This window comes from Flavobacterium sp. ALJ2, assembly GCF_015594725.1.
GTDB lineage: Bacteria > Bacteroidota > Bacteroidia > Flavobacteriales > Flavobacteriaceae > Flavobacterium.
This window is the reverse complement of record NZ_JADNRC010000017.1, coordinates 1-57,671: the sequence shown is the minus strand read 5'-3', so window position 1 is coordinate 57,671 and position 57,671 is coordinate 1. Positions and strand designations below refer to the sequence as shown.

General features: G+C 31.8%; 41 protein-coding genes (1 of these 41 running past the window's edge). 31 read left to right on the top strand and 10 right to left on the bottom strand.

Annotated features, from left to right (window positions below):
- From IUY40_RS16930 to rlmH, 18 genes are all read left to right on the top strand, one after another.
- Window positions 1-846, top strand: the 3' portion of a protein-coding gene (locus IUY40_RS16930; protein ID WP_195738047.1) for a hypothetical protein. The gene continues 1,323 nt to the left of window position 1, outside the view; 846 of the gene's 2,169 nt are visible here — the last part of the coding sequence; its start codon lies beyond the left edge, outside the window; its stop codon occupies window positions 844-846.
- On the top strand, window positions 846-3,833 hold the full coding sequence (locus tag IUY40_RS16925; RefSeq protein WP_195738046.1) for a hypothetical protein: 2,988 nt from the start codon (window positions 846-848) through the stop codon (window positions 3,831-3,833). The genes IUY40_RS16930 and IUY40_RS16925 overlap by 1 nt, the downstream gene beginning before the upstream one ends.
- A 12-nt stretch (window positions 3,834-3,845) precedes the next feature.
- Window positions 3,846-4,187, top strand: a complete 342-nt coding sequence (locus tag IUY40_RS16920; protein WP_195738045.1) for a hypothetical protein — start codon at window positions 3,846-3,848, stop codon at window positions 4,185-4,187.
- Between the two features lie 800 nt (window positions 4,188-4,987).
- Window positions 4,988-12,391, top strand: coding sequence for a hypothetical protein (locus tag IUY40_RS16915; RefSeq protein ID WP_195738044.1), 7,404 nt, complete (start codon window positions 4,988-4,990; stop codon window positions 12,389-12,391).
- 27 nt (window positions 12,392-12,418) lie between these two features.
- Window positions 12,419-18,250 carry a VWA domain-containing protein gene (locus IUY40_RS16910; protein ID WP_195738043.1) on the top strand — a complete coding sequence of 1,944 codons (5,832 nt, stop codon included), beginning with the start codon at window positions 12,419-12,421 and terminating at the stop codon, window positions 18,248-18,250.
- A 90-nt stretch (window positions 18,251-18,340) separates the two neighbouring features.
- Window positions 18,341-20,251 carry a hypothetical protein gene (locus IUY40_RS16905; RefSeq protein ID WP_195738042.1) on the top strand — a complete coding sequence of 637 codons (1,911 nt, stop codon included), beginning with the start codon at window positions 18,341-18,343 and terminating at the stop codon, window positions 20,249-20,251.
- Window positions 20,252-20,568: 317 nt separating this feature from the next.
- Window positions 20,569-20,838, top strand: a complete 270-nt coding sequence (locus tag IUY40_RS16900; protein WP_195738041.1) for a hypothetical protein — start codon at window positions 20,569-20,571, stop codon at window positions 20,836-20,838.
- Window positions 20,839-20,919: 81 nt separating this feature from the next.
- Window positions 20,920-21,717: a DUF5977 domain-containing protein gene (locus tag IUY40_RS16895; RefSeq protein ID WP_195738040.1), complete on the top strand. Its 798-nt coding sequence runs from the start codon at window positions 20,920-20,922 to the stop codon at window positions 21,715-21,717.
- Window positions 21,718-21,728: 11 nt separating this feature from the next.
- Window positions 21,729-22,640: a DUF5977 domain-containing protein gene (locus IUY40_RS16890; RefSeq protein ID WP_195738039.1), complete on the top strand. Its 912-nt coding sequence runs from the start codon at window positions 21,729-21,731 to the stop codon at window positions 22,638-22,640.
- 378 nt (window positions 22,641-23,018) lie between these two features.
- Entirely contained in the window at window positions 23,019-24,146 is a 1,128-nt protein-coding gene (locus tag IUY40_RS16885; RefSeq protein WP_195738038.1) for a hypothetical protein, read from the top strand.
- Between the two features lie 346 nt (window positions 24,147-24,492).
- Window positions 24,493-25,572 carry a hypothetical protein gene (locus IUY40_RS16880; protein WP_195738037.1) on the top strand — a complete coding sequence of 360 codons (1,080 nt, stop codon included), beginning with the start codon at window positions 24,493-24,495 and terminating at the stop codon, window positions 25,570-25,572.
- A gap of 588 nt (window positions 25,573-26,160) precedes the next feature.
- Complete coding sequence (locus tag IUY40_RS16875; protein WP_195738036.1) at window positions 26,161-27,039, top strand: pirin family protein; 879 nt, start codon at window positions 26,161-26,163, stop codon at window positions 27,037-27,039.
- 15 nt (window positions 27,040-27,054) lie between these two features.
- Window positions 27,055-27,936, top strand: a complete 882-nt coding sequence (locus tag IUY40_RS16870; protein ID WP_195738035.1) for a pirin family protein — start codon at window positions 27,055-27,057, stop codon at window positions 27,934-27,936.
- A gap of 4 nt (window positions 27,937-27,940) precedes the next feature.
- Window positions 27,941-28,336, top strand: coding sequence for an OsmC family protein (locus IUY40_RS16865; protein ID WP_195738034.1), 396 nt, complete (start codon window positions 27,941-27,943; stop codon window positions 28,334-28,336).
- A gap of 5 nt (window positions 28,337-28,341) precedes the next feature.
- Entirely contained in the window at window positions 28,342-28,626 is a 285-nt protein-coding gene (locus IUY40_RS16860) for a GNAT family N-acetyltransferase (protein WP_195738033.1), read from the top strand.
- A gap of 527 nt (window positions 28,627-29,153) precedes the next feature.
- Window positions 29,154-30,572, top strand: coding sequence for an adenosine deaminase (locus tag IUY40_RS16855; RefSeq protein ID WP_195738032.1), 1,419 nt, complete (start codon window positions 29,154-29,156; stop codon window positions 30,570-30,572).
- Window positions 30,573-30,574: 2 nt separating this feature from the next.
- A complete protein-coding gene (locus tag IUY40_RS16850; RefSeq protein WP_195738031.1) occupies window positions 30,575-30,877 on the top strand; it encodes an antibiotic biosynthesis monooxygenase in 303 nt (100 codons plus the stop codon).
- A gap of 9 nt (window positions 30,878-30,886) precedes the next feature.
- A complete protein-coding gene (gene rlmH / locus IUY40_RS16845) occupies window positions 30,887-31,360 on the top strand; it encodes a 23S rRNA (pseudouridine(1915)-N(3))-methyltransferase RlmH (protein ID WP_195738030.1) in 474 nt (157 codons plus the stop codon).
- A gap of 44 nt (window positions 31,361-31,404) precedes the next feature.
- Here the strand turns inward: rlmH and IUY40_RS16840 are convergent, their stop codons facing one another.
- Genes IUY40_RS16840 through folP form a run of 3 tightly spaced genes read right to left on the bottom strand, consistent with a single transcriptional unit; the run spans window position 31,405 to window position 33,804 of the window.
- Window positions 31,405-32,055, bottom strand: coding sequence for a hypothetical protein (locus IUY40_RS16840; protein ID WP_195738029.1), 651 nt, complete (start codon window positions 32,053-32,055; stop codon window positions 31,405-31,407).
- Window positions 32,056-32,077: 22 nt separating this feature from the next.
- Window positions 32,078-32,914: a DUF4919 domain-containing protein gene (locus IUY40_RS16835; protein ID WP_195738028.1), complete on the bottom strand. Its 837-nt coding sequence runs from the start codon at window positions 32,912-32,914 to the stop codon at window positions 32,078-32,080.
- 47 nt (window positions 32,915-32,961) lie between these two features.
- A complete protein-coding gene (folP, locus tag IUY40_RS16830; RefSeq protein WP_195738027.1) occupies window positions 32,962-33,804 on the bottom strand; it encodes a dihydropteroate synthase in 843 nt (280 codons plus the stop codon).
- 162 nt (window positions 33,805-33,966) lie between these two features.
- Here folP and IUY40_RS16825 point away from each other — a divergent pair, with 162 nt between their 5' ends.
- The 8 genes from IUY40_RS16825 to IUY40_RS16790 all read left to right on the top strand — a co-directional run bounded on the left by IUY40_RS16825 (window position 33,967) and on the right by IUY40_RS16790 (window position 42,277).
- A complete protein-coding gene (locus IUY40_RS16825) occupies window positions 33,967-34,515 on the top strand; it encodes a DUF1599 domain-containing protein (protein WP_195738026.1) in 549 nt (182 codons plus the stop codon).
- Window positions 34,516-34,560: 45 nt separating this feature from the next.
- Window positions 34,561-35,661, top strand: a complete 1,101-nt coding sequence (locus IUY40_RS16820) for a BT_3928 family protein (RefSeq protein ID WP_195738025.1) — start codon at window positions 34,561-34,563, stop codon at window positions 35,659-35,661.
- Between the two features lie 98 nt (window positions 35,662-35,759).
- Window positions 35,760-36,377 (top strand): hypothetical protein, encoded by a 618-nt coding sequence (locus IUY40_RS16815; protein ID WP_195738024.1) that lies wholly within the window; start codon window positions 35,760-35,762, stop codon window positions 36,375-36,377.
- 336 nt (window positions 36,378-36,713) lie between these two features.
- Window positions 36,714-37,208: a TlpA disulfide reductase family protein gene (locus tag IUY40_RS16810; protein WP_195738023.1), complete on the top strand. Its 495-nt coding sequence runs from the start codon at window positions 36,714-36,716 to the stop codon at window positions 37,206-37,208.
- A gap of 37 nt (window positions 37,209-37,245) precedes the next feature.
- Window positions 37,246-37,998, top strand: a complete 753-nt coding sequence (gene tpiA / locus IUY40_RS16805; RefSeq protein WP_195738022.1) for a triose-phosphate isomerase — start codon at window positions 37,246-37,248, stop codon at window positions 37,996-37,998.
- Between the two features lie 212 nt (window positions 37,999-38,210).
- Window positions 38,211-41,246 (top strand): choice-of-anchor I family protein, encoded by a 3,036-nt coding sequence (locus tag IUY40_RS16800; protein ID WP_195738021.1) that lies wholly within the window; start codon window positions 38,211-38,213, stop codon window positions 41,244-41,246.
- Between the two features lie 218 nt (window positions 41,247-41,464).
- Window positions 41,465-41,881, top strand: a complete 417-nt coding sequence (locus tag IUY40_RS16795; RefSeq protein WP_195738020.1) for an OsmC family protein — start codon at window positions 41,465-41,467, stop codon at window positions 41,879-41,881.
- 222 nt (window positions 41,882-42,103) lie between these two features.
- Window positions 42,104-42,277 (top strand): hypothetical protein, encoded by a 174-nt coding sequence (locus tag IUY40_RS16790; protein ID WP_195738019.1) that lies wholly within the window; start codon window positions 42,104-42,106, stop codon window positions 42,275-42,277.
- A 267-nt stretch (window positions 42,278-42,544) separates the two neighbouring features.
- Here the strand turns inward: IUY40_RS16790 and rpsA are convergent, their stop codons facing one another.
- A complete protein-coding gene (gene rpsA, locus IUY40_RS16785; protein ID WP_195738018.1) occupies window positions 42,545-44,323 on the bottom strand; it encodes a 30S ribosomal protein S1 in 1,779 nt (592 codons plus the stop codon).
- A 417-nt stretch (window positions 44,324-44,740) separates the two neighbouring features.
- On the opposite strand from rpsA, the gene IUY40_RS16780 reads away from it, so the two are divergent.
- Window positions 44,741-45,250 carry a hypothetical protein gene (locus IUY40_RS16780; protein ID WP_195738017.1) on the top strand — a complete coding sequence of 170 codons (510 nt, stop codon included), beginning with the start codon at window positions 44,741-44,743 and terminating at the stop codon, window positions 45,248-45,250.
- 242 nt (window positions 45,251-45,492) lie between these two features.
- On the opposite strand, the gene IUY40_RS16775 is transcribed toward IUY40_RS16780, so the two are convergent.
- The 4 genes from IUY40_RS16775 to lon all read right to left on the bottom strand — a co-directional run bounded on the left by IUY40_RS16775 (window position 45,493) and on the right by lon (window position 51,743).
- On the bottom strand, window positions 45,493-46,869 hold the full coding sequence (locus tag IUY40_RS16775) for a nucleoside permease (RefSeq protein ID WP_195738016.1): 1,377 nt from the start codon (window positions 46,867-46,869) through the stop codon (window positions 45,493-45,495).
- Window positions 46,870-46,936: 67 nt separating this feature from the next.
- A complete protein-coding gene (cmk, locus tag IUY40_RS16770; RefSeq protein WP_195738015.1) occupies window positions 46,937-47,629 on the bottom strand; it encodes a (d)CMP kinase in 693 nt (230 codons plus the stop codon).
- A gap of 449 nt (window positions 47,630-48,078) precedes the next feature.
- On the bottom strand, window positions 48,079-49,101 hold the full coding sequence (gene porQ / locus IUY40_RS16765) for a type IX secretion system protein PorQ (protein ID WP_195738014.1): 1,023 nt from the start codon (window positions 49,099-49,101) through the stop codon (window positions 48,079-48,081).
- A gap of 188 nt (window positions 49,102-49,289) precedes the next feature.
- Window positions 49,290-51,743, bottom strand: a complete 2,454-nt coding sequence (gene lon / locus IUY40_RS16760; RefSeq protein WP_195738013.1) for an endopeptidase La — start codon at window positions 51,741-51,743, stop codon at window positions 49,290-49,292.
- Window positions 51,744-52,050: 307 nt separating this feature from the next.
- Here lon and IUY40_RS16755 point away from each other — a divergent pair, with 307 nt between their 5' ends.
- The 4 genes from IUY40_RS16755 to IUY40_RS16740 all read left to right on the top strand — a co-directional run bounded on the left by IUY40_RS16755 (window position 52,051) and on the right by IUY40_RS16740 (window position 55,075).
- Window positions 52,051-52,632 (top strand): RNA polymerase sigma factor, encoded by a 582-nt coding sequence (locus IUY40_RS16755; protein ID WP_195738012.1) that lies wholly within the window; start codon window positions 52,051-52,053, stop codon window positions 52,630-52,632.
- Between the two features lie 111 nt (window positions 52,633-52,743).
- Complete coding sequence (locus tag IUY40_RS16750) at window positions 52,744-53,280, top strand: anti-sigma factor (RefSeq protein ID WP_195738011.1); 537 nt, start codon at window positions 52,744-52,746, stop codon at window positions 53,278-53,280.
- Window positions 53,264-54,325: a hypothetical protein gene (locus IUY40_RS16745; protein WP_195738010.1), complete on the top strand. Its 1,062-nt coding sequence runs from the start codon at window positions 53,264-53,266 to the stop codon at window positions 54,323-54,325. Before IUY40_RS16750 ends, IUY40_RS16745 begins: the two co-directional genes overlap by 17 nt.
- Before the next feature lie 18 nt (window positions 54,326-54,343).
- Entirely contained in the window at window positions 54,344-55,075 is a 732-nt protein-coding gene (locus IUY40_RS16740; protein ID WP_195738009.1) for a head GIN domain-containing protein, read from the top strand.
- 82 nt (window positions 55,076-55,157) lie between these two features.
- Here IUY40_RS16740 and IUY40_RS16735 read toward each other — a convergent pair whose 3' ends face one another.
- Together IUY40_RS16735 and IUY40_RS16730 are read right to left on the bottom strand one after the other, a co-directional pair.
- On the bottom strand, window positions 55,158-56,486 hold the full coding sequence (locus tag IUY40_RS16735; protein ID WP_195738008.1) for an MFS transporter: 1,329 nt from the start codon (window positions 56,484-56,486) through the stop codon (window positions 55,158-55,160).
- 192 nt (window positions 56,487-56,678) lie between these two features.
- Window positions 56,679-57,488: a M48 family metallopeptidase gene (locus IUY40_RS16730; protein ID WP_195738007.1), complete on the bottom strand. Its 810-nt coding sequence runs from the start codon at window positions 57,486-57,488 to the stop codon at window positions 56,679-56,681.
- Between the last annotated feature and the right edge of the window lie 183 nt (window positions 57,489-57,671).

The following is a 57,671-nucleotide window of genomic DNA, read 5'->3' as shown; positions in this document are numbered from 1 at the left end:
TTACTTTATCAGGGGATAATCAATGAATATTTGACTGATCCAATTCTAGATGAGAACGGAGCTCCAATTATCCAGCTCGGACAAGCTAACTTTTTTGATGATGTATTTAGTTTAATTAATGCTCAGCCTTTACTGAAATTAAGTGGAGATAGCAGATTTTCTAAAATGACTTCTGAAAAACTCAACTTAATAAATGAGTTTTACGATAAGAAACAGCAAGGTATTTCGGTAGTTCAAACACTCACCGTTAACGATGTAATCGAAACAGGAGTTGAAGCCAAACCAATAGTAGAGCGTGTTACCTATCTTACTGAAACTGCCGATGTCATGAACAATGCCGTATCTGCAACCGGAAGTACTACACCAGATACTAAAACCAGTGCTTCGGCCAGTGGTACTGTAACCAAAAGTAAAACCTATGAGTTACCAGAACCGTATTATTATGCTCGAAAATTATTCACTGACAGTACACAAACTATTACCGGACTAGAACTAAAAACGTTGGATAATAAAGTACCTAATAAGATCATTTTAGGGTTAACGAAAGCCGAAAATGACTTCATAAAAGAGAAAATTACTCCTGGTTTAAAAAACCCTCGCTTGTTTTTAATTGACCTCTTTGAAGACGGTAATGAATTGATCTCCCCCGAGAACATCAAATACCAAAAATACAAAGTGGCTGTCGTAGCAGAAGATACCGATGGGAAGAAAAAGCTTTTCAAACCTACTACTGACGTTTTTGTCTATTCGCTAGATAGGAAATACCATTTCAGTAAAGAGTATAGTGAGTATATGCCAGAAGACTCAAAAAAAGAATTAATGTTAGACTTAGATTTATCTTTATAATGGAACAAGCTGCAATTTTAAAATCAGGAATCGCTATTAAATTGACTGGTTTAACAAACCCAAAATATACTATATATGGTTTTTTAAATTCTTTTGAAACTGTCATTAATGGTGTCACAAAAAAGTTTAGAGAAACAGTAGTAAGTGATTTCAAAACAGAAGATCAAGTACATAAAGATGCCATTGGTGGATTTTATGAAGAACAATTTTTTCTAGAATATTTAACTGATAAAAATAAACTTTATCAATTAAAAGAACATTATTACACTTTTAAACCAGCAACAGTTGGAGATAAAATAAATGTTAGAAAATTAAAAGTTACTTCCCCTTACAACGACTTCTGTAAAATAGAAACATACAAATGGGCTTATCAACCTAATATACCAATTATTGATAATGGAACTTGGCAAATTACAATTCCGCCTGGAGTAGTTCCAAGTCCTTCAGAAGGAGAAAATGTCCAATTGAGTAATACTGCTATGCAATTTTATGCTCATAAAATTCAATTGTTTGTAACTCCTCTTACTGATACTAATGATAAACAAGCGAAAGCATTATTGTTTGCCAAAATTGCTATTCAAATAAACTCAATAGAGAATATCTTTAATTTAATTGAGTTAAATACTAATACTGATTTTGGCCAATATATAAATAGCCAAAAATCCGAATGGAGTACGCAACCTATTTTTGCGAATCCAACTATTGAAGTGTTAGAAGACTATATGAGAAATTTAACTAGTTTCTATAAAAGTTTTTATTCAAATCAGATTCTAATTAAAAAAGCTATAAAAAAAGACCAATTTTATTGGTTAGCAAAATGTCTATCTGCTGAAGCTTTAGCAACTGTACCAACAAATGACAAAATTGAATTATTAAAAAATATAAGTGATTATAGTCATCGGTTAACAGAAAATAACGGAGGAGAGCAATTAGCTTTAAAAGTAATAAAATCTTTCACTTTTGATTCTATTTCTGCAGTAGAGAGAAATGATTTACTTTATGCGCTAATGCAAATTCAGATTTATCAAATCTCAAATGCTTATAACCAAACAAACTCCTTTGATACTAAGCAAACTCTTTTTGAAATATTATATTCAAAAATTGATGATAATAGAACTGGAAGGTATTCCTACGGTATTTTCAATACTGATAACAATAGACAGAAATTTATATTAATGCTATATAAAATATGGAAATCTTCCAAATATAATCCTAAATATGCTGATCCATCATATACTGAAGGGGCAAATGCTTTTGGAATTTACCCAGAATCTTATTATATGAAATTGATTACTGATCCAGAAAGCTCGATCGAAAAAACTCAATATTATGATAGTATAAATTCTCCCGCAATTCTATCATACATTTCTTCAAGCAAAGAATCAAATGACCATTATATTAGAACAACAGGAGAACATTATATTTTAAATGAGTTAAAAGGAAAAAAAATAACTATTTTCAAACAAGAAAAGACTGAAGTTGTTGATCAGGATGGCATACATACTATAGATCATAAACCATTTATATATGGAGTATACGATTTATACCAACCTATTTCTATTATAGGCTTTAAACCAGATTTAGATTTAGTAGAAACTTTTAAAGATCCTGAAACTGGAGTTAATTTAAATGATCCTACACCCACCATTCCTGTTTTCTTCTTATATTATATGCAAGATTATAGTAATTTAAAAAAAATTGATTTTGGAATAATGCTCGCCACTGAAATTGCTTTAAATTTAATCGGTGTTGGGCAATTATCCAATTTAAAATATCTAAACTATCTATCAAAAACAAGAGCGGTTTGGACTGGTCTAGCTACTAGTTCAGAAACAGTATTACTATGGAAGGCAGTAACTGGAGTGAATGGTTTAATACAATTTACCGCAGGAAATGCCCTAGCAATTAGTATGTATATAGGAAATACAAATCCTGATCCAGACGTAAAAAAGTTTACAGAGAAGCTAAATATTTTTCTTGGAATCCTTACAATTGGCTCCTTATTATCTCATCCAACTATCAAAAGACGACTTTATGCAGCAGCAGCAGATGTTTTAACGCAAGAAAGAAAATTAATTTCATTAGGAAAACTTCATGGATTAGATATTGATACTATGAATGCAATTAGAAAATTATATGGTATAGATGATTTAATTGATTTAATGCAATTAAAATTAAACAATTTACCTTCTCATCTTAACGATAATGTTTTATTAAAATTTACTAACTTTACAAAAGATGAAAAATACAGTTTCTTTACAGATTTTTATAATTTAAAAGAAGAAACTAATTGGATGTCGATAAATCTAAAACGATACAAAAGTATAAACAATCAAATACAGGAATATACTTTAGTAGATATTTGGAAAAATGAAATTTTAATATTAAATTTTGCGAGAAAAGATCTTAGTTTTTTAATTTCGTTTAATAGAATTAAATATGTTAAAAATCATGAATTCAAACATGTAAGGTATTTAAAAAATGAAGCAGGTGGTCATTGGTTTTTATATGTTACTGAGAATATAAATGAAGTACCTTTTGTCAAATATTCAATAGTTAATGAAAATGTGACACAAACTAACATTCCGCTGGCTTTTAGAACAACTGTAGAAAATGTTAATGGTCATCTATTATATGAAAATTTATGGAAAGTAAATTTAAATACAACACCAAATCAGCTTAATGGTTTAAATGTAACAAAAAAAGCAAAGCATTATGTAATTAACCCTTTATGGAATGAGCAAAGACTATTAGAGGAAATGAGCTATGCATGGACAAATAAAATTATTTATACTCAACTCCCTCCTACACCTAAAAATATTTTAGGAACAAATTATGATGTTAGTACAACAACATATCGTTCCATATTTTCTGATGGTACAAAAATTGAATTTATACAGAGAAGTCATCAATTAGATCCTGTTACAGAAAGATTACAAATAGATCATTTATCTTTGATGACAATTGTTAAACAATATACCCCCTAAAATACAAAGAGCATGAAAAAACAAGATGAATTAAATTTAAAATTTTATAAAAAAATAGGCCCCTTTAATGAAATCGGATATATTTTAGATTCAAGCAATGCACTTGGTGAATACAAAAAATTAAACTTTATTCAAGTATTGCCTAAAATTGTCATTATTGATTTAATAAACACAATTAGTTTAATACAAAATAACCAACCATATGATTTAGATTTTCTTAATAGTGCAGAAGAATTTTCAGTATTTGATGTGGTTTTTTCTAGTCCTTATTTTTCAATTGATGGCTATCAAACAATCCATTTGAATGATTTTAAAATACTCTTACAAGAATGGTTATCATTTAGAAATTTATAATACCTCGACTATTTAGATATCCCAACACAACAATAACACGAAAAAATCCTTTTCCGTGTCTACAAAGATTATTAAACAATGTCTGTTAAATAATCGCTCCAGCCCACACACAATTTAAGCCATAATAAAGGAACTTGTCTTCACAAGTTCCGAGGCTTCTATTGCAAAGCTTAAACTATAGATAAGCTTACGATTACTAGCCAAAAAACATAAACCATGAAAACTAAAGCTAGAATAACAATCCCCAAACTGTGCTCTATTAGGTAGAAAGCATAAGGTAACACCCCCATAAAACATACATTTTTAATCTCCGAAGGAACTTACTCTACAAGCTCCCCTAGCGCACTAATGTGCATTTTCAAACTAAACCACTCTGCACTGAAAGTGAGAAGTTCGTTTTAACGAGAGACTGAAAGCTTCTCTATTATGAAAGCACGTTTAGCGCTATTAAAAGCAAAGGATTATATTTTTCACATTACTAGTAACGTAACAAATTACAGGGTTTTAAACCCGAATCTGATACCAACAATTCTCATAAACTTTCCGCTTTCTTTACAACCCTGTAAAGTCATAGAACATAGCTGTTAAACCAGCAAACACAAATTTTTTAAAGCTTCTTTTTAGGCTGATCTTTACACTATCAAAATAAAAAACACTGCTAAACGAATCATACTAAGCAGTTTTTTGAAGTCGTATTTAAGCCAAAAAGAATTAATTATTTAATTACTCACATTGATTGCAATAACAAGAATATGATCCTGCAAAATACGAACAAAAATAAAGTCAAAAAAAAATAGAATATGCCAACTAATCCAATTCCAGCGGTTCCAATGCCTACAGCAAGATACTACCCGCGATTATCTGAGGTAATCACTGCAGACGATTTACCTGAGTTTTTGTCGTTTGTTCAAAATGGCTTAAATGCCATTTTTGAAACTATACATTATAAAAACTTACAATATTCAAGAGGCTATCGTGGCGACTCGGCCTTTTACAGTCTGGATATTGTAACCAACAAGAAATTGGCAATTCCTTTGCCATTTGACTTAGCACTTGTGCTTAATCCTGACCTAACTGGCGACGACTCTACTATCTCATCCTTTCCTATTACACTCGAATATCAGTGGGAGATTTTAGCATTCCTAAAAACGTTTAGTTCAAGCGAATTTTCTTTTTCATTGAAAGATTTTTATGCATTGGGACTTCAGGTTTTTCGTATTAGCGAAGAACAGGTAGTTGCTCATATGCTTAATATTTTTGTTGAAGCTGCTGATGGAATTACAAAATATGAACAGCTTTTAACTGATATTAATGACTTACAAAAACTAACAGGAAGTGAAGGATATCAAGAATTAAAATTTCCAGTAGGTATCGAACAATCTATTGGAAGTCTATCTAAACTTATTAATGATCATCCTGGAATTACAGAATCTATTCCGCTGCTATTGTTTGCTGTTTATATCTTAAAATCAGATTTATCAGATACCAAAAGAAGACTACAGGAATTTTATAACATTATCGCTCCAGACGGTATTGAAGCACATATTAAAAGAATTATTACTCCTAAAGCCAAGGCTACACTAGCATTGAGCGCTGGAATAGAATTTCCTCAAAAGATATTAAGACCGATCAATCCAAATGGGTCAGCGTATAAGGATCCAAATGCAAAATCAGTTTTTGTATTTGCACAAGCGCAATTATATGCTGATACCGAGGCTGGAATTGGCTATCAATTAGAACTAGGAGGAACTTTAAAACCTTCTTCTACCGCCATGATTGGCAATACCGGATTAATTCTTGAACTAGACACTTTAAAAGTCGATTTAAGCAAGAAAACCAATATTCCAGAAGCTGATGCAGATGGCAGACCTAATGACTTTGTTGGGGTATATGCCCGTGCCATATCGGTAACATTACCGTCCAGATGGTTTAATGATGACAAAAAAGAAATAGGAAATACTGCACCAACATTAAAAATTGGTGCCTCTGATCTATTAATTGGTACAGGAGGTTTATCCGGTAATATTTATTTGGAAACTGTTCCTGTTCCTACTGGTAATGGCTTGAGTTATTTTAATGACAAGTTCGACTTTCTTTATCCGATCACTATGTTCGAAACGGGCGAAGAAGATAAGGTGGTTAAGGAAAAAGAAATTGCTGATTATACTGCTTTAATCCAGCATTTAGAAGAATTAGATACTTTAAAACTACCTTGTGCTTTTAAATATCCATTGGTACTAAAAACCAATGCCAACTTACTATCTGCATTAGTAAGACCTAATACGATTTACAGCTTTAATACCGCTAAGGAATATCAAGATTTTTTATCAAAACTTATCGAAAATACGTTATGGAAAACTATAGGTTCACCTAGTAATGGTTTTAAAATAGGTTTTAACAAATTTGACATTTCTTTCAAACAAAACAAGGTTATTGGTTCTAATATTAAGGGACAATTAATCCTAAATAAGTTTAAAAAACCTGATGGAAAAACTCCTTTCAGCGCTGTTCTCGAGGGGCATTTGTACGATGATGGCGATTTTAACCTTACCGCTTCTTTTGAAAAAGAAAGTGCTCCAACAGCCATTTTATTTAATCTTGTACAATTTGACTTCTTTAGTTTCGAATTAGGGAAGCAAGATGAAGATTTTTATGTAGGAACTTCATGTTATGTTTCGTTTCCAAACCCAATAATGGATAATATCATGCAAGGTCAAGGAATTGACATCGAAAAACTTCGTATTTACAGTGATGGTAATATCGAGGTTCAGGGTGGTTCTATTCCAATACCATTGAATCGAACTTTAAATCTTGGGCCTGTTAAAATGACTATTTCTAACGTTAATTTTGGATCTACTCAAATTAATGGGCGTAAATATAACTTTTGGGGATTTGATGGTGCTATTAGTATCAATCCGTTAGGTGTAGATGCTCGTGGAGAAGGTGTTAAATATTACTATTGCACTGAAGAAGGTCATAAGGATGATTTTTTAAGAATTCAAACCATCGAAGTAGATTTAATAATTCCTGGATCTGCATCTGAATCATCAGCAATGGCTATTATTAACGGAATGATTTCTTTACCTCAACCAGGTGTATCACAAGAATTTATGGGTGAGGTTTCGTTGAAATTACCAAAAGCAAAAATTTCTGGCGGTGTTGGAATGCGTTTTATGCCTAAATACCCTGCATTTTTGGTAGATGCACATATTGATCTTCCTACTCCCATTCCTTTAGGATTCCTTTCTATTTCTGCTTTTAGAGGTCTGTTAGGATTTAGATATGTGGCAACCAAAGAAGCTGTAGGCTTAACTACAGATAAATCTTGGTACGAATTTTACAAACATCCAAAACCTGGAATAAACATTAAAAAATTCAGTGGTCCTCCAGATTCTTTACAATACAAATCACCATTTTCTATTGGAGCTGGAGCTACCTTTGGCACTGTTGCAGATGGTGGACACGTATTATCATTACGCGCAATGATGTTATTGTCTCTACCTACCTTATTTTATATTGAAGCAGGATTAAACGTTATTGCTGGACGATTAGGACTTATTGAAGATGATCCTAGTAATCCTCCGTTTTTTGCTATGGTCGCTTTTGGAGACGACTCTCTAGAATTAGCTGCTGGAGCAGAATTTAGTATTCCTAAAGATAGCGGGGAAATTTTTAAATTAAATGCTTTATTAGAAGCTGGTTTTTTCTTTAAAAATCAGAAACCTTGGTATGTTAATATCGGATCAAGAAAAGATCCAATTATGGCTAGAATATTAACTTTATTCTCCGCCAAAGCATTTATTATGCTTTCTGCTCAAGGAATAGAAGCTGGTGCCAGATTAGATTATAAACTAAATAAAAGTTTTGGTCCTGCTAAAGTAAGACTATGGGCTTATCTTGAGTTAGGGGGGAAAATTTCATTTAAGCGTCCACAAATGGGTGGTTACATTGCTGCTGGTGGAGGAATTAATATTAAAATTTGGATTATAAAAGTAGAAATTGGACTAGACACTATATTCTCCATCGAATCATTTAAACCATTTTTAATCTATGCTAAAATCGAATTAAATGTACGTGTTAAAATTGGTTTTATTAGGGTACGTAAAAAATTCTTAATTGAGCTTCAATGGGATATTAACAGAGTCATTGACCGTACTCCTTTTAGCCCACTTCCTATGGGAACACATGGTGATGATCAGGATAACAGAACTTCCGAATCGGTAAAAGGGGTACACATGTTAACAAATCAAGGGTTCCCTCTTAATTTTTTCACCAGTTCCCCTACTAATCCAATCCAAATTACTAAAGTAATTCCTTTAGACACATATATCGATATTAAAATGGCTAAGGGATTATTACCTAATGCTAATCTGGCTAAAATTATTGGGGGTTATACTGGTGATGCAAAAAATTACACCGATATGATGCCTCCAATTAGTACTGCAGGAGGAAGAAAATTGCGTCAGGTAAAACATCAATACTCTATTAAATCAATTGGTTTAAAATCATGGAATACTATTTCGAATAAATGGGAAAATTACCATCCGTTTGAAGCTGTTGTAGAACAAAAAGACAGGGATAAAGTTGGACAATTACCATGGGCTCAATGGCAAAAAGTAATTGATCAATATGATAGTATTCGAGTTTTAGCAACCAATCCATTTTCGTTTCTAAGCGCTGGGGAACCTGGTTGGTATGTTCCGGAACAATACGGAATTACTCCATCTAAATTGTTCTGTGTATCTGATAAAATAAAAAAAGAACATACCAATTTCTTAAATAAAAGAATTGGAAAACGTTTTTATATACCTATGCAATATGAAGCAGATAAAATTAATGGGCTGTTTTTTAAACTCATTGGAGATACTCCAGAGATTTTAGAAACCAATAAACTTGGAGGTGGAGATTTTATGAGCATTACTGCAGAAGGTAATCCTTTTGGCTATAGAAGATCTTTATCTTTCAAAAACTACAATCAGTTAGAAATTATTTTCCCTGAATCGGCTATTGAACCTACTTTAAAACTAACAACTCGTGCAAAAAACGTAAAAATAATAGCATATACTGCTGTTACAGAAAAAGATAAAAAATTCGTCACTTATAAAGAAGTTCAATTGAAAAAAACTGCTAATGCAACAGTTATTTCAACTGAGTTAACATATACTAGAACTGAATTGTTAAAGGAAATAACTTTATTTGATGCAAATAGTGATCCTATTTCAAAAACTAAAATTGATAAAATTGTAATTATTCCTCTATCAGCAAAGACTGAACGTATGATGCAAATCAGAGAAGAGATAGAAGCATTATTTGATAGCACCTATACAGATACTGAAGGAGAAATCTCAATTTCTACTCCAAATGACACAGTAAAATACAATCTTTTATTAGCCGAATTAGCAAAGTTAAAAATAGATTCAGGTAATAGTACAATTGACAGCTCTACTCCTCTTACATTTTCTCGCTTTTATGGTTATAAAGGAAAAGTTGATTATGTATTTGATAAAGTTTTTAAATATGATAACACATATCTTATTTCGTTTCATCCACAGCCAAACACAACAGTTCTTCTTCAAATTGATGTTAATGGAAGAATATTAAGAGAGCGTTTGTTAAATGGTGTGGTAACTTCAATGCAAGTAGTAAATGGTAATTTGTTCCTTACTCAAGGCATGGATGCCAAACAATGCAAAGGAATTGGAGAAGCAATTATTGACTATGATTTTGTTGTAGGCTGTCAAAATCCAATTGCTTCAACAGCTATTATTGAACTTGATTCTGAATTGAACCAGAATTTTGGAATGAAATACCTAAGTACCTATTCTAAAGGGTTTAACAAATTATTACCTCTGGACAACAATGAACTACTTTGGATTAACACATTAACTGATGGAACTCAAATTAACTGGATTAACGGAAATGATCGTGCTATTATTCATTGCACAAAAATCAGTGAAATAGTAATTAAAGTACTTCAGCACAGTGGTACTGAATTTAGCTTGATTACAAAAGATAAAAAAATCATTAGTATTAGCATTAACACAGCTACTAAAGCTATAACTGTAACTGATACAAAAATAGTTTCTGATGCCTCTGTTACCGAAATTACTGATGCAATCGTTGCAAATGGTACAATTTTAATGTCACTTAAATTAGCTGACGGGAAATTTGGTTTGGCTCAAATTAATGGAACCTCTCTTAAGATAGTTAAAAACGATGCAATTTTTGACTCGGCTATCTATTTATCAAATAATGCCTTAACCGATAACTCAATTCTGGCTTATAATGAACATTATTTATTTGTATTCAATTCTACATTAGGGCTTACAAGATTAATCAAAAGAAATAGTACAATAGATAATGCGTCTATAATTACTATCCAAAACGATTCGGTAGCTAATGAAATCCTAATGCTTTCTTCTAAACCGAATGAAAGAGGAATTTATTTCTCTCTATTTAATGATCTATTCGATAACTGCGCGTTATATCCAATAAAGAAAGTTGAAGTAACGGCATCAAGCTTAGTCTTAGCGAATGGAACTACTAGTTTAATTGAGCTTAATACTGATACAAACTTAAACTATACAAGAGCAACCAGAAATTCTAAATTAATTACTATAAATAGTGTAATCTGCTCAATAGGAAATAATACCGAAAATGAAGAATTAGAGTACACGACTTTTATACAGAGCATCGATTGGTTAACTAAAGAAAGTTATTTTCATAATACAACCATACCATCTTTTAAAGATGTAGAAGAAGATAATAAAGCCATGAAGGACGCTATTCAAAACACCGTTCAGCCTATTTGGAGACCAAATACCACCTATTGTTTAGACTTTGAATTACTAGATACTGTAGATGACAAAAATGAAACATCGTTTAAATACTATTATGGTTTTAAAACTTTAGGCCCTATAGGTCACTTTCCTGTTGCCGATCCTGTAACACCAGCTGGGCAAGATCCTGCTCCAAAAAATGAATTAACCGATTTAGCAAAATCACCATTAACCTCTTTAAGACAGTATATAGATTACAACCGTTCTTACCCTAATGCCGATGGAAATTTATTACAATCAAAACCTGTTTTTTATGGAAATGAGCAATGTGAAGTTTCGTTATTTTTTACAAATCCATATGCCTACCACATGTTTAAAGACTGGTCAGACTATGAAACTTCTAGACCAAAGATGGCAGGCGCTTTAAACCTTATTATTAAAGATCCTCTTAATGATGTGCTTATTCCGTATCCGTTACAAGACGAGATAACCACATATCCTAAAGTAGAAAAAAAGGAAAAAGGAGAAGAATGGGTAAGTGATACTGACCCCAGACTACCTTTAGGTATAAAATTGTTAAATAATTTTATCAATTCAAAACCTGAAATGGAATGTACACTAACGCTTGGAAGTCCTTTACAACCAAGATCATACGGCTATAGTGTAAAGTTAACAAATTTAAAGCCTTCGAAATTGTATACGATTTTAGCAAATAATTATTTTGATACTAGCAAAAATCTAGATGAAAATAAAGGCAAAAATGTACTTGTACATCAATTTGGATTCCAAACCTCACGTTACAGAAACTTTGAAAAACAAATACAAAGTTATGAGATTGGAGAAAAAAATAATACTGGACTTGTCGTTAAGTCACGTAAGGCATTATTTGATGTAAAACTAAATTTAAGTGACAATCAAATTACAGCTTTAAACAACGTTATTATTGGTCAAGAAGATGCACTAAGTGATTCAATGGCATTAAAACACCAACATCCATTTGATCATGCTATCGAGGGAATTTTAAACTTATCTCCTCTTGATCCGGCACAAAGCACCGAAATCAATCGCATTATCAACACCAATACTGGAGATATCGTAGCACTTTTAGTTCGTAATCCTGAACCTTTTAACATTCCTAAAATACCATTAGAAGAAATTAAGGATACAATTATTGTAGGCATTCCTAGTATAGAAATAATTGATAATAAAGAAGTTGAAAAATTCACCCAAAACTTTGACTACAACACATTGCATTCAAAAGATTATTCTCAGGTTCTGATTATGCATGACAGTAAAAGAATTACTGACAAGAGCTTAGATATCCTATTTGAATATAGAATGTGGAATAATAAAGCAGTAACTGTAAAGGGTGCAATACCGCTGACATTACCAATTGATAAGCAGCCATTACACTTAGAATTATAAAATATAAATCTTTAAAAACAAGAAAAAATGAGTTCTATAAATCTTCAATCAAGTCAGCCCTCTGGTTGCGAAACATATATAGCCATTGTCGTCGATGAATCGGGTTCGATTAACCAAAATGAAGCAAAGCAAATACGTGAGGGTCTAACTTCATTTATCAATTCTCAAGCTCAGAGCAACATCACGCTATCCTTAATCGGAATGTCAGCTAACGATAATGATTCCAGATCTGGTCATATTATTCAAAAAAGAATATCAGGCAATCAATCCGAATTTTTAAATTGGATCAATTCATTTGGCTCAAGATCAATCAATGCCCAATCAGATTATTGGGCATCTGGTCTGGGTGTTGTAAACAACTTAACCGTAATTCCAGATATCATTGTTGTTGTTACCGATGGTTTACAAGTTAATGATCCCAATAAACTGAAGGTTTTATATAATGATCTAAACGAAAAATCTCATATTTTTGTTTATGGCGTAACGAGTACTGAGAGTAATGCTACTGAATTAGTAACGCCGCTTACTTCCTTTTTAGGAAAAACACCTGTTGCAAAAACCAATGGACTTTCTATTCTCAACACAGACTATATGAGAGTTCCTGATTTTAGTACTTTAGGAGAGGTGTTAAGACAGCTTAATAATGATTTATCTGCCGAACAAATAGGATGTCTTCCCAATGTGAGCATCATTCAAAATAAATTGGTTTATCCTGTTTTAAGAAAAGGCCTTAGTACTCGTCAGGATGCAGGAACTTTAGTTCTTAAAAACAAAAGTCGTGTTGCCCTTACTTTAGCTGCTGGAACAAAAATTCACAGTGCCAGTAATTTAAACGGATTGATTTTTAAACTTAGAGATACTGTTACTATTCCTGGATTATCTCAAATAGGGGCACCTATTCGTATTGAAGGAACACCAATATTACTTGGCGATAATTCTGCACTAATTGTTTTAAAGAACGTTACTAATCCTAATGCTTTCAAAATCAATTTTAATGTTTCAAAAGAGGTTTATATTGTTGGAACTACCTCAGGTAAAACAGCTTTACAATCGTCTGACTTACAAATTGCAGCTTCTGGTTCAAAAGGAATTGACAGTACTAGAGGAATTCACCTTCGTTGGCTCTTCGCTGGCGAATTAGGAGATAAACATCTTCCGAAAGGAGATTTATTTACAGGTACAAAATCTAAATTCAACAAACCAGATGATTTCGTAAAACTGTACAGAGCGCCATACACTAAAGTATGTACTAATTTAAACTTAAGTAAGGCACCAAAATTAGTAGACTCTAAAAATGCAATATGGATTTATAGAACAACTAATCCTGAAAGATCATTTTATGTTCGATTTACAGAAACAGAAAAATATTCTTTAGTAAGTAAGAGTATTAATCCATTAATAAATCCTTCTGGTTTTATTCAGGCGTATGGAAATAACATTATCGAAATTGAAAATAAAAATGAATTATTCTTTGCGGCCGAATTAAACTTTGGCTCGGTAAACAACTCTAGTGTTGTAAGATTAGAATCTTTATCTGTTGAAGAAAATAATATTGCAGCTGCAAAAAAAATAAGTAATCGCAAAACATATTCTTCAACACAAGCAAATACAATTCGTGTAGTAGCAGAAAATGGCAGAAGTATCCGATTTAGAGCTAATAATTGTTTATTAACGGAGATCAATTTTGAGTTTTATTCTGATTTTATTCAGCATGCAAACGATAATGGAGAGTGGGATTTAAAAGGAAAATATGCGTTAAGCAAAAATGATACAACCGTATTTGAACAATTAGAGCCAAAACTAAATTGTGTACATGGAAAATGGTTGAAATTTAATGATGATGAATATGTAAACATCGACAACTATAAAGACAAATGGAAAAAAACAACAGCTCCAGATGATAAAAACATTAAACAAGTTGTTCAAAGTTATCTAGACTTAAGCTTAGATAGTAATAATCAAAAGGCTTACGAAACTGTATCTTTTAAAGACAAAGTTCCTACGAATGAACCTAAAGACGGTGAAGTTGCTGAATTTGCTGAAAATTCAACTGATATATCCAATCTGGATTTATTAAACATTGCTGCATATGATTATCATATAGCACGTATGTTGGGTTTGGGTTGTATTGACATTGACGATGTTGTTCTTTCTGGAGAGTTTATTTATTTAACAGAATATACCACATTTGGAGATCTAAAAGTGGGTAAGGTATCAGGTGAGGTACTGCATCTTTCTATGAGTATTCCAACCTCTATAGCAACTGAGCGTCTTCCGCTACCAGTGCAATTAAGCAAGATTGTACCAGGATTAAATGTTGATTCAAAAGAAAATGAACCTGTAAAAATTACAGATCCAAACGGATATAGCTTTGATGGAAAGAAAAGGTATGCGAGTTTATTCATGGATGATATCATGGATTATGATAACTATACTGATACTAATTTCTTTCTTTCTTTATTAGAATTTGACGGAAGTACTTTTACTTTTCCTGTTTATGCGGGTATAGAACATAAAATTAAAGATCATGATCAGACTTGGGTAAAGCCCGAATTAGCATTTGATACGGAATACTATAATGTTACCAAAGAATTAACCCAAGGCTCATATGAACCTACTCCAATTATTATTCCAGATTCAGGAAAATCATTTTTAAATGTTCTTCAAGAAAAAATAGGCAAACACACATATATATATCAAGGATACGGAATTAATATCTTCTCTAGAGCAACTACTGGAAGGCAAATAGAAATTACATCTAATATAAAACCTGCCAATAGTTTAATGCCTCCTACTGGTATTAATACACTTTTAATTACTCCTGAAAACCCTTTGATGTTTACATCAAAAACAGAACAGAATCTCTTAGATAAGATTACCGGAACTGACAAAACCTATATTAGGCTTCTTTTTGATTATTATTCTATTCAGGAATTATTAAGTTATAGTATTCCTGATAATATGACTATTGAAGATGCTCTGCAAGCAGATACAATCTTCCCAGATAGTGAAGAGCTATATGCAGATTATTTTAAACTTTATTACAAAGACGATCTTCCGCAAGTAGAATATGCACAAATTACTGACATTAAAAACGATACAGAAGATATTCTTACTTCTATTATTGAAATTAAAGGCTATACAGTTCTTAGTAGTGGTGAAAAAATTAATGTTACATTAAATGATACAAATAGCAAAAGATTTGTTGGGGGGATTTTAACCATTGGAGATCAAAATTATATCATCAATAAAGTTGAAGTATTTAATGATTCAAAAGCTAAGTTTAACTATGCAAATGTGCATATACTTAAAAAAGAAGTCGCTGAAAGTTTCCTTTCGAACGGGGATGCTACTGCAGATTCTGAGCAAATAAAAGACATTAAGATGCCTGGAAACGGTTTATGCACATTAGTTGAAAATATGCTAACGCCATCTAATTGGCATCAATCTAGACCTCTTGATTTTAATGTTCAGTTACCACAAGTCTTAAAAAAAGTTAATAGAGAAGTTATACAGTTCAGAGATAGTGAAGGTACTACCGATCTAAAGGTAGAAAAAACAAGAGGGATTTGGAGCAAAAACGTAACAATTGAAAAGATTAAAGAAAAAGCATATCAAGTAGATGAAAACGGTCAATATGTATTAGATTCACAAGATAATGTAATTGAATTACCCAAAGAAGAAAACAAACATTTTGGTTTATATCAGCTTACCTTCAATGGGTATAAATTAGCTCAACATCCACAATACAAAGAAAATATTGAGAACTCTATTGAATGGTTTAATGGAACTGTCCGATTATTTACCGAAAGTTGCTTTGAACCAGGAAATCCAATTCCTGTAAAACCTAGAAAAGAGTTTAAAGTTGTTCAAACAAAAAATATTGGAACAACAAATGACTTAATACTAATTGTAAATGATCCTAATTTTAAAATAAAAATGGATGGCAAACAAGAAGTAGATCCAGCTTATGATAAAATTATTATTGGAAACAAGGAAGTAAACTATTATCCAAGCTATAAAGTATCGCTTTTTGCTGATCTTGCATTTGGTTTAACAGCAGCTAATATTTTGCCGAGAGAGGATGAAAGCACACATTATTCAATTTTCGGAATTAGTAGTCATTCTAATTTGTTTGATTATGATTCAAAAATTAGTGTTCCAAGTCCTATGTATGCTGTGAAAATTGAAGAACCGATTAGACCAGAAGAAGTAAAAGGAGGTTTATATGCCACTCGACCAGACTTCTTTAATCGTTCTACCTATACATTTACAACCAAATATAGCCATAAACCATATGGAGCCTTACATTATAGAGCTAACGATGAAGGATTATTAAGTGTATTATATGAGAGAAGTACGATTGATACCATCCGCAAAAAGTTAAAAAAACTTGGTGGAAATAATGAAACCTTTTTTACAAACAGATGGGAGAATTTATTAAACTTTGATACTCTCTTATCTCAAAATAAACTATTGAATCCTAGTGATGAATTAGAGCATGATAAGAAACCCAATCCTCTTCCTCCAAGAAAAGAATTAAACTATAAAGAGTATCCGTCTCAAGGTGATCCTATGCTTAAATTTAGATTGCCTTCACCAGATAACAAGCAATTAATAGCTGCTATAAATGATTTTATAGATTGGCATAATCAATCGCTACCAAAATCAATACCGGCAGTACCTAAGATCACTTTATTAACAGCTATTAATGATATTATAATTTCTACAGAACATGGAATTAAAAAAAACTTATTAGCTATCCATTTTATTGAGCAGGCTATCCATACAGCATTTGTACCTCTTACTGAAGTACCTGTTATCTATGATCATATTAATGATAATAAATACGTGCCTATCAATAAAAAACAGACAATCAAGGATAAAAACGGGCATATTTTAAAGACTACAGATACTGATTTTGATATAGCACCAATGATGAAAGTCATAGATGCTACTAAAAACATAACACAGTTTACCGATTTTAATCTAGATGGAAATTCACAAAACTTTTACTTCTATGGCGTTCGTGAGATGGATATCAAAATGAATTTTAGTGAATTTGGTCCCTATTTAGGACCTGTGAAATTAGTGCCTTCTAATCCGCCTCAAACTCCTGAAATTAAGCGTATCATGCCAATTTTAGAAAATCGAGTATTAGGAATCAAACCAGCAATTCAAATAGAACTAAATGACTATCAACCAGAGTACAATATTAAGAAGATAAACATTTATCGTGCAACTTCAATGCTTGATGCACAATCCATAAGAACGATGACTCCTGTTAAGGAAGTTTTAATTGGAGAAGATACTCTATCTGCTAGTTTTGATAATGTATGGACAGTATATGATGAGTTTGAAGATTTGGAGAGTATTCCTTTTGGAGAGGGGCTTTTTTATAGAATTACCGTTTCGCGCGAAATTGAATATGCAGATCCGAGCTCAACTGAATTGAATCCTATTGTTAATATTGATTATACACCGTCTCAACCGTCAAAAATTACTGCAACAGTAATTCCTGATACAGTTTCACCACAATCATCAGTATTAAAAGCAACTAGAACTCTAACAGGAATAAATGAATCTATCTTAAAACCAGTTATTTTTAATTGGGAGAAGACTGTTCATAATGGTAAATACCATCTGTACAAGATGAATAATCAAGGAAATTGGGATAAAATTCATGAGGTTACTTCCAACTATTATACAGTATCTCAACCTTTACTACAGACCAAACTAGCAACTGATGAATTAATCATTAAAACTGAAGATGGTAGCAGAATCTATCATCATTTCAAAATGATTTCTGAGAATTCTTCTGGTATGTATAGTAGCGAAGAAAAAATTCTAACGCTTTAAATCTAAAAAATCCCAATGAATAATTTCATTGGGATTTAAAACTGGCTGATCAAATAAAACACTTATAGCACTAAATAAAATTAAAACAACATGGTAACAAACAGATTTAATATTAGCACCAAATTTGAAAATGGTGACATCCCATCACAGAGCGACTTCGTAGAAATTTTCAATAGTTTCGTTCATAAAGATGAAGACAAGGCTGATTTTCAAATGGTCGAAGCTGGAATCGATAACGAACGTTACGTAACACCTGCACTTTTAAATGCTGGTTTAAAAAATATTGGTATCATTACAGGCAATTGTTATATGCCTCATAAAGAAACTTTTGAAAGTACATTTAGCGGTACTACATTACCTCTGAAAAAAAAACCTATCCAATATAGTGTTAAAGTCTTCAAAAATGGGCAACTATTGCAAGAAGGACCTGATTACACCGTAAATTACAATACTGCAATAATCACATTTTCTGATGAAATAACAAATAGAAATATTGAAATAGATTATTGGTATAAAAATTTCAGTTCAAATCCTGGTAATGGTGGTGAAGTCATGGATTTTACTAGTTTTTTGCACACTACTGGAAATGAAACTAAAAAAGGCATCTTAACTTTTAATAACACTACCCCTACTTCAACCAGCGGTATCATATTAACAAATAGCGGAGTAGGCTCTACAGCAACAGCTCTCGATATTTCTGTTAGTGGTACAGGAAAAGGAATTTCTTTGCAAAATTCTTCAACTGGTACTGGAGTTAAAGTATCAAATACTGGCACTGGAGTCGGAACATACTTAAATTCGAGTGCCGGAGCAACAGGTGATATTTTACAAATTGCAAAGAGTAATATAGTCAAAACAAAAATTGATTCTGAAGGTATTGTAACCGCGCCTAAGTATGTTACTACAGGAGGTGCAAGTACACAATTTGTTAAAGGAGATGGTGCACTTGATTCTACAGAGTACGCTATAAATTCAACTGTAATTCATACTACAGGAAATGAAACAAAAGATGGAGCTTTACTCTTAACTCATAGGGAATCTCCACAAGATGTTTTAACTATTACTAAAAATAATAGTGCCAATTGTTTAAAACTAGTACAAACCTCTAATTCTAATGCAACAACCGCTACTTGGGATACAAGTACTCCAAATGCTAACAGAAAAGCAATTAGTATTCAGAAACAAGAACAAGAAAATGCATTTATCACCCACGAAGGTGATGTAACAGCCAATTCTTTTACTACACAAAATTCAAAAGCTATTCTTTCTGATGGACTATTAACCTTAATAGGTAGCGAACCTCCAAAAGCAATACCTGGTCAGGCAAAATTGTATGCCAAAACAGACGATACAACCGATTTGTATGTAATGGGAAGTGATGGAATTGAAAAGAAAATTGGTGGTACAACCGATATTACAGGCAATAGTTATTTGCCTCACAAGGAGAATTTTGAAAGTTCATTTACTGGTGATACATTATCTCTAAAAAAATTACCAATCGAATATAGTGTTAAGGTATACAAAAATGGACAACTATTGCATGAAGGACAAGATTATACTGTAAATTATAACAATGGAATAATTAAATTTTCTGATAAAGTAACAGATAGAAATATTGAAATAGACTATTGGTATAAAAGTTTGATTTCTAATCCAAATAATAGTGGCAGAAGTATTAATACTAATGAACCTTCACAAATTACTATTACTACAGCTGTAAACATCACAACCGATACACTTAATACAAATGGTAAAAAACAGATTGGTAAAAACGTAATCATTGATAATGGAACAAGTACAATAAACGTTATAGTAAATGGTGGAACTGATTTTTATGCTTCCTATTTAAAACATGGAATTGGTACAATAACTTTTGTACAAGGAGTAGGTAGAACTCTAGTAATAACTAATAGAACAGCAATATTAAACGGAACAGTTGGGAGTACCGCAACGATTTCCAGTATAGGTACTACAGATTATTTAAAGATTTCAAACCTATAATTGTCAATCCTGTATAATTGTTGGGAATTTACCAAAACTAGTGATAGATTGAAAAAACTAACTTTTTCTCAATTGGAATACTAAAATTAGGTGCAAATGAAGCCTGTTATTTTGAGATGTTTTAATCATGAGTTATCTACTGTGTTAAATATTTTAAATTTAACTGGAACCACATCACTGCCGAACAACTTTTACGTATATATAAAACTCACTACAATAAACAACGTTAATAAATAGAATATCAGTTGAAATTCTAGTTAACAAAGTCAAATAATATCCTTCAAAAAATAGTAAACATCATTTAAAATACATAAAAAATGGAAAACGTAACAATTAATAAAAAAGAAGTTAAAACAATTAGTACAGAACAATTAAAGAAGTTACAAGACTTTAATGTCTTTATGGATAAAGCAAAATTATCATTAGGAGAGCTATCTGTTCAATACGAATTTAAAAAAGCTGATATTTTGAGCCAGATTGCGGTTCAACAACAAAACTTTAACGAACTAGAAAAAGCAATTAAAGAAGAATACGGAGAAATTCGTGTGAATATCGAAACTGGAGAAATTGTAAAACAAGAAGAGTAATCAATACGTATTATTGCGACCATTGATTCTAAATCATTCAAATTAGATTGGGACAAATCATAATCACTTATTAAATAACGCATGGAATATTATAACATAGAAAAATCATTGACTGTAGCAAAAAATGACTGCGCTGCTGGAGTTATTGGCACTTCCGTCACGCTTACTGCAACTGTAAATCAATTTGTGTCGACAGTAAGTGTTGAAGATGCAAATGCAAAAGCCGAGGCATGGTTGTCTACAAATGTTCAAGCACATGCAAATAATTCTGGAACATGTAGAGTTACAGCTTGGAGAGGAGCAAATCCATCTTGTGTCGTTGAACCTACAACAACTCTATCAGCATTTAATTATATGGTAGTTCGGTATAAATGGGCATTAGGAGCCGGGCAGGATTTTGATACCTATACGGGAATTGTAAATACGGGAACTTCTTTGGATAATAAATGGATGGGATGGGGCCATGGGTATAACAATGAGATTCCCCAAAATTCCTCAGCAGAAAACTCCTATATCATGTGGGCAGGAGATAATCAAAATGCAAATGGTATAGAAAGCTGTATGGTAAACTTTAGTAAAATAACCAACGACTTTCCTACTTTAAATACAATACAAGTAAGAATGGCAGGCTCGTGGTATACATCTTTGGGTACAGGAAATATAGATATTGAGATAACAACCTATAAGGATGGGAAAATGGTTAAATCAGGATATGACATTATAAACGTCGGAGGAACTCAGGTAGATCAAAAAATATTCTCTAAAAAAGTAAGTAAACAAGGCCGAAACCTGAGTAAAAACATCGAATCTGTTACTAACATAGGATACATAACATATACAAAAGATTCCTCTACAGGAAAAATTATAATACAATATTAAAAAATTAAAGTATGGGAAATACAGGATATAAATCTTTTGAGAAACTAGAATTATACTTTACAGATGACGGTAGTTACGCAGGAGTAAAAAAACCAAATATAGTTACTGATCCTGACTACATTGCGCCGATTCTAGATACCGAAACTTGTGCACCTAGTATAAGATTTTATAATTCAGAAAGGAAACGGAGTGCAATAAAAAATAATTGTTCGGCTGGTTATAGCGGAAATTATGTAACACTTACTGCTTTTCCAAATCAATTTATCTCTACTATTGATGAAGCAGATGCAAATACTCAAGCTGAAGCATGGTTAGCAGCAAATGTGCAGATATACGCAAACTCAGCAGGAACATGTGAGCGAATCAAATCTCCCTTAAATATACAAGTGACAAAATCAGTAATTTTTACAAAACAGGCTTCAATATGGACAAATTGTAAATCCGCTAATTTGGCTGATTCTTATTCTGAAACTAATAATTTTTTAGGAGCTGCCAAAAGTAGTTCTAATTATTATCTTAACAGATATAGGGGAATTATTGATACTTCAATGATAACAACAAAACCCATATCTGCTAAGATAAAATTCAAATTTACCACTAATACTATCGGTTCAGCATTAACTATTAATTTATTTGCATCAAATACTAAAATTCCAATAAATCAAGCATTCCAACTTTCTGACTGGAATGATTGGGATACTTCTTCTTTTATCAATAGTGTAATAGTTCCTGCTAATTCAACTGCATATAATGAAATATCGTTAACTCAAAATCAAATAGATTTATTATATAAAGAACAGTCCTATAATTTTTTCATTATATCTAATGGTGATAAAGAGAATAATCCCCCTGGAACAAATAACAGACCAGTACTATCAATATCTAAAACAACTGGAACAATAATTTTAGAATGTAAATTCTAAGCTCGTAACAGTTCATCAAAGCAATTAAACCCTAATTCTGCATCGCCGATTTTCAAAAAAACAAAAGGTACAAAAGCCATTAATTTAAGTTTCCTATTAGATTTAATCTGAAGCAGAATTTGGTTTCTAAAAACCATAAAATGAGTACAAATCACAATAGAATAAAAGTAGCCGATTTAGAAAAAAAGATACCAAACAAAATCTTAACTACAAATAGCACTGGAGAATTCTAATTCAGTGATATAAATAATATCCAAGCAGATAGTAATAATGCCCTTGATTAACCTGTTTAAAATTTAAATAGGCTCTTGCTATTGAAAGAGAAAATTCAATAGTAAAGTAAATGATATAGACAGACTATACTAAAACACATATAAAATGAATACAAATTACAACAGAATAAAAGTAGCCGATTTAGAAACAAATCAGCAAAACAAAATTTTAACTACAAATAGCGCTGGAGAATTAGAATTCACTGATATCAATACTATTCAAGTAGATAGTTACAATGCACTAGATTACACTGCTGAGGGTAAAGTTCTAGATGCCAGACAAGGTAAAGTGTTAAAAGACTTAGTCGATAATATAAGTGTACCTCTTGCTTCTGATTCCGAAACACAAATTACTGCAGGAGTAGCAGAAGATCGAAAAGTAGTAAGTCGATTAAAGCTTTTTAATTGGTGGGATTGGATTAAAAAACAACCCTTAACATTAAGTAATAAATTGACCCTTACATCTGGAAACACTACAACTCCAGCCTTGATCATTCCAAACGGAACACTAACAACTGCACCTCAAAAGGGAGCAATAGAAAGAGACTCAGCAGGCAACTTACACCATGTAGTATCTTCATCAAGATACAGATTACTAGATGATAGAGATTTTTCAAACGTATTAATAGCTACATGGCAATCTAATACTAGCTTTGGAGCAAGCTTTCCAAGCTATAATTATGTTGATTTTACGAAAATAGCAGAAGTATCCATTCCAGCTACAACACTAGGAAATGGTGGAAATAAAGGAGTATACCTTTTTAAAACGACGGATGAATATACCCCCAAAAACGGGAGTTATGAGACTGGTAAAACTCCACCAAAAGGGATACTCTATGAAGTCTTTTTAAAAGGAAATAACTGTACATTTTCTGGGAATCCTGCTATCCGACTTTATTCAGCTTTAAGAACTGATATTGAATCATGGACTAGCTTTAGAAATTATGAGCTCCCATTGGTATGCCACCGTGGTCAAGGCTCTGGTCAATATTATTCAATCCTTAAATTTTCAGAAAAAGCATACGATAATTTAGGAAATGTGACATCCGAAGGTTATCGACAATATAACTTAAGTGCCCTTGACGGGAGTGGTATTTATTTTTCAAATGCCAATATTTCGGTACAATACCGAGTGACTGTTTTATATGAAGACTCAACAAATGCTTTGGGAATTAACGCAAGCGGTAGACCAAGTTTTTATAACATGTCAACACTATTTTTAAAAATCCAATAATATAAAAAAAATGAATCTAGTATTACAAAAAACCTCAAACAGCAAAATATTTAAACACATCAAAAAGAATTATCAATATCGTAAGCTTATTTTTGAATTCAGATGCTTCAGATTTCAATTTATATTATCAGATTTCATATAGTCAAGTTTCTATGAAATGAAAAGAATTAAAATATTATTTTCACAATTATTTGACAAGTCCAGAATAAAAAACGCTCAAACAAAATTAATACTTTCACCAATACAATTATAATAAATCAACAAACTTAGAAATTGATATTAAGAAAGAGAAGTAAATGATATAGAGAGCCTATCTTTCAAAATAAAACTTCAAAACACATACAAAATGAGCACTAATCACAATAGAATAAAAGTAGCCGATTTAGAAACAAATCAGCAAAACAAAATTTTAACTACAAATAGCGCTGGAGAATTAGAATTCACTGATATCAATACTATTCAAGTAGATAGTTACAATGCACTAAATTACACTGCTGAGGGTAAAGTTCTAGATGCCAGACAAGGTAAAGTGTTAAAAGATTTAGTCGATAATATAAGTGTACCTCTTGCTTCTGATTCCGAAACACAAATTACTGCAGGAGTAGCAGAAGATCGAAAAGTAGTAAGTCGATTAAAGCTTTTTAATTGGTGGACTTTCATAAAAACTCAATCACAATCAATCACAGGATTATGGACTTTTAAAGATCAAATAACTCTCACTAATAGCTCATACACTAGATATCCAATGCATATTCCAGAAGGAGTCTTACTAACTATACCTGTAAACGGTGCAATTGAAACTGATCGAAAGGGTATTTATTACACAATTAATGGTGTCCGTAAAAATTTAGTGACCGAATCTATTGTTGAGACTACAGAGATCCAGAATGCACATGTATATCTATGGGGAAATGGTACTGTGGGAGTTCGTGAGGATATACATCCATTACTTACAAATTTAAAAGTATTTAATGATTATATTTCTGATCAAGCTGGTAGATATTCAATATATATGAGTGGTGTAATGACCCGAATGAACAAAAGCGTAACTGATGTTAAATTTGAACTTCAAATGTTAATTAGTAACAGTAACACGCCAACTACATGGTACACACTTTCAACATATGAAGACACCAGAGAAAATATTATAGCAGCAACTTTACCGCAACAAATCACTTTATCAGCAGAGCTATTGGTTCAAGTAATAAGTACAAAGTATGTTTTTATTACCGGAAGAGCATCTAAATCTACATCTGAGAGCTACTTTAAAGCAAAAACAAAAAACCTAAATACGTCACATCCACACCCTAAAAAAGCAGAAATGTTAGTTTCATTTAGAATAAAAACAACTACGAATTGGAATGAAGTAAGTGATACTCAAGACATCAACACTTCATTTGGTTTATTAAAAATGATTAAAATTTAAAAATACGCTAATTACACAGCTAATTTGCAATAGTGCATGTTTACAGATGTTATCAGAGTCTACTGACATCGTATGGATTATGATGAATCCCAATTCGACCGCATTAATTTATTTCATCATCCGATCAGAAATAGACTCACATTATGTGGGTTTGGGTGAATCTAATGTATTTGTAGGTTTAAATGGAAACAATTGATTACTCATGTCAACTAGCAGGAACTTATTATCGTAAAATTCATCATAGCCTTCTCAATAATTTGAGAAGGCTTTTTTATATTATCTTTTCAAATGTGATATTAAAAAATCTAAATCAAGGAATAAAATTATGGTTGAACTGTAAAATAATCTACCTCTTTTAATCCTTTAAAATAAAGAAAAAAACATCAAAATACATATTCCATTTTTGATTTATACATATTTTATTTTTTCGATTATAATATCAACTCAAATCTATCAAAGTTAATTTAAAGGTGTTTTTATACTATTTTAAAAAAATCCTTACTTTTATGGTAACTCAGTTCTTAATCTACATTAAGTTGCATTTTTCATAATGAGAGTAACTTTGTATAACAATTAAACAAAAGCATTATGAAAACTAAAAATATTGAAATAGTAGTCGCTCCAAGACAACCACATTTTGTTGGTGATGGATTTAGAGTACATAATTTTATCCCAAGTGTACCACAATTAAGCATGAAACGCATGAGCCCATTTATCATGCTCGATTATAACTCAAAATTTTATTTTCCTCCTACAAACACTCCAAAAGGTGTTGGGGTGCATCCGCATCGTGGTTTCGAAACGGTAACCATTGCTTACAAAGGCAAAGTAGCGCATCATGACAGTAGCGGAGGTGGTGGAGTAATTGGTGAAGGCGATGTACAATGGATGACAGCAGCTTCAGGAGTTTTACACAAAGAATACCATGAAGAAAACTTTAGTAAAACTGGAGGCGATTTCCAAATGGTACAACTTTGGGTAAACTTACCTGCAAAAGATAAAATGTCGAAACCAAAATACCAAGGGATCACCAATGATGAAATTAGTAAATATGAACTTCCTGAAAATGGTGGTCATATCGAGGTTATCGCAGGACAATATCAAGATATAAAAGGAACAGCATCGACCTTTACCCCTTTGCATTTACTTAATGCAAGAGTACTTAAAGGCGGAAAAGCAACTTTTAATTTCCCTGCAACTTATAATACTACTTTATTGGTTATAGAAGGAAGCATTACCGTAAATGATAGTACAAACGTTCCGACAAATCATTTGGTTTTATTTAAAAATGAAGGCGAAGATTTTCATATCGAAGCACAAGAAAACAGTATAGTATTGATTTTAAGTGGTGAACCAATTAACGAACCAATTGCTACTCACGGACCATTTGTAATGAACACGCAAGAAGAATTAATTCAGGCTGTAAATGATTACAATAATGGTAAATTTGGAACTCTGGAAGATTAATTTTAAAAATATAACATGTCAAACGTAAATCTAATTATTGAAGAACGCGCTGCCAATATTGGTAATTTTATGGTAGGTAGATTATTGCCCTTTCGGGAAAAAAGAGCCGTTGGACCATTTGTATTTATCGACCATATGGGACCTGCACATTTAAGCGATCATGAAAACATGGACGTTCCGCCACATCCACACATAGGATTATCGACGCTAACCTTTTTGTTTGAAGGAAGCATCATGCACAAAGACAGTTTGGGAACCGAAATGGAGATTAAACCCGGTGCTGTAAACTGGATGACAGCAGGAAAAGGAATTGTACATTCTGAAAGAACACCAGAATACTTACGCAAAACAGACAAGATGCTTCATGGTTTACAAATTTGGGTAGCATTACCTAAAGAATTGGAGCAAATGGATCCTAACTTTGTACATGTAGAAGCCAATGACATTCCAAGTTGGGAAAAAGATGGAGTTACTTATAAGCTAATTGCAGGAAAAGCTTTTGGAAAACAATCACCAGTTCCAGTATATAGTCCGTTATATTTTATTGAAATCAAAAGTACAACGGTGCAAACAATAAGCATTGGGAAAGATTTATTTGGCGAAAGCGGTTTATATATTTTAGAAGGAAGCATAAAAAGCGGTGAACATACTTATGAGCCAAAACAAATTCTGATTGCGAACGACAGTACATTATGCGAATTTGAAATCGCTGCCAATACTACCGTTTATATATTTGGAGGAACGCCATTTCCTGAAGAACATTTCATTTTCTGGAATTTTGTTTCATCTGACAAAGAATTAATAGAAAAAGCAAAACAAGACTGGACAGCACAAACTTTCCCAAAAGTTCCTGGCGAAACAGAATTTGTTCCTTTACCACAACCACAAATGCGATAAAATTATGGATACGATAACAGCAAGTATTGACACAAGAAAATATCGAACGGAAATAAAATCAGCAAGCGATAATATCCTTATTGCAGATGAACCACAAGAAGTAGGAGGGAAAAATTTAGGCTTCTCCCCTTCCGAGTTATTGGCATCTGCATTAGCATCTTGTACATTAATTACATTACGTATGTATATCGACCGTAAAGAATGGGATGTTACAAACATCAATATCTCAGTAGATTTTGAAAAAAATGCAGAAAAAACTATTTCCATATTAAGTCGCAAGATAGAAATAAAAGGAAACATAGATGAAGCTCAAAAAGAAAGGCTTTTAAAAATTGCTAATAGCTGTCCGATACACAAAACACTAACAAACACGATACAAATACAAACAACTTTAGACTAAACCGCATGGAAATAGAACAAATAAACGAAGACAGAAAAGGATATTATAAAGCAGTAGAAGACGGAAAAGAAGCTGGAAGAATGACCTATACTTGGGCTGGAGATACTAAGTTTATAATTGACCACACTGAAGTAAGTCCTGATTTTAATGGTAAAGGTGTTGGGAAAAAGCTTGTAATGGCAGCAGTAACATATGCACGCGAAAATAATCTAAAAATCATTCCACTTTGTCCATTTGCAAAAAGCGTTTTTGATAAAACAGACGATATAAAGAATGTATTGTTTCATTAATTTTTTAAGGCGCTAAGGTTCTGAGGTGCAAAGGGACAAAGGTTTTGAGCTGCAAAGATGTTGAGGTCTTATTTAGACTAAGCAGAACCGAAGTGCAATGCTGAGTTTCAATTGCGCATAATCAAGGAACGCGGATGACGCAGATTTACTTCGTAAAGACGCAGATAAAAACTGATTTTTTAAAATAGCAATGAGAAAAAAATCCGTTTTATCCGCGTTTTCGCCAAAGGCGAATCTTTGTCATCCGCGTTCTATTTTTTTTAGATGAGTTTACCCTCTAAACAAAACCACTTAAATATAGAGTATTTACTCAATTAGTTTTATTACAATGTTGTCAAACTAAGAGGAGTCGAAGTTCCTAAATATAAGAAGCAAAGGTTCTGTAAAGGCGTACAAGAGTGTGTTTTTTTTTATAATATTATGATGGAATTAGGTTAATTAAAATAATGATTTACAAACCAATTTTCATCTTAATTTTCAAATGTCCTCTTAATCAATTATATTTGCATGTAATTTAAACTTAGTATATGACGAGGATAATTACAATTTTCAGTTTTCTTATAGCACAAATCTGCTTTTCACAATCAACAGCAACTTATTTAGATAAAATTAGAAATAACGAAGCGGCCCTAACTGCTTTCTTTTCTCAAATGCCAAAAGGTGGCGATTTGCATCATCATTTTTCGGGTTCTATATATGCCGAGCCTTTATTGGAAAGAGCTATTGCAGAAGATTTTTATTTAAATATTGAAACAATGCAAGTTTTAAAAATAAAACCTGCTAATGGAAATTGGGAAACTTTTTCCTCACTTAAAAACAAAGGAAAACTAGATTACTACAAACAACAAATCATGCAAACTTGGTCTGTTAAAGACTATAATGGAATTTCTGTTCCTTCGGATGATTTGTTTTTTGACTCTTTCGAAAAATTTTCTCCAACTATCGACGGGCATTTTGCTGAAGGTTTATTAGAACTTAAAAATAGAGCTATTAAAGAAAATGTAAGCTACATCGAAACACAGCTAAACACAATCCCATGTGATATGAATGTGGATGATTTAGCCGATTTTAATGCTAAACTAAGACAAGCTGCAGCTCAAAAAGACGAAAAAGCAGTTTTCAAATCTCTAGATGCTCTTTATAAATCATTACAAGATAAAAATGCTATTAAATACGCAGAGGATTTCAACACTAATTTCATAGCCAAATTACACAAAGACCTTAAAATAGACGATGCAAACTTCACCATGCGTTACCAAAACTTTGTGTTGCGTTTTATGGATCCTGTAGATTTATTTAAGAATCTTACAATTGCCTTTATCTCTGCTGATAAAAGCAAACTTGTAGCAGGTGTAAATATCGTTTCTCCAGAACACGGTGAAACTTCTATGAAAGATTATTGGTTGCACATGGTAATGTTTAAATACTGCCATTCTCGTTTTCCAGATGTAAAATACACACTTCACGCAGGTGAACTTACATTAGGATTGGTTCAACCTGAAGAATTAACATGGCATATTTCTTCGGCTATACATATTGCTGGAGCTAACAGAATTGGTCATGGTGTAGATATCGCTTACGAAGAAAACTCATATGACTTATTGCGCTATATGGCAAAGAATAACATTCCGATTGAGATTAACTTAGTAAGTAATGAGTTTATTTTGAAAGTTAAGAATGCACGCCATCCTTTTACATTATACAAAGAATTTAATGTACCAATAGTTATTAGTACTGATGATGCAGGAATTTTAAGAACAAATATGACGGAGCAATACGTTTTATTAGCTAGCAGATATCAAGATGTTTCTTATGCAACTATTAAACAATACGTTTACAACAGTATCACTTATAGTTTCATTCAGGATAATGCCGTTAAAAAACAATTGATAAAAGACCTTGATGCAAGATTTAAAACTTTTGAAGCCAAATTTTCAGAGAAATAAATATGATTCAGGAAGTTGCAATTTTATTTGTAAAAAAAGGCCAGGAAAATAATTTTGAGAATGATTTTGCTAAGGCAAGTCAGTACATTAGTTCTATTGAAGGTTATTTAGGTCACAGTCTAAAAAAATGCATGGAACAAGCCAATAAGTATCTTCTATTGGTTGAATGGCGCAATCTCGAAGATCATACAATTGGTTTTCGAGAATCAGCAGCATACCTCGAATGGAAGAAACTATTGCATCATTATTACGAACCCTTTCCAGTTGTAGAACATTTTGAAACTATTTTTGAAAACAAAATATAATTCCTAAAAATGAATATCAAACTTATTGCCATTGGTAAAACCGACAATAAATCGCTTCAAACTTTGATTGACGATTATAACAAGCGCTTGTCTTTTTATATCAAATTTGATTTGGAAATTATTCCAGATATCAAAAACGTAAAAAACTTATCGGAGAGCCAACAAAAAGAAAAAGAAGGCGAATTGATTTTGGCAAAATTAGCACCAACCGATCAATTAATCCTTTTGGATGAGAATGGTAAAAACTTCTCAAGCGTAGGCTTTTCCGAAGAACTACAGAAAAAAATGAACTCTGGTATTAAAACTCTGGTATTTGTAATCGGTGGACCTTATGGATTCTCAGATACTGTTTACAGCAAAGCACAAGGGAAAATTTCACTTTCATTAATGACCTTTTCCCATCAAATGGTCCGTTTGTTCTTTATTGAACAATTGTATCGTGGTTTTACAATTTTAAGAAATGAGCCATACCATCACCAGTAACAAGTACTATTAAATGATAATCAAATCATTAACACAATTCAACACTAATAAATAATGTCTTCATTATAATTTATAAACACTAACCATGGCTGCTTAATGTCTAACTTATTAATAAGTATTTTGCATCTAACATACTCTTCATAAGTCATGTTTTTATCATACGAAAATGTAATTTGTGCTTTTGGATTTATGATCAAACTATCCAAAAAAGGCATTAAATTTTCCTTAGGAAAATCATAAGTTTTTTTTCCTTTATATTGTATCATTCCATTTTTCTTAAAATACAATTGACTTATATTCTTACTTGCTTCGCCTATTTTATAATATACATCTGTAAAAGGTAAAAAAGCCATATTCTTACCTATTGTATCAGCGTAGGTATAGTAATTTTGAGCTTCTTCATTTTTATGAGCTGAATCTGCACGCTTTTTTTCTTGAAGTTTCATTACCTCAGGAATCACTAATTTTAAAGGCAAACGCTTATCTATATTAAAAAGCCAATTAGTCGAAATAATACTATTTTTTCGATTTACTTCTGCCAAAGTATCTTTTCCTTTTGTTCTAAAAAAGATATAAATGGGAGAATGATCTTTTACAACTTTTACAACTGATACATTTGCTTTTGGCAATAAAACATCTTCTTTATTTCCACAAGAAAGAAGAAGAAAAACTAAAATTAAACTTAAATATTTCATATTTATCATTTTGTATATAATATTATTCTTCAATTTTATAATCGTCTTTTTTTAATAATGGCAACCAGTGTGTCAAATTTGAAAAGCGCATTATATGAAAACAATCGTATCCCCCTAAAAGTTTTTTTTCTGACGTGAGAATCAACCTAACTTTTTTCGGGAAGCAACCAAATTTTGCTTCATAAATAGATAATCCTTCATAAAAATTATTCAAAATATATGGTTTATCGCGACTTCCGTCTCCATATTTAAATACTGAATTTATAATTTTAACCATCATTAAAAAATGAAGATTCGACAAATTATCGTTCCCAAGATGCTTATAAGCATAAGCAATTTCTTTGTGACCACTTATATTATTAGGGCTTTGATTAAGAATTTCTTTAATTACAGTGATTGCTTCATCATATTTTTTTTCCTCATTCAGTTTGTAGGCTTTATTGGCTAAACTATCTAAATAAGTTGGGTTTATTTTATTTGAATGTATTTTATATTTTGTTAAACTTATTATCTGTTCAGCTGACACAAGAGTGTCTAATTTAAACAACATTTTTTCAACATTTTTAAAATAATAAATAGAATTTACATTTGTTGATTCATCAATGGGTATAATGAATTCTGGAATAAGCGTTTTTTTTACTTCATCATAAGTATCTTGATGAACTTCTAAAATTTCATTTTCTTTGGCTTTACTTTTAGTTTTTCCTTTCTTGCTATCATTTGTAGAAGAATCTCCATATATCTTGTCCGATTTTTTTTCTTTTTTAGGTGTTGGGGGTAATGGTGGACTTTGTGCAAAACTTAAATTTACTAAAAAACATATGATACATACCAAGTAGTGTGTGTTTTTAACTTTCATAATTTAACAATAGAGTATAATTTTAAGATGTCATATATTTTGTTCCCTTAAAGTGTCTTAGCTTCACAAAAATTAATCTTACCAAACAAAGTAACACATTCCATTGCTTCTTTTACATCATGAACACGTAGAATTTTTGCTCCTTTTGTTAAGGAAATCGTATTCAAAACTGTTGTTCCGTTCAACGCTTCTTGCTGGTTTGTATTTAAATATTTGTAGATCATTGATTTTCTCGAAAATCCTGCCAAAACTGGTAATTCTAATAAATTAAACAATTCCATTTTTTGTAAAACTTCGTAATTTTGATCAAGCGTTTTAGAAAAACCAAAACCAGGATCTAGTATAATATCATTTATCCCTAAATTTCGGGCTTGTGCTACTTTTTCTGAAAAATAAAAAAGCATCTCTTTTACAATATCATCGTAATCAGTTAGGTTTTGCATAGTTTGTGGCGTACCTCGCATATGCATCAAGATATACGGAACATTATATTTGGCTATAACATCAAACATTTTATCGTCTAGGTTACCACCCGAAATATCATTGATAATTGCTGCTCCATTTTCGATACAAGCTTGCGCAACTTTACTTCTAAAAGTATCTATAGAAAGTAATGCATCGGGGAAAAGTTGTAAAATCAACTTTACAACCGGAACAATTCGGCTTAATTCCTCTTCTTCAGAAACAAATTCGGCGCTTGGTTTACTCGAATAGGCTCCAAGATCTATAAACGTTGCTCCATCAGCAAGCATTTTTTCTACCTGAGTTATTATAGCTTCGTTGCTATCGTATTTCCCACCATCAAAAAAAGAATTTGGCGTTACATTTAAAATTCCCATCACCTTAGGAACTGACAAATCAATAAGTTGCCCTTTGCAGTTAATTGTCATTTTATATTTTATTTAACATTTTCTTTCATTTCAGATTTAAAGTTTGGGGGTAAGAATCAAGATTAACTATTTCAACAACTTAGCACTTTAAACCTGAAACTTTAAACTCTTTCAAAAATTTATCCTTATTTTTGAAAAAATTTAGACAAATATACATCAATAATGAAGAATACTTCTCAAGAATATGATAATGTAATTGCGATTTGTCGTTCGCTTTTTATCAATAAAATGAAAGACTATGGTAGTGCGTGGCGCATATTAAGATTACCTTCATTAACTGACCAGATTTTTATAAAAGCGCAACGAATTAGAAGTTTACAGGAAAATGATGTTCGAAAAGTTGATGAAGATGAAAAAGGAGAATTTATAGGAATCATCAATTATTCAGTAATGGCATTAATTCAATTAGAACTAGGAGTTGTTGATCAGCCAGATTTAGACGTAGAAAAAGCAACTGAATTGTACGATGCTAAAGTAAAACTTACCAAAGAATTAATGCTTGCCAAAAATCATGATTATGGAGAAGCTTGGCGTGATATGCGCGTAAGTTCTTTAACGGATATCATACTTCAAAAATTACTTCGTGTTAAACAAATCGAAGATAATAAAGGGAAAACTTTAGTCTCTGAAGGTATCGATGCTAATTATCAGGACATGATTAACTACGCTATTTTTGCACTGATATTAAACCCTTTGGAAATAAAAAAATAATTTCTGTTTTCTAAATTTTAAAAAAAATTAAACATAAAACGTAACATGAAAAATATAATTACACAATTTTCAAGATTATTTGTTGGAGTATTATTCATTATCTCTGGATTAATAAAACTTAATGACCCTGTTGGATTCTCATATAAATTAGCCGAATATTTTAGCGAACCTGTCTTCAATATTCCTTTTTTAGAACCATTAGCACTAGGTTTGGCCTTATTTTTAGTAATTCTGGAAATAGTTTTAGGTGTAATGTTGCTTATTGGTTACAAATCTAAAATTACAATTTGGAGCTTATTGATCCTAATTATACTTTTTACTTTCCTTACTTTTTATTCTGCATACTTTGATGTAGTAAAAGATTGTGGATGTTTTGGTGATGCTTTGCATTTAACACCTTGGCAATCATTCTCAAAAGATATAGTTTTACTATTTTTCATATTGATCTTATTCATTAATAAAGAATTGATTAAACCTTTATTTAGCAACAGCATTCAAAATGTTATTACTTATGTAAGTATCATTTTGTGTGTATTTATGGGAGTTTGGGTCTTGAATCATTTACCAATAAAAGATTTCCGTCCTTATAAAATAGGTTCAAACATTGAGAAAGGAATGGAAATTCCAGAGGGAGCACCACAATCTGTAGTTGAAATGATTTTTATTTACAATGTAAATGGTGTAAACAAAGAATATACTGAGAAAGATTTAATGGCTATCCCAGAAGGAGCAACTTTTGTTGACCGAAAAGACAAAGTAATTACTGAAGGTTACGTACCTCCTATTCATGATTTTACTATGGAAAAAGACGGTGAAGACCATAAAGACCAATTCCTAAAGGAACCAAAACTTATGATTTTTGTTACTTATGATTTAACTCTTTCTGATCCATCTGGAATGGAAAAATTAGAAAAATTAAATGAAGAAGCAAAAGCAAAAGGATACAAAGTAATTGCTATGACTGCTTCAGGACAAGATGAAATTGCCGCTGCAAAAAAACAATACAAACTAAATGTTGATTTTTACTTTTGCGATGCAATAACTCTTAAAACAATCGAAAGAGCAAATCCTAGTATTGTTATTTTAAATGAAGGAACTGTTATTCAAAAAGTACATTACAACGATATTAAAGATCTGAAACTATAAAAGACACAAATTTCAAAAAATACAATTGCGTCAATAAGTCTAAATTAAGGCTTATTGACGTTTTTTTATTTATGTTTGGTAGTTTTATTAAAAATAATATGGACTTAGAAAAGATAAAAATATTAAGAAATAAAATCTCTATTCCTTTAAACATTGCTATTGAACTTTTAAGAAAGCATGACAATAATATTCTTGCTTGTGAGAAAGAATTTTACAATAACAGCGTAAAGGAAATTAGTAAAATAACAGAGTACAAAGAAGAACTAGTAAGAGAAACCTATATTTTTTGTAACTACGATAAAGCTAAAACTATTGATAAAATCAACTCAAGACAACTTATTATTACTACCCTAAAAAATAAAAATCCAAAAAATGAAATTGGTTTTATTTTATGGCCAGAAAATAAAAATGGAGAAAACTATAAAGCAGTTAAAAGAAATGATGTTTTTATCCCAACAGCGGACTTTGATACTATTATAGAAAACTTCAAATCAGTTTTTCCATTACAAAATCCTTGGAATAAAACTATAGAAGAAAGTTTTGATACTTGTGGGCATAATTATTTTGATAATAAAACTTGCATAAAGATCGTAGAGAAAATTAGTCAAACAAAGACCGACGATCCAAATCTCAACTCATTTTTACAAGAAGTAATACAATGGTTTAATGACAAATTAAAATATGCTGATTATATTATAGTTTATGGAAATTTATAGACTCCTAATAAATCAATTATACTAAAGATAAACACCTATTTTAACAAATACTCACCGCTAAATTTATTCCCCCTTTTTTAAATACAAACCTGACGTTTTTTTTCTTTTATGACACAATTAAAAACTCAAATAACCCCCTCTTTTTAGGTTTATTTTACTTCATATTTTTTTGTTTTATTCAAGAAATTGGTTTTAGCACTCAACTATTACGATTTCATTTTGCTTTTTGTAACCAAAAACTTCTCAATTAGTGACAAAATAAAGACGTCTTCAAATTTTGTTAATCTCTATTTCTGTTTCGATTTGTTTGTTTAACTTTGGTAAAAATAAACATCTATGAAACAAATAGTTCTATTGCTTATTGCTTTTGCTACGTTTTCTTGTACAAATGCACAAAAAACTGATTTTTCTAAAGAAGCGCTATCAGAAAAATTATTATCGACAGATGATAGTCAAGTTGCTTTCAAAGACATATTAAAAAAATACAAAGGAAAAACTTTAGTAATAGAAGTTTGGGCTTCATGGTGTGGCGATTGTATAAAAGCAATGCCAAAAGTAAAAGAATTACAGGCTAATAATCCTGATGTAGCTTACTTATTCCTTTCAGCAGATAAAACTGCAGATAAATGGAAAGCTGGAATTGAAAAACACGAAATAAAAGGGGATCATTTTATGATGATTGATGGCATGAAAGGTGTTTTTGGAAAAGCAATAGATTTAGATTGGATTCCTAGATACATTATTGTGGATAAAAAAGGTAAAATTGTTTTATATCGTGCAATCGAAAAGGATTTTGATAAAATCAATCAAACTTTACAAAGCTTAAAATAATAATACAAAATTTCAAAAAAAAATAAAACAAACCAAGATGAGAAAAAAAATTGTTGCAGGAAACTGGAAAATGCATAAAAACGCAGAACAAACTGAAGATTTATTAAACGAGTTAATTGCTAAATTACCAACTGTAAGTGAAGCTCAAGTAATTGTTGCACCTACTTTTGTAAACTTAGCATCTGCAGTTGCACATTTAGAGTTTACAACTATTGAAGTTGCTGCGCAAAATGTACACCAAGCAGAAAGTGGAGCCTTTACAGGTGAAGTTTCTGCAGATATGCTAAAAAGCGTTGGTGTAAACTATGTAATTCTTGGACACTCTGAACGTAGAGCTATTTTTAAAGAAACTGATGCACTTATTGCAAATAAAGTTGATGCTTCATTAAAACACGAACTAACAGTTATTTTCTGTTTTGGAGAAGAATTAAAAGATCGTCAAACAGGAAATCATTTTAATGTTGTTGAAAATCAATTAACAGATGGTTTATTCCAAATAGAGAAAGAATCTTGGGCTAATGTTATCCTTGCTTACGAGCCTGTTTGGGCTATCGGAACAGGAGAAACTGCTTCGCCAGAACAAGCACAAGAAATGCATGAATTTATTAGAGAAACTGTTCGTAAGGCTTTTGGAAAAGAAATTGCAGAAGAAGTTTCTATTTTATACGGAGGAAGTGTAAAACCAGAAAATGCAAAAGAAATTTTCTCTAAACCAGATGTAGATGGTGGTCTTATTGGTGGAGCTGCATTAAAAGCAGATGATTTTGTTGCTATTGTAACAGCACTCTAATATTTTCCTTTATAGCATATTAAATGGTTTGAAAGTGTAAAACTTTCAAACCATTTTTTTATTTAATCCGTTTATAATTACCTGAATAACAATATAAAATAATAACCTTTAGCAAACGTTTGAAGCTATGATTTAATCATTCCTTGTTTTTATATTAATCATATTATAACAGTTTTAAGTGATGTTTGTAGTCTATTTCTAATCTACAAACTATGAAAAAACTTTACACAAAAAGGTTACTTTACTTTTTCTTACTCCTAACCTCTTCTTACTCTTGGAGTCAAACATTAATTAATTACTGGTCTTTTAATAATCCTGCATCTGTAGCAACTATGACAACTCCAAATGTTGCTCTAATTTCTGGAACTACTATAACAGCCATTGCAGGTGGAACTAGTTTTATAGAATTTAATGGCGGAACTGGACAAAATTTTGACCTTTTAAATCTAAACTCTCGCAATAATGAAGCTTCGGGCACTCACTTGCGCTTTAGCAATCCTATAGGTGGTGCGCTTCTATTTGCGTTACCAACCACTGGCTATAAAGATATAATCGTGAAATTTGCTACACGTCGTTCTGCACAAGGAGCTGGAACTCAAAATTGGTTTTATACTCTTGACGGAAATACATATACCTCGTTTATTCCCGTTACTCCAAATAATGGAGATCCGGGTTTAGCAACTTTAGATTTTACAGCAATTACAGGTGCAAACAATAATCCGAATTTTAAATTAAAGGTTGAATTTGTTCAAGGTTCTGGTGGAACTGGAGGAAACAATCGATTTGATAATTTTACAACCGAAGGAACTCCTAATGGTGGTGGTGATGCAAACGCTCCCGTTGCTACTATTTTGCCTGCAAATGCAAGTACAGCTATTAGTACAGTCGTAAACCCTACTATTACTTTAAACGAAAGTATCCGTTTAATCAATGATAATAGTATAAACAACACTAATGTAGCTGCTTTATTAGAATTACGTTTAAATAATGCAACTGGTACTTTAGTCCCTTTTAACGCGACAATAAATGATAAGGTTATTACAGTTGTGCCATCACAAGCATTAGTAAATAATCAAACCTATTATCTGGCATTATTACCAAATACTATCGAAGATTTAAGTAACAATGCAATTACTACAATACAATCATCAACATTTACAACAGCTAGTCCAACCGTTTCATTTGCATCAAACTTTGTTACTGTAAATGAAAATGCAGGTAACTTAAATTTTGTAATAAACATAGGAAGTCCAATAACAGGTTCTGTAGATTTAGTTGTAAAAGGGACGCCTTTTAGCACCGCTGATGCAAATGATTTTACTTTAAGCACACAAACCTTGCATTTCACCAATTCAAGTGCTTTAACGCAAACTATAACAATTCCTATTATCGATGATAATCTGGAAGAACAACAAGCTGAATATTTTGTACTGAGTTTAGAGAATCCGGTTGGTTTTACGATTACAGGAACTCCAACAGCAACAATTTATATTAAAGACAATGATCGTTTAGCTCCTGTTCCTAATAAAGAAATAGAGCTAAATTACATCGGTAGTTTTGATCCATCCGGAAGCAATACTAGTACGTGCGAGATTGTTGTTTATGATAAAGATTCTCAACGCTTGTTCACCACAAGTGCCGTTGCAGGATTTCTGGACGTAATAAACTTTAGTGACCCTACAGCTCCTAAAGTAATAAAATCTATAGATATGAATGTATATGGTGGCGTAACAAGTGTTGCTGTAAAAAACGGAATCGTAGCTGTTGCTTCTCCAAATACAAATGAGGCGCTTAATGGTTCTGTAGTGTTTTTTGATACCGACGGTGTATTTCAAAAACAAGTAACCGTAGGTGCTTTACCTGATATGATTACATTTTCGCCAGATGAAAAAAAGGTTATGACTGCTAATGAAGGACAACCGAATCTTGATTACACTATTGATCCTGAAGGTTCAGTAAGTATAATTGATATTTCTGGTGGAATTACAGCTTTAAATCAGTCGAATGTTACCACATTACTATTTACAGCTTATAATGCTCAGGAAGCAGCTTTAATCGCGTCTGGAGTTCGAAAACTAAAACTAACCAGTACATTATCTCAGGATTTAGAACCAGAATATGTTACTATAAATTCAGACTCTAAAAAGGCATGGGTGACTTTACAAGAAAATAATGCTATTGCAGAGATTGATTTAACCAATAATACCATAACTACTATTTGGGCATTGGGAACAAAAGATATCAGCATTCCTGGAAACGGATTTGATGTATCCGATAATAACGGCGAAGTATTAATTGCCAATTGGCCTATGAAAGCTTTTTATCTTCCTGATGGCGTTGCGAATTATACTATTGGAGGAAATACCTACTTGGTTACCGCAAACGAAGGTGACGAAAAAGAATATACTGGTTTTGTAGAAAGAACAACTGTAGGCGCAACCAATCTTGACGCAACAATTTTTCCTAATGCAGCCGTTTTAAAACAAACTTATAATTTGGGACGTTTTAGAACAACAAATCTAAATGGAAATTTAGATGGTGATGCCGATTTTGAAGAGATTAATTGCCTTGGAGCACGATCTTTTTCTATTTTTAATGCAACTACCAAACAAATCGTTTTTGATAGCGGAGACGACTTCGAAATGTATACTGCAGCAAATTTACCATTACTTTTTAATGCTGATCACGAAAGCAATACTGCAAAAACTAGAAGCCGTGCCAAAGGTCCAGAACCAGAAGGTATAACAACTGCAAAAATCGGAAGTGAAACTTTTGCTTTCATATCATTAGAACGTGTTGGTGGCGTTATGGCTTATAATGTTACTGATCCAAATAATGTAAAATTTGTAGATTATAAAAATAGCCGTAGCACATCGGCATACGCAGGAGATCACGGACCTGAAGGCATCACCTATATTGCTCCCGAAAATAGCCCTACAGGAAAAGGCTATATTCTTGTTGCCAATGAAATTAGCGGTACAATTACCATCTTTGAAGTTGATGCTAAAAGTTTATCTACCCCTGATTTTGTTTCAGACAACACTCCTACTTTTGCATTATTTCCAAATCCGTCCCAAAAAGGAATTGTGTATTTTAACAGAACTGCCGATGTTCAGGTATTTGATATTAATGGCAAAAATGTTTTAACTACCAAAAATGCACAAACCATCAATACATCTCAACTTGAAACAGGGATTTATTTTGTAAAAACCTCTGAAGGAATTGTAAAAAAAATGATTGTTAAATAGGTAAAGCGTACAGTTGTACTCCCCAATACAACGAAATAAAAAGAGTGATAATTAATTTTATCACTCTTTTTGTTTACATAAAAGTAAAATTAACATTTAATGCTTCCGCAAAATTTGATTATATTTGAGAATACAATTATTTGAAATTCAGAATAATATATAAAAACCCATTAATTTAGTTGTTACAATTATTATTAAACCCATTAAAATTTTAAAAGATGAAATTTACTAGAAAAGCACATGCCAACTGGAAAGGTACCGGAATGGAAGGAAAAGGAACTATTAGTACTCAGAGTACCACACTAGATAATGCGCAACTATCATTCAAGACACGTTTTGAAAATGGTGTAGGCACCAATCCTGAAGAACTGATCGCAGCAGCTCATTCTGGCTGTTTTACGATGCAGCTAAGCTTCTTACTATCAGAAGCTGGATACACTCCAGAAGATTTACACACAGAGGCCACAGTTACGTTTGAAGACGGCACGATAACTCAGATTAATTTGGATTTAAAAGGAAAAGTTCCAAACATCACCGAAGAAGAGTTTTCTAAAATAGCTTTGAAAGCCAAAGAAATTTGCCCGATATCTAAGTTGCTGAAAACGAATATTACTTTAACGGTGAATTTACTTTAGGTTAAACGATTTTATAAGATAGAGGTTGCAAAAAAGTACACGGATTAAACCGATTAAAAAATATTAATTCTTTTAATCTTTACCTGTAGAAAAAAGCATCTTAATAAAATAAAGTCTCACAGCAATGTGGGACTTTATTTTACTCCGATAACGCGATTAAAAGAATTAAATTATGGAAAATACGGAATTTGTCAAGAGCTTTTTAATAGAAATAAAACCATTATGGAATATTCAACAGCACTTGGAAAGCCGAAAATTGGCCTGATTATAATTATAAAATCAAATTATAAAAATTTAATTGATATTCTGGACGAAATGACAATTGCTAAAATTGAAACTTATACAATTGTAAATGATTTTACGCCTGAAGAATCAAAATTATTGGCTTCTAGATAAAGATACTGAGATACAAAGACTCAAAGTCTCTGTTTGAGTAAAAAACTATTAAGCTATAAAGTCAACACATCCAATTTTATTCCCTTAACTAAAGAAGCGGTTCTGCGAGCAATTCTACAACCGAATACATTTTATGGAAAACATATTGTGATGATTCTTCGGTAAACTTGAACTGAAAAACATAAAACAGACAAAAACAAAAATATAAAGCATAAAAAAAAGTCCCACATTGCTGTGGGACTTTCTATATTTAGATAAACTTAAGAATTATTTTTTCTCAGTTTTTTCCATTTTAGCTTTCAATGCAGCTAATACATCATTACTATCTCCTAAAGTTGCAGCTGATGCATTTGTAGATGAGTTAGATGAAGCATTTTCAGTAGCTGTTTTCACATTTTTCTCTTCTTCTTCACGGAAGATAGCAGTGTGAGACGCAACAACTCTTTTGAATTCTTTGTTAAATTCGATTACTTTGAAATCAGCAGATTCTCCTTTTTTCAATTTCTTTCCGTCTTCTTTTTCAAGGTGACGTGTAGGAATGAAAGCAACGATATCATCACCGAATTCTACAGTAGCTCCTTTGTCAACGATTTCAGAAATTTCACCATTGTGGATAGTTCCTACAGCGAAAGAATCTTCGTATTGATCCCAAGGATTAGCAGTAGTTTGTTTGTGACCTAAAGATAATTTACGTCCTTCAACATCTAATTCTAATACTACTACATCAAGTTTCTCACCAACATTTACAAATTCAGATGGGTGTTTGATTTTCTTAGTCCAAGATAAGTCAGAGATGTAGATTAATCCATCAATTCCTTCTTCTAATTCTACGAAAATACCAAAGTTTGTAAAGTTTCTAACGATACCTGTATGTTTAGAACCTACTGGGTATTTAGAAGTAATGTCAGTCCATGGATCTTGAGTCAATTGTTTGATACCTAATGACATTTTACGGTCATCTCTATCTAAAGTTAAGATAACAGCCTCAACAACATCTCCAACTTTTACGAAATCTTGAGCAGAACGTAAATGAGTTGACCATGACATTTCAGAAACGTGGATTAAACCTTCAACACCTTCAGCAACTTCGATAAATGCACCGTAATCAGCGATTACAACTACTTTACCTTTTACTTTATCTCCAATAGTTAAATTAGCATCTAAAGCATCCCATGGGTGAGCGTTTAATTGTTTCAATCCTAATTGAATTCTTGTTTTCTCATCATCGAAATCAAGGATTACAACGTTTAATTTTTGGTCTAATTCAAGAACTTCACTTGGGTGGTTGATTCTACTCCAAGAAAGGTCAGTAATGTGAATTAATCCATCAACACCACCTAAGTCAATAAAGACACCATAAGAAGTAATGTTTTTAACAACACCTTCTAATACTTGTCCTTTTTGTAATTGACCGATGATTTCTTTTTTCTGTACTTCGATATCAGCTTCGATAAGCGCTTTATGAGATACAACAACGTTTTTGAATTCGTGGTTAATTTTTACCACTTTGAATTCCATCATTTTGTTTACATATACATCGTAATCTCTAATTGGCTTAACGTCAATTTGAGATCCTGGTAAGAATGCTTCAATTCCGAAAACGTCAACGATCATACCACCTTTAGTTCTGCATTTTACAAAACCATTAACGATTTCTCCTGTTTCGTTTGCAGCAATAACTCTATCCCATGATTTGATAGTACGTGCTTTTCTGTGAGATAATACTAATTGACCTGTTTTGTCCTCACGGATGTCGATTAATACTTCTACTTTATCACCTACTTTTAAGTTTGGGTTGTAACGGAATTCGTTTAAAGAAATAACACCTTCCGATTTTGCGTTGATATCAACGATAACGTCTCTATCTGTAATTCTAACAACTTCACCTTCTACTACTTCTTCTTGATCTGTAGCGATGAAAGTTTTTGATACTAAGTCTTCGAATTCCTGTAAGTTTTTTTTATCTACTGCATCGATACCTTCTTCGAAGTTATGCCAGTTGAAATTTGCTAAAAACTCTTCTTGTGATTTTAATTGTTCAGACATGCTGATAAAAATTTGTATTCTGTTTCTCTCGAGTTTCTTAAAGCGATAGAAAAAACAGAAGTTGTTTTACATAAATAGTTGATACCTAATGGAAACTCTTCTCTACCAAAAGGTTTGCAAAATTAACACATTTATTTGTACTAGCAAAATAAATCTAGATGATTATCAGCCAATTATTCAAGAGTAGCACTTTTAAAAATTTTCAAGACCAAAAGTCCCGCTATCCGCTTCGATCTTTTGTACTAAACCCCAGCACAAAAGGATTTTCACTTCTATCGGGGCTAGATTAGAGGTTTAGTAGCTTTTAAGGTCTATAAATCTTAATTGGACTTCTATGCACAATTCACTATTTGTTAAAGTTTTTGAACTATCGAAAAGGATTAAAAAACATTTTTTCCTTATTTTTACTTTATGACTATGACTCTTGAAGAAATAAAACTAAAAATTGATACTTTCCATAAAAATGGACAAATTATCAATGCGATTTATTGGCTTTTAAAAAAGTACAACCTCAAGAATTCCAATCTTAAAGGATTTGAATTTAGAGAAAAAGCCGAGCCTAGTTTTATCCTAATGACTACCGAAGGTGATTTTGGAAAACCTCAAATCATCAGGATTCCAGAAAACACTTTCGAATTTCCGCTAGAATTAATGCTTATTCTTATTGCTCATGAGATGGTTCATGTCAACCAAAAGACCATAAAACCATATATTTTAGACAAAAACGAACGAGAATGGCAGGCTTATTACGAAATGAACTTTAATGTTTTATTTCCGAATCTTCCCGAAATATCCAACTTTCACAAAAAGTTCTTCGCCAACAAAGGCTTGGAATATTACGACAGAATGGGCGAAGGATCTGAGCTTCAACAAAAATACGCTGAACAGAAAAAGCAGGTAGAAAAGCTGATTGCAACGTTGAAATAAACCGTAATAACCTCTCTTTAAACGTAACATAATAATAAACCTAACAAATTCAAAACAACTGATGGGTATTTAGAGTAATCACTTTTCTCAATGTTCCGAAACAAAACTTTAAAATACAATACAAACCTAAAAGGTTTTAAAAACCTGTTAGGTTTCCGTCCAATTCAATCATTAGATCTCACAAAAATAAAAGCCTATTTTCTACGAGTAGAAATAGGCTTTAAAATATAATTAACGAGTTCTTAATGACTCATATTCTCAAATTCTTTTGGATTGTGCTTATGTTTGAATAAAACCGCAAAAGCAATAGCAATTACTAAAGCATAAACTGCAAATGACAACCAGATATTATGCCAGTCTTTCATTAATATTTCGCTGCCAAAAACACCATCAGTAGAAACTGTATTTCCGTGACTTTTTACAAAATCTAACATCTTAGGATTTGTAGCATCAGTTTGAAGAAATCCAGCCAATTCAGACGAGTTTTTAAATGATTTTGTAAAATATCTATCTATAGCCCATCCCGAAGTCAAACTACCAAGAATAGCTCCAACACCATTGGTCATCATCATGAATAATCCTTGCGCCGAAGAACGTATCTTAGAATCTGTATTGCTTTCCACAAATAATGAACCTGAAATATTAAAGAAATCAAATGCCATTCCGTAAACTACACATGACATAATAATCATCCATAAACCGTTTACTGGATCTCCAAAAGCAAATAATCCAAAACGCAATACCCAAGCAAGCATACTTATAAGCATTACTTGTTTGATTCCGAAACGCTTTAAGAAAAACGGAATTGCCAAGATAAACAAGGTTTCTGAAACTTGAGAAATCGACATGATAATAGTTGAATACTGAATTACAAATGAGTCTGCATATTTTGGAAAATGCTTGAATTCATCTAAAAAAACATCTCCATAAGCATTTGTAAGCTGCAAAGCACCTCCTAAAAACATAGAAAACACAAAGAACAATGCCATTTTATAATTACCAAATAACTTGAAAGCTTCCAAACCTAATGTTTCTGTTAATGAAGCATTTTCTTTGGTTAAACGCTGTGGCTTACATTTTGGCAATGTAAATGAATATACTCCTAATACTAAAGCTGCAAATCCAGCGATATAAAATTGATATTCTGTTGATTTATTTCCACTAAGATTGGTAATCCACATTGCAACAATAAAACCTATTGTTCCCCATACACGAATGGGCGGGAAATCTTTTACAATATTTTTATTATTTAATTTAAGCGAAGTATATGAGATGGAGTTACTCAATGCAATTGTTGGCATATAGCAACACATTGCAGCAAGCATAACATATATAAAAAGATCTGGAGTTGTCACTTGAGCTATTCCAAACAAAACTAAAGCATACGCTATATGCAAACCACCATATAATTTTTCGGCATTTACCCATCTGTCAGCAATAATTCCTGTAAGGGTTGGCATAAATAAAGAAGCAATTCCCATGGTTCCGAAAACTAAACCAAATTGAGTTCCTTCCCAATTTTTAGTTCCAAACCAATAATTTCCGATTGTAATAAGCCATGCTCCCCAAACAAAAAACTGAAGAAAACTCATTATAATCAATCTGTTTTTAATTCCCATAAGATGAATTGTCTTTAAAATAAAATTAGGAGGTAAATCTACTATTTAAAATGAAATCTGCAAAGAATTAAGCTGTTTTTACAACATCATTCACCAATTCCATAACGGCTGCAAATTGTTCTTCTTTGTTAAGGTATGAATTGTCAATTTCTACAGCATCGTCTGCAATCACCAATGGCGAGTCTTCACGGTGCGTATCGATATAATCACGTTCTTCAACATTTTTTAATACTTCTTCATAAGATACATCATCTCCTTTTTGTTGCAGCTCATCAAAACGCCTTTGTGCACGGGTACTAGCGCTTGCAGTCATAAATACTTTAAGCTCGGCATCAGGAAAAACTACTGTTCCTATATCTCTCCCATCCATAACAATACCTTTATTTTCTCCCATTTCCTGTTGTTGTTCTACCAATTTAGAACGCACCTGAGAAACTTCGGCAACTTTACTTACAAAACTAGAAACTTCAATTGTTCTAATTTCTTTTTCTACATTTTCTCCATTCAAATACATCTCTCCAAAACCCAATTCGGCATTAAACTGAAAAAACAATTGTATTAAAGGCAAACTAGCAACTAATTTTTCTTTATCAAAAGAATCTGCACTTATATATCCATTTCTCATTGCATATAGCGCTACAGCTCGATACATAGCCCCTGTGTCAACATACACATATTCTAATTCTTTTGCCAATTGTTTTGCCAAAGTGCTTTTCCCGGTAGATGAAAACCCATCAATTGCTATCGTTATTTTTTTCAAAATAGTATTTTATTAATTTTAAATTATTTTATGTTCCTAGTAGTAAATATCCATAATGATATTTGATTTAGATGTATCAATTACTTTCCCAATCCTTTTAAAAAATTATTCATTAACCATTGGGCATCAATGGCTATTTTAAATATAATAATCCTGCTCTTCCATATAGAACAGTGAATAATAATGTAAAACTATAGCTCTTTTTAATGCATTATTATTAATTTGATCTAAACCTAACAATCTTTATGCTTCCCGAAAAAACCTTATAAGCCTTTCTATTGCGTACTTTCTAATGAAGTAGCCTTTTAATTGGATAAATCACTAAATTTACCCCCTCCTAACATCTATTTTTGAGCCTGACCATTCGCTACAAGCCCTTCGCCTAAAATCTTATTATTTATTAAGCCATAAACAAAAAAGCAATTTTACCTGACTTTATTTTCATAAACTTAATCTTGAAAATTAATCGTCAGACCAAACAGATTTGTATTTGCTCCCAAACTATATCTGGAGTAAGAATAATTAAACTTTAGCTTATTTAACTTTAATCCAAAACCTAGTGCCATTCCAGAAAAATTACGTTGCTCTAAAATTCGCAATTCTTCCCCTCTTCTAAAATTATAACCTACACGAAAATTAAATGCTCTTTTAGGAAAAAGTTCCACTCCAAAAATTACGTGTCGCAATGCATTATTAAAAAAGGACACTTTTTCTTCGTTAGTTGTACCGTCTATATTTGTCGTACCTCGCACTGGATTCGAGAAAGCAAGATTCCATTGTTGCAAATTCTCTAATGTAAGATGCCATCTAATTGGTACATTTTCTAATTCCTGCGAAACTCCTGCCATTACCTCCAAAGGTAATTTTTCATGAATCCCTGAATAGGTACTAAATTGAGTTCCAATATTTCGAATAACCAAAGCCCAGTTTATATCATTTTTCTCATCAATGTAGAGCATTCCTAAATCTACTGCTCCTCCGAAAGAGTGATAACGCTCTAAAGTCGAAGAAATTAATTTAGCATTTGCTCCAATATGTATATCTGTGTATGGAATATTATAAGCATAACCGAAAGAGAGTGCTGCTTCACTACCTGTAAAGTCTGAAGTTGCTTGACCATTTTCGTCATATCCATCAAAATTTCCATAATTTACATAAGTAACCCCCGCCTGAAAAGTTTGCAAATGCTGATCATAAGTATAAGCATAAGAACCGCTTCCATAGGTTACTTCTCCATAATAACTCCCGTAATTTAAAGCAAGATGATTACTCATATCTTGATTTAAAGTTGCTGGATTAAACAAAACCTGATTCACATCATCATCATAAATGGTGATTGTTTTACCTCCTAATGCTGCTTGCCTTGGCGAAGGCATTAAATTTAAAAACTGATAGATATACTTACCTCCTATTTGCCCGTAGGAAACAGCACAAAAAGTAAATAAATAAAAGAATCCCAGTTTTTTTAGCATACTTATATATTGCTTTTCCTCTTACTAAAACGTAGCTGCGAAGATAAAATTATAATATTACAAATAACAAATTGTCGTTTTCAAATTAAAATAAAAAAATCCAAATCCTAAAACCTGATTCAATCAGTTTACGGACTTGGATTTTCAAAATTATTATCTGTTACTATCACGAACTAAAATAGAATTCATTATTTCAATTCTTTAGCATTTTTAACTTTCTGATCTGTTAAAGCTAATGCTAAAACTTCTCCCATCTCTTTTACGTAATGAAAAGTCAAACCATCTAAATATTCTGGTTTTATTTCGTCAATATCACTTTTATTTTCATGACATAAAATAATCTCTTTAATATTAGCTCTTTTGGCTGCTAATATTTTCTCTTTGATTCCTCCTACTGGCAATACTTTTCCACGCAAAGTAATTTCACCAGTCATTGCAATATTTTTCTTCACTTTGGTTTGAGTCAATAAAGACACTAATGAAGTTAACATAGCAATACCTGCACTCGGACCATCTTTAGGAGTTGCTCCTTCTGGTACGTGAATATGAATATTATATTTCTGGAATAATTCTGGATTTAATCCTAATTTTTTAGCATTTGCTTTGATATATTCCAATGCAATTGTAGCCGATTCTTTCATTACAGTCCCTAAGTTTCCTGTAATAGTCAAAGCGCCTTTTCCTTCTGATATTAATGATTCTATAAAAAGAATATCTCCACCAACACTTGTCCAAGCAAGTCCTGTAACTACACCTGCAACATCATTTGTTTCGTATTTATCTCGTTCTAACCTTGGCACACCTAATATCTTAACAATATCTTCGTCGGTTACTTTCTTATTGTATTCTTCTTCCATTGCTACCGATTTGGCCGCATTACGAATTACCTGTGCTATTTTATTTTCAAGGTTACGAACACCTGATTCTCTAGTATATCCTTCAACAATTTTTTCTAATTGTTTTTTACCAATAGCCAAATCTTTAGTAGTTAAACCGTGGTCCAAAAGTTGTTTTGGGAACAAATGCTTACGTGCAATTTCTACTTTTTCTTCTATTGTGTATCCTGACATTTTAATCACTTCCATTCTATCTTTTAATGCGGGCTGAATAGCCGACATATTATTAGAAGTAGCTATAAACATTACTTTCGATAAATCATATCCCATTTCCAAGAAGTTATCATAAAAAGCACTGTTTTGTTCTGGATCTAAAACTTCTAATAAAGCAGAGGATGGATCACCACTATTACTATTTGATAGTTTATCGATTTCATCTAAAACAAATACTGGATTAGAAGTCCCTGCTTTTTTCAAGCTTTGGATAATTCTACCTGGCATTGCTCCAATATATGTTTTTCTGTGTCCACGAATCTCGGCTTCATCACGTAATCCACCAAGTGAAATACGCACATACTCTCTTCCCAAAGCTTCTGCAACAGATCTTCCTATTGAAGTTTTTCCTACTCCTGGAGGTCCTGTTAAACATAAAATTGGTGATTTCATATCATTTCGCAATTTTAAAACCGCCAAATGTTCTATCATTCTTTTCTTTACTTCTTCTAAACCAAAATGATCTCTATCTAATACTTTTTGAGCTTGTTTTAAGTCAAAATTATCTTTAGAGAATGTTCCCCAAGGCAATTCTAAAAACAACTCCAAATAGTTTCTTTGAATACCAAAATCTGGTGATTGCGGATTCATTCTTCTCATTTTCGATAATTCCTTCTCGAAATGTTTTTGCGTTTTCTCATCCCAAACTTTTCCTTTGGCTTTCTCGCTCATTTCGTCCATTTCTTCCTCTTGCGAAACTCCTCCCAATTCTTCTTGAATGGTTTTCATTTGTTGGTGTAAGAAGTATTCACGTTGTTGCTGATCTAAATCAAAACGAACTTTCGATTGAATATCGTTTTTTAATTCTAATTTTTGCAACTCAACGTTCATGTAACGCAATGTTTCAAGCGCGCGTTCTTTTAAGCCATTTATCGATAATAAATCTTGTTTCTCTTTTACAGATAAATTCATATTCGATGAAACAAAATTGATTAAAAACGATTGGCTTTCAATGTTTTTAATTGCAAATGTAGCCTCTGAAGGTATGCTTGGACTTTCTTTAATAATTTGAATCGCCAATTCTTTTATCGAATCAACAATAGTATTAAATTCAGTATCATTTTTCTCTGGGCGAGTTTCATCTACTTCTTTTACATTTGCAGTTATATAAGGTTCTTCTGAGGTTACTTCTGTAATTTCAAAACGCTTTTTCCCTTGCAAAATAACTGTAATATTTCCGTCAGGCATTTTTAGCACACGAAGGATTTTCGCAACTGTTCCTACCTTATTAATATCATCTTTAGATGGATCTTCGTCTTCTTCGTTTATCTGAGAAACTACTCCAATGATTTTATCACCGGCATTTGCATCGTTTATAAGCTTTATAGATTTATCTCTACCTGCTGAAATCGGAATAACAACTCCTGGAAATAAAACAGTGTTACGCAAAGGCAAGATTGGTAATGAAAAAGGTAACTCTTCGTTATTCATTTCTTCCTCATCTTCGGGAGTTAATAATGGTATTAATTCGGCTTCAGAATCAAATTCCTGAAGTGACATATTGTCAATAGTAAGTATTTTATGATTTGACATAGTATAATAGTAAGTCGTTTTGTCATTAAAAAATAAATTCACATTGCAAATTATGAGATAAGCCTGTTACGTTCTATGTAAAACCTCTACAAGCCCCCTATTTCTTTGCACAGCAATAAAAATAGACAATCATTATGCCAAAACAGATTTAAATAATAATTTTCATTTTTATGAAATGCAATATAGAAAGTTTCACTTCAAATTATAGGCTCTAAAAACAAATTATAAAAATAAATACAATTAATTTTATAAAAATTGTAACAAACCAAAAAAAGCAAAGTCATTAATAAAAACCATTAGACGCTACTTGAATATAACCAACCAAAATATCGAAGAATTAATAACATTGTGCAAACAAAAGAATCAAAAAGCACAATTTGAAGTATACAACAGATACTGTAAAGCTATGTATAATGTTGCTTATCGTATTGTAAAAGACGAACACTATGCTCAAGATGTTATGCAAGAAGCTTTTCTTAAAGCATTCACCAAAATTGATGACTATAAGCAAGAAGTTGCTTTTGGGGCCTGGCTCAAGAAAATCATAATTAATTACAGTATTGATTTTTACAAAAAAAATAATACGTTTCAAGTAGAAGATCTTAGCAAAACACTATACAAAATAGAAGAAAATGATAGTTTCTTTTTAGAAAATCTAGATTTAGATTCTCTTAAAGTAAAACAAGTGATGGATGCTATTTTGGTTTTAAAAGATAACTATCGAATGGTTTTGACCTTATTTTATATTGAAGGGTACGATCAAGAAGAAATAAGCGAAATACTGGCTATTAGTTATGCCAACTGCCGAACGACATTGAATAGAGCCAAAAACAGTTTGCGAAAAGCTTTAGAAGGAAATGAAATCGCTACTAAAAAAAATATTGTGTAAACAATAGTAAATCATCAAACACAAAATATATATTTTTAAAAGTTGTCGGATTAACACCGATAAATAAAAAGCAGATACACAATGTCTGCTGTAAAGAATAAATTTAGATACATGAAAAAGGAAAACAACAAATTAGACCAATTATTTAAAAAATTTGAAAACCAGTGGGATATTCAGGAGATGAAACCTGAACATGAAGCTGATTTTTTAAATAAATTAAAGAAAACAAAACCCAAAAAAAATCACACCATCACATATGCTATTGCAGCTTCAATAGTACTTATGCTAGGAATTTCTATATTTTATAATTTGAATGAGAAACCTAGAGAATTAAAATTTGCATCGCAGGAAACAAAAAGAACCGACTCCATTTTTGGTGCATTAATTGCCAATGAATTAGAAAAACTTCATGATAGGAAATCTCCCGAAAACGAACAAATAATTAGCGACGCACTTAAACAGATGAAAGCAATGGATAATGATTATGCTAAAATCATTGCTGAATTACAAAAAAATGGCGAAAATAAACAAATCATTTACGCTATGATTAGCAACTTACAGACTCGGATTTCATTCTTGCAAAATGTATTAACTTGTATTGATGAAAATGAAAAATTTAAAAACAGCACACATGAAAAAATACTATAGCTTACTTGTTCTATTATTTATAATTCCTTTTCTCGGATTTGCAAACGACGATAGCTATATATCAAAGCAAAAAAATGTCAAAAAAACTTATATAGTTAACCCCGATGCCGGAATAGATATAGATAACAGGTACGGAAATATCTCGGTAACGACCTGGGATGAGGATCAGATTGACATTGAAGTAATCATAAAAGTTTCTGGCAGTAATGAAAAATGGGTAACTGAAAAATTGAACAACATTAACATCGATATTACAGCATTAAAATCAATGGTTACTGCCATTACAAATATTGGAACTTCTTCATTAAAAAGCATGGGAAGCAACAACAATTTTGAAATTAATTATATTATAAAAATACCTAAAAACGGATCTGTAAAACTAAATAATAAATACGGTAACATTACTATAGGAGATATAGCGTCAACTACTAATATCTTTTGCAAATATGGAAAAATAAACCTTGGGAGACTAAACGGAAATAGTAATACAATCGAAATACAATATTGTCAAAATTCTACTATTAATTATATCAAGAATGGGGATGTCAAAGCTAAATATTCTGGATTAAAAATCAATGATGCTCCAATAATAAACCTTGAAACTAGTTATACCGATGTTGTTATTGGTGGCAGTCAAGTTATTAAATATGATAGTAGATATGGAACATTTAAATTTCAAAAAATGGGTACTGTTACCGGCTCAGGAAACTATTTAACCGTTAATATTGGTGAAATTCTAAATACTTTAAATGTTAATCTTAATTACGGAAGTCTATCTGTAGGCACTATAAATGAAAAAGCCAATGATATAAATGTTATCTCTGGCTATTCGGATGTGTTACTGAAATATGACAACAACTATACTTTCGACTTTGACATTTCAGCAAGATATTCGGGTCTAAAAATAGATTCCTCTGTACAAATCATTAATAGTGAAGAAAAAAGCAACACAAAAAAAGTTGATGGATTTTACAAGAAAAGAGGACAAAACAAAGTAATCCTTAACTCAAATTATGGAAATATCACATTAATAAAAAAACAATAATCTAAAATCAATCAAAAAATGAAAAAATCAGTTCAATTATTAATTTGTAGTATATTCTTTTTATCTACAGTCGCTAATGCACAATGGTCAAAGGAACGTATAAAAGGAAATGGAAAAGTCATAACTGATAGCCGATCAACCGCCTCTTATGATGATATTAAAGTAATGGGATCCTTTGATGTCGATTTAGTTGCAGGAAAAGAAGGTGCTATTACAGTAAAAGCTGAAGAGAACTTACAACCTTATATTAAAGTTGAAGTTGAGGGTAATGTGCTTAAAATTTACACCGAAAAAAATAAAAATATCAGTTCTAGTATTGGTAAAAATATTCAGGTTACTATTCCGTTCGAAAAGATATCTAGTGTTACGCTTTCTGGCTCAGGAGATGTAAAATCTAAGAATGTAATTAAGTCCGATACTTTTACGGCAGCGCTATCAGGTTCTGGAAATTTAAACCTAGATATCAATACAAAAACGTTTGACCTTAAGGTAAGCGGCTCTGGAGATGTTGTTCTAAAAGGAAACACTGAAACTTTCACAACCAAATTGTCTGGTTCTGGCGATATTGATTCAGATGCATTAAAGGCTAAAAGTGTAGATATAACCATTTCTGGTTCTGGTGACAGCAAAGTTTTTTGTAGCGAAAATCTAAAAGCTAGAGTATCTGGTTCTGGAGATATAAAATATAAAGGAGATCCAAAAACAAAAGATACTAAAGTAAGTGGCTCAGGAAACATTACAAAAGCTTAGACATACAATTAGCATCAAAGTACTAAATAAAGAAATCCCTTTGCTACATTTTAGTTGTAACAAAGGGATCTATTTTTATATTCTAAATTAAAACTTCTTTTTTGGGTATTCTTCTCAGTAAAAAGATAGCCACTACAAAAAATACTCCTAAAATTACTATAGCTGAACGCGGGCTTCCTGTTATTTGATCGATAATTCCGTAAACACACATTCCGATTACAATTCCAATTTTTTCAGCAACATCATAAAAACTAAAAAATGAGGCAGTATCTTCTGTTTCTGGTAATAACTTTGAATAAGTAGAACGTGACAAAGCTTGAATTCCACCCATTACAAGTCCAGCCACAGTTGCCATTACGTAAAAATGTATAGGTAAAGTAACAAAATAAGCCCCAACACTACAAAGTACTGCCCAAACCATATTAATGACAATTAAAGTTGGAATATTTCCCCATTTAGCTGAGGCTCTCGAAGTTAAAACTGCTCCTAAAACAGCTACTAATTGTATTAATAAAATACAAATAATTAAACCAATTGTACCTTCTTCTTTAGATCCCCATTTAACTTCCTGCGCTCCAAAATAGGTAGCTACCAGCATTACGGTTTGTACAGCCATACTCGAAACAAAAAAACCTCCTAAATAACGTTTCAACGGAATATTTTGTTTTAATAAAGCCCAAACCTTCTTTAGCTCTTTAAAACCATTAAATATGATGTGCTTAGATAGCTTCTGACTCGCTTTTTTGCTTCCTTTTGGTAAATAATAGTATGTATATTGACTAAATAATATCCACCAAACTCCAACCATTAAGAACGAATATCGCATTGCTTTCATTGCTGCTTCACCATCAGTTCCTGTGATTCCAAAAAGTTTTGGCTTCATTATCATTGCCAAATTGATTATTAATAAAATCACACTTCCTATATATCCTAAAGAATATCCTTTGGCACTAATTTTATCTTGTTGCTCTACAAAAGCAATATCTGGTAAATAGGAATTATAAAAAACCAAACTTCCCCAATATCCTAATAATCCTAAAAAATAAAATGCCAATCCAACATATATATTTTCCAGATTAAACCAATATAACCCCATACAAGATAAGGCTCCTAAATAGCAAAAGAATTTCATGAAAGATTTCTTATCTCCAACATAATCAGCAATACCCGATAATAATGGTGAAATAAAAGAAACAACTAAAAAAGCCATCGCTGTTACAAAACTAATTAGTGCCGAATTTTTAAGATTCATTCCGAAAACATGAATATAATGATTACCCTCAGAAAATAAAGCTTCATAAAATATTGGAAATACTGCTGATGCAATAGTTAATGTGTAAACTGAATTTGCCCAGTCATAAAATGCCCATGCATTTAGCAATTTCTTATCTCCTTTTGGTAAGTTTTTCATAGAAATAGTTTTGTTAATAGGCTACGAATTTATCTAAATTTTATTATAATCGAATCGTTTTTTAATAAATCATATATTAATAAATCATCAATCAACTTAATTAACTGGCCAATAACTACATAAGAATAAAGCTACCTTAAAAAGATAGCTTTATTGAATAATAATGATTTTAGAAATCTATATATACTTTACTTATTTGATTATGCCTACTTTAAGTGCAGTTGCTTTTGCTTCTGGAATTAATACACTTAAATTAGCAATTCTGGTTGCATCTGATGGGTGTGTGCTAAGAAATTCTGGTGTTTGACCTGATGATTGAGCCGACATTCTTTTCCAAAAAGCAATAGATTCATCTGGATTATATCCTGCAATTGCCATAAGCGTTAGTCCTATTTTATCAGCCTCACTTTCGTTACCTCGGCTAAACGGAAGCATCACTCCTACTTGTGATCCAATTCCGTAATATTTTTGCCACATTTCTTGTTTATCTGCACTTTGACTACCTGTAACCGCAGCTACTCCTGCTGCTCCTAGTTGTTGTAATTGAGCAGCACTCATACGTTGCGCACCATGATTAGCTAATGCGTGTGAAACCTCATGTCCTAAAACGGTTGCTAAACCTGCATCATCTTTGGTTACTGGCAAAATTCCTGAATAAACAACAATTTTACCTCCTGGCATACACCAAGCATTCACTTCTTTATTATCAACAAGTTTATATTCCCAACGATAATCTTTAAGATATTGTGATTGTCCTAAATAGGTCAAATATTTTTCAGCTGCAGTTTTTATTTTCATTCCAACATTTTCAACTCTTTTCGCATCGGCAGTACCCGTAATAACTTTATTTTCTTTGATAAAAGTACTGTACTGTTGAAACGAAGACGGAAACAGCTCACTATTAGAAACAAAATTAAGACTCTTTTTTCCCGTAACAGGATTTACTGCACATGAATATATCGTTGCTATAGTGAAAATTCCTAATAATAATTTATTTCTCATAACTTTTAGATTTAATAACACACAAAAATACAATTATTCTAAATTCATTTTTTATAAAATTCGTTTAAAAAATATCATATTAAATTATTTTCTATACTAAGTATCTTAGTAGATTCTAACATATCAATACATTTTAACCTATACTCGATTAATAAAAAACAACTTTTTTGTTCGTTTTAATTC

Bases quoted from the DNA above. Each gene is read 5' to 3' on its own strand.
- IUY40_RS16925 (WP_195738046.1), top strand. From the start codon at position 846: ATGGAACAAGCTGCAATTTTAAAATCAGGAATCGCTATTAAATTGACT.
- IUY40_RS16920 (WP_195738045.1), top strand. From the start codon at position 3,846: ATGAAAAAACAAGATGAATTAAATTTAAAATTTTATAAAAAAATAGGC.
- IUY40_RS16915 (WP_195738044.1), top strand. From the start codon at position 4,988: ATGCCAACTAATCCAATTCCAGCGGTTCCAATGCCTACAGCAAGATAC.
- IUY40_RS16910 (WP_195738043.1), top strand. From the start codon at position 12,419: ATGAGTTCTATAAATCTTCAATCAAGTCAGCCCTCTGGTTGCGAAACA.
- IUY40_RS16905 (WP_195738042.1), top strand. From the start codon at position 18,341: ATGGTAACAAACAGATTTAATATTAGCACCAAATTTGAAAATGGTGAC.
- IUY40_RS16900 (WP_195738041.1), top strand. From the start codon at position 20,569: ATGGAAAACGTAACAATTAATAAAAAAGAAGTTAAAACAATTAGTACA.
- IUY40_RS16895 (WP_195738040.1), top strand. From the start codon at position 20,920: ATGGAATATTATAACATAGAAAAATCATTGACTGTAGCAAAAAATGAC.
- IUY40_RS16890 (WP_195738039.1), top strand. From the start codon at position 21,729: ATGGGAAATACAGGATATAAATCTTTTGAGAAACTAGAATTATACTTT.
- IUY40_RS16885 (WP_195738038.1), top strand. From the start codon at position 23,019: ATGAATACAAATTACAACAGAATAAAAGTAGCCGATTTAGAAACAAAT.
- IUY40_RS16880 (WP_195738037.1), top strand. From the start codon at position 24,493: ATGAGCACTAATCACAATAGAATAAAAGTAGCCGATTTAGAAACAAAT.
- IUY40_RS16875 (WP_195738036.1), top strand. From the start codon at position 26,161: ATGAAAACTAAAAATATTGAAATAGTAGTCGCTCCAAGACAACCACAT.
- IUY40_RS16870 (WP_195738035.1), top strand. From the start codon at position 27,055: ATGTCAAACGTAAATCTAATTATTGAAGAACGCGCTGCCAATATTGGT.
- IUY40_RS16865 (WP_195738034.1), top strand. From the start codon at position 27,941: ATGGATACGATAACAGCAAGTATTGACACAAGAAAATATCGAACGGAA.
- IUY40_RS16860 (WP_195738033.1), top strand. From the start codon at position 28,342: ATGGAAATAGAACAAATAAACGAAGACAGAAAAGGATATTATAAAGCA.
- IUY40_RS16855 (WP_195738032.1), top strand. From the start codon at position 29,154: ATGACGAGGATAATTACAATTTTCAGTTTTCTTATAGCACAAATCTGC.
- IUY40_RS16850 (WP_195738031.1), top strand. From the start codon at position 30,575: ATGATTCAGGAAGTTGCAATTTTATTTGTAAAAAAAGGCCAGGAAAAT.
- rlmH (WP_195738030.1), top strand. From the start codon at position 30,887: ATGAATATCAAACTTATTGCCATTGGTAAAACCGACAATAAATCGCTT.
- IUY40_RS16840 (WP_195738029.1), bottom strand. From the start codon at position 32,055: ATGAAATATTTAAGTTTAATTTTAGTTTTTCTTCTTCTTTCTTGTGGA.
- IUY40_RS16835 (WP_195738028.1), bottom strand. From the start codon at position 32,914: ATGAAAGTTAAAAACACACACTACTTGGTATGTATCATATGTTTTTTA.
- folP (WP_195738027.1), bottom strand. From the start codon at position 33,804: ATGACAATTAACTGCAAAGGGCAACTTATTGATTTGTCAGTTCCTAAG.
- IUY40_RS16825 (WP_195738026.1), top strand. From the start codon at position 33,967: ATGAAGAATACTTCTCAAGAATATGATAATGTAATTGCGATTTGTCGT.
- IUY40_RS16820 (WP_195738025.1), top strand. From the start codon at position 34,561: ATGAAAAATATAATTACACAATTTTCAAGATTATTTGTTGGAGTATTA.
- IUY40_RS16815 (WP_195738024.1), top strand. From the start codon at position 35,760: ATGGACTTAGAAAAGATAAAAATATTAAGAAATAAAATCTCTATTCCT.
- IUY40_RS16810 (WP_195738023.1), top strand. From the start codon at position 36,714: ATGAAACAAATAGTTCTATTGCTTATTGCTTTTGCTACGTTTTCTTGT.
- tpiA (WP_195738022.1), top strand. From the start codon at position 37,246: ATGAGAAAAAAAATTGTTGCAGGAAACTGGAAAATGCATAAAAACGCA.
- IUY40_RS16800 (WP_195738021.1), top strand. From the start codon at position 38,211: ATGAAAAAACTTTACACAAAAAGGTTACTTTACTTTTTCTTACTCCTA.
- IUY40_RS16795 (WP_195738020.1), top strand. From the start codon at position 41,465: ATGAAATTTACTAGAAAAGCACATGCCAACTGGAAAGGTACCGGAATG.
- IUY40_RS16790 (WP_195738019.1), top strand. From the start codon at position 42,104: ATGGAATATTCAACAGCACTTGGAAAGCCGAAAATTGGCCTGATTATA.
- rpsA (WP_195738018.1), bottom strand. From the start codon at position 44,323: ATGTCTGAACAATTAAAATCACAAGAAGAGTTTTTAGCAAATTTCAAC.
- IUY40_RS16780 (WP_195738017.1), top strand. From the start codon at position 44,741: ATGACTCTTGAAGAAATAAAACTAAAAATTGATACTTTCCATAAAAAT.
- IUY40_RS16775 (WP_195738016.1), bottom strand. From the start codon at position 46,869: ATGGGAATTAAAAACAGATTGATTATAATGAGTTTTCTTCAGTTTTTT.
- porQ (WP_195738014.1), bottom strand. From the start codon at position 49,101: ATGCTAAAAAAACTGGGATTCTTTTATTTATTTACTTTTTGTGCTGTT.
- lon (WP_195738013.1), bottom strand. From the start codon at position 51,743: ATGTCAAATCATAAAATACTTACTATTGACAATATGTCACTTCAGGAA.
- IUY40_RS16750 (WP_195738011.1), top strand. From the start codon at position 52,744: ATGAAAAAGGAAAACAACAAATTAGACCAATTATTTAAAAAATTTGAA.
- IUY40_RS16745 (WP_195738010.1), top strand. From the start codon at position 53,264: ATGAAAAAATACTATAGCTTACTTGTTCTATTATTTATAATTCCTTTT.
- IUY40_RS16740 (WP_195738009.1), top strand. From the start codon at position 54,344: ATGAAAAAATCAGTTCAATTATTAATTTGTAGTATATTCTTTTTATCT.
- IUY40_RS16735 (WP_195738008.1), bottom strand. From the start codon at position 56,486: ATGAAAAACTTACCAAAAGGAGATAAGAAATTGCTAAATGCATGGGCA.
- IUY40_RS16730 (WP_195738007.1), bottom strand. From the start codon at position 57,488: ATGAGAAATAAATTATTATTAGGAATTTTCACTATAGCAACGATATAT.